Below are 56,594 nucleotides of genomic sequence, written 5' to 3' on the forward strand. Positions count from 1 at the left end.
GCGCTCTCGGTCGGCGAGGCGCAGGTCTATGGCGGGATCGCCAAGGGCTCGTTCAACATCGCACGCTCCGACACCATCGCCGACATCAAGGCACAATTCCAGTTCACCGACGTCGATCTCCAGGCCTGCGCCACCGAACTGTTCGGCCTCAACAAGCTGTCCGGCCGCGGCAACATCAACGTGTCGCTCCTCGCATCGGGCTCGAGCCCGTTCGGCCTCGTGCAGTCGCTCGACGGCAGCGCCACCGTGACCGGGCATAACGGCGCGATCTCGGGCTTCAACGCCGAACAGCTCCTGAAGCGCCTGGAGCGCCGGCCGCTGTCGGGCGGCGGCAATTTCCGCAGCGGTTCGACGCCCTACAACAATCTCACCATCGCGGTGAAATTCTCCGACGGCATTGCCACCGCCGAGGACATCCGCATCGAGGGGCCGGCTGCGAAGATCACGCTGACCGGCACCGCCTCGGTGCCGACGCGCGAATACGATATGAAGGGCGTGGCGAGCCTCAACACGACATCAGGCTTTCAATTGCCCTTCATGGTGCAGGGTCCCTGGGACGATCCCCTGATCTTCCCCGACTCTGAAAGCCTGATCCGGCAATCGCCTGCGGCGTCTCCGTTCCTCGATCTGCTGAAGCAGCGCATCACGGGGAGCGGAAAGCGCCCCACGCAGGACGGATCGCCGACGGCTGAGAATGCCAAGGAGAATGCGAAGTCCAACTGAGGATCGCGTTCCTCGGCCGATGCCCGATGATCGCGAATTGATCAGGGTGAATTGATGCGGCGATTGGATTGATGCGCGCATATGAGCATCTCCGCAGCCCCGACACGCTACGACCTGGGTCCGACAAGATGCGTTGATTGCGCTACCACCATGCGCTAGTGTTTTATACGACCGGTTAAAAACACCGGCCGTTTGAGGGAGAAAAACGTGAAATCCAAGGTTATTGGCGCAGTATCACTGGCGGTCGCTGCGGTTGGACTTTTTGCTGCCACTGCACCCGCCTTTGCGCAGCAGAAGACGATTACGGTCTGGTGGGGCAAGGGCTTCTATCGCTCCGAAGACGACGCGCTGATCGAGACGATCAAGAAGTTCGAGGCCAAGACCGGCATCAAGGTCGAATTGTCGCAATACGCGATCCAGGACATGATTCCGAAGACGGTCGCCGCGCTCGATGCCGGCACCGTGCCCGATGTCGCCTATTCCGATTCCTATGACGTCCAGGCGCAGGGCAAGTGGGCCTATGAGGGCAAGCTCGAGGATCTCTCCGACGTGATGGAGCCGATCAAGGGCCGGTTCGTGCAGAACACGCTCGATGCATCGATCCTCTACAACGACGTCGCCAAGAAGAAGGCTTATTACGGCTTCCCGCTGAAGCAGCAGAGCATGCACGTCCAGATCTGGAACGACATGCTGGAGAAGTCCGGCTTCAAGCTCGCCGACATCCCGACAGACTGGGCAGGCTATTGGACGTTCTGGTGCGACAAGGTGCAGCCGGGGATCCGCAAGGCAACGGGCCAGCGCATTTACGCCGTCGGCCAGCCGATGGGCGTGGAGTCCACCGATGCCTTCCAGTCGTTCTACACGTTCATGGATGCCTACCACGTCAAGCTGGTCGACGACGACGGCAAGCTCACGGTCGATGATCCCAAGGTTCGCGAGAACCTGATCAAGGCGATGAAGGACTATACCGACACCTACATCAAGGGCTGCACCCCGCCGTCCTCGACGACCTGGAAGGATCCAGACAACAACGTCGCCTTCCACAACAAGACCATCGTGATGACCCACAACTTCACGATCTCGATCGCGGCGAAGTGGTTTGAGGATTCCTCGAACCAGGCACTGACGCCAGAGCAGCGCGAGGCCGGCAAGAAGGCCTATGAGCAGGACATCGTCACGGCGTCCTTCCCGAAGGCTCCTGATGGCTCGACCATCAAGTATCGCTCCGACGTCAAGACCGGGCTGATCTTCACCGCGGCCAAGAACAAGGCCGAGGGCAAGCAGTTCATCAGCTTCCTGCTCCAGGAAGAGAACATCCGTCCCTATATCGAGGGTGCGCTCGGCCGCTGGTTCCCGGTGACGAAGGAAAGCCAGGAAAGCCCGTTCTGGCAGGCTGACAAGCACCGCAAGGCCGTCTACACGCAGTTCAAGGGCGGCACCACCGCGTTCGACTTCACCAAGAACTGGAAGTTCACGATCCTGAACAATGAGAACATCTGGGCGAAGGCGATGAATCGTGTCGTCAGCGAGAAGGTTCCGGTCGACAAGGCTGTCGACGAACTGATCGCCCGCATCAAGCAGGTCGCAGGCTAAGTCATCGGCACCTCTCCCCGCGCTGCGGGGAGAGGTGTAAGAACAACACCGGCCGCGTTTCGCGGCCGGCTTCTCTTTGAAGAGTCCGAAAAGAATGGCGATCACGCTCTCTGGCGATCAGGCACTTCCCGGCCCGCCTTTGTCGTCGCGGCTGACCCCGGCGCAGGTCTGGGGCATCGTGCTGCTCGCGCCCTATTTGCTCGTTTTCCTCGCCTTCGTCGTCTATCCCGTCTGCTACGGCCTGTGGCTAGCTCGCGATCCGGCGAACTACGTCGCGCTGTACCATGACCCGATCTTCGCGCGCGCCGCGATCAACACGCTGATCTTCCTGGTCATTGGCATCAACATCAAGATGCTGATCGCGCTGTTCCTGTCCGGCTTCTTCGCCGTGCAGCGCCCCTGGATCAAATGGCTCTCGGTGATCTTCATCCTGCCCTGGGCGGTGCCATCGATACCGACCATCCTGTCGGTACGCTTCATGCTCAATCCCGAATGGGGCGTGATCAACCATCTCATCTTCTCCTTCACCGGCGATGACGGCCCGAACTGGCTGAACGACCCGACCGTAGCGCTCAGCATGGCGATCGCCGTGCACATCTGGAAATCGCTGCCGTTCTGGACGCTGATCCTGATCACCGGCCGCCTCGCGATCTCGCACGATCTGTTCGAGGCCGCCGAGGTCGACGGCGCGAGCTGGTGGCAGAAGTTCCGCTACATCACCTGGCCGTCGATGCAGACGCTCTACGTCACCTGCACGCTGCTCTCGATGATCTGGACGCTGGGCGACTTCAACAGCGTCTATCTGCTCACCGGCGGCGGCCCGGCCGATCTCACGCACGTGCTGGCGACGCTCGGCATCCGCTATCTCCGGCTCGACCAGCTCTCGCTGGCGATGGCATCCATCGTCTGCGCGATGCCGTTCGTCCTGCCGCTCGTGTACTTCATGATGAAACGGTTGTCGCGATGAAGCTCCCCGGCGTAAGCGAATTCTCCTGGCGCGACGTCGCGACCGAAGCGCGGCTGCTGCTGATCGGCATTCCCGTCTTCCTGTGGACGATGATCCCGATCTATCACATGTTCCTGTTCGCGATCTCCCCGAAGGAGGACGCGTTCTCGGGCAAGCTGTGGCCGGATCACCCGACGCTGCACAATTTCCAGATCGTGTTCAAGCAGCAGCATTACTTCCTGCGCGACTTCTACATCCAGTTCTGGAATTCGACCGTGATCGCCGTCTCCGTCGGCGTGCTGACACTGGTGATCGCGACCTCGGCGGCGTTCGCGATCTCGCGATTGAAGGTGCCGGGCGGACGCACCGTGCTGAACCTTGCGCTCTTCACCTATTTCATCCCCGCGGCGTTCCTCGCCGTGCCGATGTACCGCACCATGGGCAATTACGGCCTGCTCAATAATCACTGGTCGCTGATCCTGGCCATGGTGACGATCGCCAGCCCCTACGCGATCTGGGTGCTCAAGCAGGCCTCCGACAAGCTGCCGGTCGAGCTGGACGAAGCCGCCGTGATGGATGGCGCGACGACGCTCCAGATCTTCCGCCTGGTCTACCTGCCGCTGATGATGCCTTCGCTGGTCGCGATCGGCACCTACGCGGTGCTGCTGGCCTGGAACGAATATCTCTACGCCTTCCTGCTGCTCTCCAACGACCGCGAGATCACCCTCCCCGTCGCGCTCGGCAACTTCCTCGCCGCAGACGATTCTCCCTGGGAGCTGTTGATGACGACCGGCTTCATCTACGCGCTGCCGCCGGCCGCGGTCTATTACGCCTTCCGCCGCTACATGGTGGGCGGGCTCACGGCGGGTGCGGTGAAGTCCTGACGCTGCAGGACGCATCGCGGCGCTGCAAGCAAGCCGTTTGAGTGTCGGCGTGGGCAATTGAAGATTGTCCACGCCTGCTCTAACCTCCGGGTCCCAAGGCGGGGGGCCCGGCATCATGCGCAGCAACGACGCGATCCATCTCGGCCTGATGCTGCTGGCGCTCGCGGCCTCCTATCTGGTGCCGTTCGAGCTGCTGCTGCTGGCCTATGTCGTGCTCGGTCCGGCGCATTACTTCACCGAGATCTCGTGGCTGCATGACCGCAGCTATTATCTGCCCCATCGCGGGATTGCCGCGGCCCTCGCCATCGTGGCCGTGGTCGCGGCGCTGATCGACAACGCCTCGTGGTTCGGTTTTGCGATGTGGGCAGCGCTGATCGCGTGCGCCATGCTGGCGGCGACGAATTCGGCGATCGAAAGCATGCTGCTGTTCATGGCGGCGATCGCCCTGTCCGCGATCATGTATTCGAGCGGGTCCTCGCTCGCCGTCATCGGCATCCTGATTCCGACCCTGATCCACGTCTCGTTGTTCACGCTGATCTTCATGGTGCTCGGCGCTTACCGGTCCGGAAGCCGGGTGCAGGCTGCGCTGGTGGTGGCCTACCTCATCGCCATCGCCACGATCCTGCTGCTGCCGCCAACCGCCGAAATCCGCGTCGCGAGCTTTGCCCGCGTCGGACAGGAATATTTCGGCAATGTCGGCCCGGCCCTCGGCCGGCTGTTCGGCGTGCCCGGCCTCGTCCTCGACGCAAGGCTGACCAGCCTGCTCGCCTTCGTCTACACCTATCACTACCTCAACTGGTTCATCAAAGCCGACGTGATCCGCTGGACCGCGGTGCCGAAGGCGCGGCTGGCGGCGATGGCCGCCGCCAGTGCAGCCGCAACCGCGCTCTATTTCTACGACTATGCGTTGGGATTCACCTTCCTGCTGGCGCTGAGCCTGATCCATATCCTGCTGGAGTTTCCGCTCGATGCGCTGGCGCTGCGGCAGCTCGGCGCGGCCGTCCAGGACGCAACCCGAGCACGGTTCGCGGCGCGAGCGGCTACAACGGCGCGGCGCTCTCGCCCTGTGAGCTCGACAGTTTCGAGGCGAGCGAGGCGATGACGATCACTACCGCGATCAGGGCGATCACCAGGGTGCAGATCGCGTTGATCTCGGGCTTCACGCCAAGCCGCACCTCGGAATAGATCCGGATCGGCAAGGTGGCCGAGCCAGGGCCGGTGGTGAAGCTAGCGATCACGAGGTCATCAAGCGACAGCGTGAACGCCAACATCCAGCCTGCGACGATGGCCGGCGCGATCAACGGCAGGGTGACGGAGACGAAGGCGCGGACCGGGTCGCAGCCAAGGTCCATCGCGGCCTCCTCCAGCGAACGATCGAGCGAGCCGAGGCGGGACTGCACGACCACGGCGACGAAACACATCGTCAGCGTGGTATGGGCGATCGTCACGGTCCAGAAGCCACGCTCGGCATTCAGCGCCACGAACAGCAGCAGCAGCGACAATCCCGTGATCACCTCCGGCATCACCAGCGGCGCATAGAGCATTCCCGAAAACAGCGTCCGGCCGCGAAACCGCTCGCCGCGGGACAGTGCGACCGCCGCGAGCGTGCCGAGCAGCGTGGCGATGGTGGCGGAGGAGACCGCGACCCGCAGGCTCATCCAGGCCGCCTCGATCATGGCACGGTCATTGAAGAGCTCGTGATACCAGCGCAGTGACCAGCCGCCCCACACCGTCACCAGCCGCGAGGCGTTGAAGGAATAGATGACGAGGATGAGGATCGGCAGGTAAAGGAACGCCAACCCCAGCGCGAGCGAGGCGATGTTGAAGCGGGAGAGACGGGAGACCTTGCGCATCGTCTCAGCGCCCCTGTTCCAGCTGCCGTTTCTGCAGTCGCTCGTACAGCAGCAGCGGCACCAGCAACACCACAAGCAGCACGATGGCCGCCGCCGAGGCGACCGGCCAGTCCTTGTTGGTGAAGAACTCGAGCCACAGGGTCTGGCCGATCATCAGCGAATTGGAGCCTGCCAGAAGGTCCGGGATGACGAATTCGCCGACGATCGGGATGAAGCACAAGAGCACGCCGGCGCCGACACCGGGCAACGACAACGGGAAGGTGACGAGCCAGAACACTTGCCAGGGCGGGGCGCCGAGGTCACCGGCCGCCTCCTCCAGCGCCGGCTCCATCTTGGCGAGCGTGGCATAGAGCGGCAGGATCATGAACGGCAGATAGGAATAGACGATGCCGATATACATCGCGCTGTCGGTGGAGAGCCACACCACGGGCTGGCTGACCAGATGCAGCGCCAGCAGGATCTGGTTGAGCAGGCCGTCATGCTGGAGGATGTTGATCCAGGCATAGATGCGGATCAGGAACGAAGTCCAGAACGGCACGATCACCAGCACCATCGCCACCGCCTGCCAGCTCCTCGGCAGCCGCGCCATGCCATAGGCGATGGGATAGCCGATCAACAGCAGCAGCGCAGTCGCGGTCACGGCGACGGTGAGGCTGCGCACGTAGGCGAACACGTAGATGTCGTCCGAGATCAGCAGCCTGAAATTGTCGATCGACAACGCGGCAAGGGCCGTCTTCAGCGCGTCCCATCCCGCCGTCAGGTCGAACACGGGCTCGTAAGGCGGCTGTGCGATCGCGGTCTGCGACAGGCTGATCTTCAGCACGAAGGCGAACGGCACCAGGAAGAACAGCGCCATCCAGAGATAGGGTGCAATAGCTGCAAGGCGCGCCGGCCGCGCGAAGATGCGATGGGAGCTCATGATTGCAGCACCACGCAGTCGTCGGGCGTGAACCAGGCGACGACGTCCTGGTTCACGCTATAGGCGTCGACGTCGAGGCGCGCGCTGTTGACGACCGAAGCTTGCAGCGTTCCGCCGGCGTCGAGCTTCACCTTGTAGGTCGTGGTGCCGCCGAGATAGCAGATATCGGCGATCACGCCGTCCAGACTGTTGATCGCCGCTTCACGACCGGCCTCGGACACCGGCGCGCGGCGCGAGAGCTTGACCTTCTCGGGCCGGATCGCGACCGACAATGTCGTCCCGTCGACCGGCTCGCGCGGCTCGCCGGTCAGCAGCGTGCCCGCTTCACGTGTGGCAATCACCAGGCGATGACCGTCACGCAGCTTGATCTCGCCGTCGAACACATTGACGTCGCCGACGAACTCGGCGATCCAGCGCGAGCGCGGCGCCTCATAAAGTTCGCGGGGGCTTGCGACCTGGGCCAGCTTGCCTGATTTCATCACGCCGATCCGGCTCGCCATCGTCATCGCCTCTTCCTGGTCGTGGGTGACGATGATGAAGGTCATGCCGAGCCGGCGCTGCAGTTCCATCAGCTCGGCTTGCGTGCTTTCGCGCAGCTTCTTGTCCAGCGCCGCGAGAGGCTCGTCGAGCAGCAGGAGCTGTGGCCGCCGCGCCAGCGCGCGCGCCAGCGCCACACGCTGGCGCTGGCCGCCGGAGAGCTGGTCGGGCTTGCGCTTCTCCAGTCCGTCGAGCTTCACCAGGGCAACCATCTCCGCCACGCGCGTGGCGATATCGGCGCGCGCGAGACCTGCGCGCTTCAGGCCGAAGGCGATGTTCTCGCGCACCGACAGGTGCGGAAACAGCGCGTAGTTCTGGAACATCATGTTGACGGGGCGCTGGTGCGGCAGCGCTTGTGCGATGTCCTTGCCGCCGAGCAGGATGCGCCCTTCGTCCGGCGCCTCGAAGCCGGCGAGCATCCGCAAGAGCGTGGTCTTGCCGCAGCCGGAGGGGCCGAGCAGCGCGAAGAACTCACCGGCCTTGATGTCGAGCGACACACCATCCACGGCCCGGAACGTCCCAAAGGACTTGGCGACGCCCTCGATTCGCAGCAACGGCTGGCCGGCGGCGGGAGGCGTATCTCCGCCGGCTGCATCGGCCGTGACGTCTGTTCTGGGCAACTCGTCCGTCATGTTCCTGCCAACCCCGAATCCGCCGCACGCTAGCGGCCGATCGGACTTTGCTCAACCGGTTCGGGATGGATCCTTCACAGCCGACATGAACGCCGCCAGAGCATCACGGTCCGCCGCCGGCATGGTCAGGCCAAGCTTGGAACGGCGCCACAGGATGTCCTCCGGAAAGCGCGCCCATTCGTGGCTCATCAGATGGCGCACCTCGGCGCCGGTCAGTTCGGGACCGAAAGCAGGGCCGAGTTCGTCACGGCTCTTGGCGTTACCGAGCACTGCCGCCAGGCGCGAGCCATAGGCCGCGACCAGCCGCTGAGCCTCCGGTTCGGACAGAAAGCGCCAGCGATCGCGTGCGAGGTCCACCTCCGTGTCGAAACGGTCCCAGGCGAAATCGCCGCCGGGCAGCGCTGCACCGCCGGTCCAGGGTGGCGTCATCGGACAGAACGGCGTCAGCTTCGTCAACGCACGCTCTGCGCGCAGACGCGAGGTGGTGACGTCGCCGCCGAACATCGTGATCAGCGGCGCCTTGCGCCGGCGCGCGTGAAACAGGGTCGTGCCGTCACCTCGCCGCGCGGACGCCGGCGTCAAGTTGACGCCGGAGACCGTCCGGACCACGTCGGTCGGGGCAACACGCTCGCGGAAATAACGGCTGGCCGCCTCGCAGAGATAGCCGACATCCGCCCCTCGCATCGCAACGATTGCGGGATCGCCGATGAAAGCATGCGTCACCGTGCCGATCAGCGTGAAGTCGCGCTCGAAGGGGGATGCGAAGATCAGTCGTCCATCACTGTTCTGGAAGACGTAGACGTTGTCTGAATCGAACAGCCTGGGCACGATGATCTGGCTCATCTGCATGGCCGCCACAGCAGGCTGCGGCTGACGCAGCACCGTCTCCGCGACCGTCGGCGTCCAGGCTCCGGTCGTGTTGGCCAGCGCCCGCGCCGTGATCGTGCGGCGATGGCCGCGATCGACCACCGCGAGCCGCCAAATGTCGGTCCTGTCGGCGCGCACGCAGCGAGCACCGGTCCGGATCGCAGCGCCGCGCTCGGCCGCGTCCAGCGCCGTAAGCACCACCAGGCGGGAATCGTCGACGACGCAGTCCGAATATTCGAACGCCGTCCCAAACGGACGCTTCAGCGCGTCGCCGACCGGATGATGCGTGATGTCGAGGGTGGCTGACGGCGGCAGGCCGCCCCGGTTCGTGAGCGCGTCGTAAACGTACAGGCCGGCGCGAAGCAACCAAGGCGGACGCTCGTCGGAATGCGCGGGGATCACGAAGCGCTTCGGCCGGACCAGATGCGGCGCGATCCGGAGCCAGATCCGGCGCTCGGCGAGGGCCCGGCGCACGCGCCAGAACCCCCGCCGCTCCAGCACCGACAAATCGCCGTGGATCAGCCGCGGTGTTGCCGACGACGCCGCGCCGCCGAGATCGCCCTGCTCGAACAGAATAACCCGCAGGCCGCGACCCGCCGCATCGCGGGCGAGGCTGACACCGTTCAGCCCGCCGCCGATGATCGCGAGGTCGTAATCCGCCATGAAGCCGTCGAGAAGGAGCAAAGCGCCCCATCTTCATTAGCCGGTCTTGAGCGCAAGCTCCATGACTTGAGCGCGGCCGACGAGCCCGGCATATTTCCCGATCGGCAAGGGTTTGCCGAGCAGATAACCCTGCACGCCGTCGCAGCCCTCCTTGGCGAGGAAGGCGAGTTGCTCGATCGTCTCGACGCCCTCGGCGATGATCGACATTTCGAGGCCGTGGCCGAGATCGATCACCGCACGGACGATCGCCGCCGATTGCGGGTTGCGACCGAGATTGACGATGAAGGCGCGATCGATCTTGATCTTGTCGAACGGGAACGCTTGGAGATAGCTCAGCGAGGAATAGCCGCTGCCGAAATCGTCCATGGAGATCCGCACGCCGAGCGCCTTCAGGCGGCGCAGCAGCGCGAGGCCCCGGTCGAAATCTTCGATCAACACGCCCTCGGTGATTTCCAGCTCGAGCCGGCCGGGCGCAAGGCCGGTCTCGATCAGGATCGAATGGACGAGGCCGACCACGTCGCCGTGCATGAACTGCGCCGGTGACAGATTGACCGCGACCTGGAGCGGCTTCGGCCAGGACGCCGCCTCGCGGCAGGCTTCGCGCAGGATCCACTCGCCCATCTCGACGATCAGGCCGCTCTCTTCGGCGATCGGGATGAATTCGACCGGCGAGACCTGGCCGCGCACCGGATGCTGCCAGCGTGCCAGCGCCTCGAAGCCGATGATCTCGCTCTCGGCGACGCTGTCACCCGCGGCCCCCTGCGGCTGGAACGCGAGTGAGAGCTCGCCGTTCTTGATCGCCATCGACAGGTCCTGGTGCAGCACGCGGCGGTCGCGGATCTGGTGATCCATCTCCGGCTGGTAGAGGCTGATCGTACCGCGGGACTTCTGCTTGGCACGGAACAGCGCTGCACCGGCATTGGCGAGCAGCGCGGCGCCATCGCTGCCATTGTGCGGGAAGACCGCCATGCCGGTGGTGGCGCCGGCGCGAACCGCCCGGCCGTCGATCTGGAATTCCTTTGCGACGGCCTCGCCGAGCTGCTGCGCCAGTGCAAGGCCCGCGTCCGGCTGCTTGCCGTCGATGATGAGGCCGAATTCGTCGCCGGACAGACGCGCCACCACGCCGCCACGCGCGGAGTCCTGAAGCCGCTGGGCAACCTCGATCAGGAGCTTGTCGCCGAGCGCGTGGCCGAAGACGTCGTTGACCTCCTTGAGGCCGTCGAGGTCGACACAGAGGACGGCGAACTCCTCGCCGGTGCCTTCGCAGGCCTCGATCATCTGGGTCAGTGCCTGAAGGAAGGCAGCACGGTTCGGCAAATCGGTGAGGCCGTCATGATAGGCCATGTGCGCCATGCGCGACTCGGTCTGCCGGCGGTCGGTGACGTCCTCGTGGGTCTTGATCAGATATTGCGGCTCGCCGGCGTCATTGAGCACGGTGGCGCGGCGGGTCAGGAACAGCCGCAGGCCGTCCTTGGTGGAGATCGGATGCTCCTCGGTGATCATCCCCCGCTTCTTGATCGCGGCCTCGTCGCGCGCGATGATCAGCTTGGCTTCCTTGGGGTTGAAGATGTCGGACGCGGTCAGGCCCGTGGCCTCCTCGCGCCGGCGGTTGAGGATCGTCTCCGCGCTGCGATTGGCGAGCAGATAGCGGCCGTCCTTGACCTGCTCGACGATCAGCGCCACCGGAATGTTGTCGACCACCAGATCGAGGAACTTCTTGGCGCTCTCCAGCTCCTTCGAGAGCACGCGGCGGTCAGTGATGTCCTCGAACACGAGCATCAGGAATTCGGGCTTGTTGTTCTCGTCGCGGACCACGATCCGGATCGAGGCGACCATGCGCCGCTCGCCGCCACGATCGACCTCGAATTCATTGCGGAATTGACCGTCCGGCGAATTGAGCGCCGCGCGGTCGGTCGCTTCGATGGTGGCCGCCGAGACGGGCGCGAACAGCTCGCGCGCATTCTTGCCGACGACATAATCCCGCGAGAACCCCCAGAACCGCTCATAGGCGCTGTTGGCGAAGATATAGCGGCCGTCCTCGATGTTCTTCGCGGCCACGCAGGCCGGCACGTTGTCCAGCACCGTTTCGAGGAACTGCTTGGTCGAGGCGAGCTGTCGCGACAGCTTGCGCTGCTCGCTGACGTCGAGATGTGTCGCCACCGAGCCGCCGTTCGGCAGCACGAAATATTTTACCAGGATGGCCCGTCCATCCGGCAGTTCCGTGATCAGACCGTTGGTGCTTGCCGCTTTCTCGTAGAATTCCTCGTCGGAGGCGAGGCCGAGCACGCCGCGCCTGCGTCGCAGCTCGAGGAGCTCGTGGCCACTCATGTTGGTCCAGACTTCCGAGCGCGTCAGGCCGTAAATCTCGAGATAGCGGTCGTTGCAGAAGATGATGCGGCGCTGCGCATCCGTCATCACCACGCCCTGATTGAGATTGTTCATGGCGGAGGAGACGAAGGCGTTGCGACGCAACTGCAAACGCCTGGTGCGGCGCAACGAGGAATGGATCCACAGCACGATCGCGGCAAGGAACGCGCAGACGACGATCCCCGCGATCAGGACTTCCCAGACCACGTTGGGATCCAGCTGACCCAGATAGCTCGACGCGGCGAAGCTGTCCGACAGCGCAAGGGCGCGCGCGGGCGCAACCGTGCCGGCCAGGCACACGACGGCCTGCACAGCAATCAGTAGCGTGCTGCCCTCGTGCCAGTTCTTCTCAGCCATCAGCCACCCGCGATTTCAACGTCGGATTGTCTGGCTTCACGGGTTTGGATCGGGTAAACGCCTGTACGCGCAACAGAAAAATGTGACGTAAAATACGGCAATTGCCCTGACATGATAAATTCTTCCTTAACGGAAAACGCCTCCGCGCCATTCGCCCCGGACCTGATGCCAGCGGACGTCCTGCACAACCATGGATAGGGTCGATTGCGTCGTCATCGGAGCCGGCGTGGTCGGGCTCGCGGTGGCCCGAAAGCTGGCGCAGGCCGGGCGCGAGGTCATCGTGCTCGAGGAGGCCGAGGCGATCGGCACCATCACCTCGTCGCGCAACAGTGAGGTGATCCATGCCGGCATCTACTACCGCGCCGGGAGCTGGATGGCGCGCATGTGCGTCGACGGCAAGCACGCGCTCTACCGCTACTGTGCCGAGCGCGGCATCCCGCACAGGAATTGCGGCAAGCTGATCGTCGCGACCAGCCCGCAGGAGACCGAGAAGCTGCAATCGATCAAGGCGCATGCCGAGGCCAATGGCGTGCTCGACATGCAGCTGCTCACAGGCGAGGCGGCACGCACGCTGGAACCGGCGCTCGCCTGCGATGCCGCGCTGCTGTCGCCGTCGACGGGCATCATCGACAGCCACGCCTACATGCTCTCGCTGCGCGGCGAAGCCGAGGCATCAGGCGCGGCCTTCGCGTTTCACACCCCGCTGATCCGCGCCAAGGCAGCGAACGGCCTCGTCGAAATCGAAGCCGGCGGCGAAGCGCCAATGACGCTGCAATGCAGCCTCCTCGTCAACGCTGCGGGGCTCTCGGCGACGAATGTGGCACGCAACATCGAGGGCATGCCGCTGGACCGGATTCCGCCGGCATACCTCGCGAAGGGAAACTACTTCAGCTGCAATGCCAAGGCGCCGTTCTCGCGCCTGATCTACCCGGTGCCCGAACCAGGCGGGTTGGGGGTGCATCTGACGCTGGACATGGCAGGCCAGGCGCGCTTCGGCCCCGACGTCGAGTGGATCGAGACGATCAATTACGAGGTCGACGCCTCACGCGCCGAGCGCTTCTATCCGGCGATCCGCAGATACTGGCCGACACTTCCCGACGGTGCATTGATGCCGAGCTATTCAGGAATTCGGCCGAAGATCGTGCCGCCCGCAGTGGCGACGCAGGACTTCCTGATGCAGGGCCCGCGCGACCATGGCGTGGCAGGCCTGGTCAATCTGTTCGGTATCGAATCGCCGGGACTGACGTCGTCGCTCGCGATCGCCGATCACGTCGCCGAGCTCGCAAACATCTAATCGCGCAAGGATCTTTGCAAGGTGTGCACCTTGCCGCAGGGATGAGCGCAAAGGCTCTCATCCCTGCGAAGGTACGATCAACTCTACGCTGTTACGGGGGGTTACTAGTGGAGCGTGTCGCCGTGCCTCAGACGCTCGATCTGGTCCTTGACCATCAACTTCCGGCGCTTCAACTCAACAATTTGCAGGTCGTCTGTTGAAAGGTGCACGAGAGCTTCGTGCAATTCGTTTTCGAGAAGTTTGTGCTTCCGCTCCAATTCAACGAGATGTGCCTGAATTGTCATTCGAAACCTCCTCGGTAGGGTTGAACCTCAGGATTCGATCCGGACAACGAAGTCTACATCACCGATTCGTTCTGTCGATGGGTATCCGTCATCGCAGCTTCATTTTTGAAAATTCATATGTAACGAAGCGTGAGTAAGGGAACCGCGCGGGAAAAATCCATGATATCAATGCGCTTGCGCGGCACCTCAGCGCCCTGCAGAAATATGTTGCGGGAGATCGACGAGCGAGGGTTGCAGATCGCTTGCGGTCACGCCGCGCAAGGACGATAATTTCCACAGGGCATCCACAGCCTTAGTCTCACGCCATCGGTTTTCGGCCACCGCAGACATGACCAATGAAGACGAGCGTGAGCTCGAAGCCGAGCTCACCCGGTTGCAGCAGGAACACCGAGATCTCGATGCGGCAATCGATGCACTGCATCAATCGCCCGCCCCCGACCTGTTGCGGCTGCAGCGTTTGAAGAAGCGCAAGCTGTTGTTGCGTGACCGCATCGCGTTCATCGAAGACCAGATTACGCCGGACATCATCGCCTGATCCGTGAGCGGCTTCGCGGCTCCCGCCACATGAATCCGCTTGACTCGAAAAGAACAAAATAGGAACATTTGGGCACCCCGGCGCCTCCAGGAAACGCCCAGAACAATTGACAAGGACAACGCAGATGTCGGCAACCGCCCTTCTCGACAACAGCCATTATGAACAAGCCTGCGATCAGGCGATCGCGATGTGCGATGGCAATCTGCGCAGCACCATCAAGGCGCTGATCATGGCCAACGAATACCTGGAAGCAGAGCTGGAAGAATTGCAGGCGGCGATTTCCGCCGGCTGCATCCCGGACGCCTCACGCAGCAAGATGCGGAGCAGGAGCAGCGCCGCCTGAGTTTCGAAGCGCGATGAGATCGCGCTTCTGTACTTAAGCATGATCCTGACGGGAAACCGCTTCACACTGTTCGCTGACGCGGCCCTTCGGGTCCGGATCATGCTCCACCGGAGCAACGCCATGTCGGACGTGACCTATTACGTTGCAATGCCCTTTTTGATCGATGCCGACGGCTCGCCTGTCGCTGGCGCAGCGGAAGAATGCCAGAGTTCGACGGCCGCGTTGCGGCGCGCCGAGATCTTATCGCGGGGTGCAGGCCATATCGGCGCGGTCGCCTTCAGCCGCAGCGGCGATCCCATGACCGGCGAATTCGGCGACGCCACGCTGCTGCGCAAATTCGGCAACGTGCCCGAAGATCTCGCCACGCTGTAAGGTTGATTGCTTGAGCATGATCCCGTCGGAACACCGCTTCACGCTGTTCGCTGACGCGGCCCTTCGGGTCCGGATCATGCGCTAGCTGCTGACCAGCCTGATCCGGGCTCGTGCCGCCGGTGCGCCTTGCGCACATACATGGCGGCATCCGCCTCCTCCAGGGCGCGGCCTGCGTCGGACTGCGCACCCAGCAGCGCGACCCCTGCGGAGGCGCCCGAGGCTACGTGCTGGCCGCGAAAGACAAAGGATAATTCGTCGACCGCCTGCTCAAACGCCGCGGCCTTCGCCTTGGCGTCGGTCTCGCTGAGATTCCAGAGCAGCAGCGCGAACTCGTCACCCCCGAGCCGGCCGACCACGTCGGAGGCACGAACCTGCCGTGTCAGCGTGGCGGCAATCGCCTTGAGCACTTCGTCGCCGGCGCCATGACCGAACGAATCGTTGATCGGCTTCAGCCGGTCGACGTCGAGCACGATCAGCGCCCCGCTGGCGCGGTAGCGCTTCATATAGGCGATGGCGCGCGCCAGCTCCCGCTCGAAGCCGCGCCGGTTGGGAATCTCGAGCAGGAAATCGGTGTCGGCCGCAGCTTCCAGTTCCGCGACCCGCCGCTGCGCCTCCCTGAGCTTGGTCCGCAAGCCCCGGATCGTCGCCCTGAGGCCGTCCTTGGCTCCACCATCGCCCGACGACGCGCCGCGCGCCTGCAGCTTCGCCGGACGCTTGGTCAGCCGCTTAGAGGCCGCTTTGGATCGGCCGAGGCTGGTCTTCCGGCCCTTCTTGGCCTTCGCAGCGCTCGCCCTTTTTGGTTTCTTCATGGGCATCCTGCTCAATTGAAGGCTTGCGGGGATTCACCAAGACAGGATAGTGGATTCCCTTCTCCTTGCCACCGCCTTGCGAGCCGCCGGCCGGAACCGTCAATCTGGCCTATCCTTCTGTTTTTCGGGCACAATAACGTCATGACCGCGCCGATCGCCATCATCATGGGAAGCCAGTCGGACTGGGACACGATGCGGCATGCCGCCGACACGCTCGGCGCGCTCGGCGTTGCCGCCGACACCCGCATCGTTTCGGCCCACCGCACCCCCGACCGGCTGTTTGCTTTCGCCAAGGGGGCCAAGGCCGCTGGTTACAAAGTCATCATCGCCGGCGCTGGAGGCGCGGCCCATCTGCCCGGCATGGCGGCGGCGCTGACCGAGCTCCCGGTGTTCGGCGTTCCCGTCGAATCCAAGACGCTCAAGGGCCTCGATTCGCTCTATTCGATCGTCCAGATGCCGGCCGGCATCCCGGTCGGCACCCTCGCCATCGGCAAGGCCGGCGCGATCAACGCCGCGCTGCTGGCAGCCTCCGTATTGGCCTTGTCCGACCCGGCCTTGTCCAATCGCCTCGCCGCCTGGCGCAAGGCTCAGACCGAGGCCGTCGCCGAGCGCCCGGAGGACAAGGCGTGAGCGATACCAGGCACGTGAAGCTGAAGCCCGGTGACACCATCGGAATCCTCGGCGGCGGACAATTGGGCCGGATGCTGGCCATGGCTGCGGCACGGCTCGGCCTGCGCTGCCAGGTGTTCTCGCCCGATCCGGACTCGCCAGCCTTCGACGTCGTCTTGAACGCGACCTGCGCCGAATATGCCGATGTCGAAGCGCTCGAACTGTTCGCGGGCGACGTCGACGTCATCACCTACGAATTCGAGAACGTGCCCGCCGCGGCCGCGATGGTGCTCGATGCACGCCGACCCGTGCTGCCCAACCGCAAGATTCTCGAGACCACCCAGGACCGGCTCGCCGAGAAGGATTTCGTGACGCGGCTCGGCATCGGCACTGCAGCCTATGCCGATGTCACCTCAGTGGCTTCATTGCGCGAGGCGATCGCCAGGATCGGACTGCCGGCCGTACTCAAGACCCGCCGCTTCGGTTATGACGGCAAGGGCCAGACCATCATCCGCGAGGGCGACGACATCGCCAAGGTGTGGACCAGCCTCGCCACGAAATCGGCAATCCTGGAAGCCTTCGTGCCGTTCGAGCGCGAGATCTCCGTGATCGCCGCACGCTCGATCACGGGCCAGGTCGAATGCTTCGACGTCACCGAGAACGAGCACCGCGACCACATCCTGAAGATATCGCGCGCGCCCGCCCCGATCCCGGATTCGCTCGCCGAGGACGCGCGCAGCATCGCCGGCAAGATCGCGAGGGCGCTCGACTATGTCGGCGTCCTCGCCGTCGAGATGTTCGTGCTCGCCAATGGCACCGGACCGAAGGTGCTGGTCAACGAGATCGCCCCGCGCGTGCACAATTCCGGGCACTGGACGCTGGACGGCGCCTCCGTCTCGCAATTCGAGCAGCATATCCGCGCCATCGCCGGCTGGCCGCTCGGCAAGCCGGTGCGCCACGGTGAAATCGTCACCATGACCAATCTGATCGGCGATGAGATCAACGATTACGAAAAATGGCTGACCGTTCCCGGTGCCACGGTGCACATCTACGGCAAAGGCGCGCCGCGCCCCGGCCGCAAGATGGGCCACGTTACCGAAGTCGGGCCGACGAAGAGCAAGTAGCAGGACCGCGGCAATCGCTGCGATCCCGCTTCGCGCGAAAGCGCTCTCTACGCCGTCTTCGCGCCTGCGACGACGCCTGACGGCTCCTCGCTGAGCCAGCGATAGATCACCCCGCCCAGCGCGCCACCGATCAGCGGCGCGACCCAGAACAGCCAAAGCTGCGCCGTCGCCCAGCCGCCGACGAACAGCGCCGGGCCCGTGCTGCGCGCCGGGTTCACCGACGTGTTGGTCACGGGGATGCTGACGAGATGGATCATCACCAGCGCGAGCCCGATCGCGAGCGGTGCGAAGCCGGCGGGCGCGCGGCCATGCGTGGAACCCATGATGATGAAGAGGAACATCATGGTCATCACCACTTCGGTGAGGAAACAGACGATCATGCTGTACTGGCCCGGCGAATGCGCATCATAGCCGTTGGACGCGAAGCCCTTGCTGACGTCGAATCCGGGAGCCCCGCTGGCGATGACATAGAGCAGCCACGCGGCCACGATCGCGCCGGCCACCTGGGCGATCACATAGGGCAGGATCTGCCCGGCGGGAAAACGGCCGCCTGCGGCAAGACCGACCGTGACCGCCGGATTGAGGTGGCAACCCGAGATATGGCCGATGGAATAGGCCATCGTGACGACGCTCAAGCCGAACGCGAGGGAGACGCCGACCAGGCCGATTCCGACCTGAGGAAAGCCGGCGGCGATCACCGCGCTCCCGCAACCTGCGAATGTGAGCCAAAACGTGCCGATGGCTTCAGCGGCGTATTTCTTGATATCCATGTGTCGTCCCCTACTTTCAAAGTTTCCGGAACAAGGCTCCGGAAACGGCCCCACACTTGGCGTCAAATCTCCCAAATCAGGGCCGCACGGAGGTATTTTGCCTTATTTAATGGCTGAACTTGGCCCAAATCCCCGCCTGGCCGGTGGACATCCCCCGTTTTGTCTGATACATCCGCGCCCTCAAGGTTAAGGGCTTGTGCGTTTCGCCATCCCCTTCGTCTTACCAGAATTCAAATCCGATCCACTGAAGAGGATGCCGCGTGCAGGTTCTCGTTCGCGATAACAATGTCGATCAAGCCCTCAAGGCGCTGAAGAAGAAGATGCAGCGCGAGGGAATTTTCCGCGAGATGAAGCTCCGCGGTCACTACGAAAAGCCCTCCGAGAAGAAGGCCCGCGAAAAGGCCGAAGCCGTGCGCCGCGCGCGCAAGCTGGCCCGCAAGAAGCTGCAGCGCGAAGGCCTGCTGCCGATGAAGCCGAAGCCGGTGTTCGGCGCCGGTCCCGGTGGCGACCGCGGCGGTCGTGGCGGCCCGGGTGCAGGTCCGCGCGGACCGCGCTGATCGACCTCGCGCGTTTAGCAAGACTTCAGTTTCCGATGACGCGGGCCTCTGGCCCGCGTTATTGTTTGTGAGCGGTGCCTTTCCGGGACGGGGCACGACCGATGCGGCGCTAAAGCGCGATGAAATAGGACAGATTGTCATCGCGCTTTAGTTTGTTGTCTGGGCATGATCTCTTCGGAACCGCTACACACTTTTCGCTGCGGGCCTTCGGGTCCCGATCATGCTCTAGCGCGAGCGAACCGTAGATGGCCTCCCCTTTCCCCGAGCGCGGCTTGGCACGGCTACGCCAGATCTGGCAGCGGCCGTTCGCGCTGGTTTTGATGGGGATCGCGCTGTGCGGCTGCTCCTTCGATCTGGGATCGCTGATGCCGGAGAAGGACAAGCCTCAGGAAGCTCCCAAGGCGGCCGCACCGGTTGAGAGCGCGGTGAGCACCGGCAACGTCACCGAGGCTCAGGCCCACACCGCGAAAGCCCAATCCCTGGCGAAGTCAGGCGAGACTGCGGCGGCACTCGACGAGTTCAATCGCGCCGTCGGGCTGGATCCCTATAATGCGCAGGCGCTCTATGGCCGCGCCCTGATCTATCAAGGCAATAACCAGCACGATTTCGCGATCGCCGATTTCACCGCGGCGAGCGGGCTCAACCCGCAGAAGGTCGAGCCCCTGCTCGGCCGCGCCACCAGCCATCTCGCGCTCGGCAAGGTCAAGGAGGCCGCAGCCGATCTGGATGAGGCCTCCGAGGCCGATCCGCACAACGCCCAGGTCTGGACAACGCGCGGACAGGCCTATGAACGGCTGGGCGACAAGGCCAAGGCGGCGGCGTCCTACACCAGGGCTGTCTCGCTTCGCCCACGCGACGATGCCGCGCGCAGCGGCCTCGCCCGCGTCGGCGGCTGACGATAGGGGCGCAACGCAGTCGCTGCCTTAATCGGGGGTGGCGTTCTTCGGCAGAACGGAGTTGAACATCGACTTCATGCCCGAGAGCATCTCGTCGGCGACATTGGTCTTCTTCGGCCGCGGCAAGGAGGCGCCGGCGTCGGCGCGCAGATCCAGCGGCGGCGCGATCACCGGCACGGGAATGTCAGCCGGCGGCGTCACCCGATTCGGATCGCCCTTGCTGACCGAGGCGGTGTAGGGCGCACCGGCCGACGAGAAGCCATCATTGCCATAGGCCTCGGATGAAGGCGTCGATACCGTGATCGGCGGCGGCAGCGGACGGACCGTAGCCGGCTCCATACTGATGACCCGCGGGGCCTCTGGCGTCGCACGGGCGGCTTCCCGCACCGCAGGCTCTGTCGGCCTCTCGGCTGATCTGGCCTCGGACGGCCGAACCTCGGCGGGCTTGATCTCGGAAGATCTGGCCTCAACCGACCTGCCTTCGGACGGCTTGCCCTCAGGCGATTTGCGCAGGCGCTCGATCGCGGCACGGACGAGATCGTTGGCGTCGGGGGTCGCAGCCGGCGCCGAATTGGCCTCCGCCACCGGGGCAGCGGGAGCGGCTGCAGTGACGGCCGGGGTCGACGTCGGCGAAGACTTGGCGGCCGCCTTCTCGCGCGCCGACGGCTTGCTGCGCGGACTGGCTTCGGCCGGTGTCACATCCGCGGATTTGTGCTCGACGACCGGCTGGTCGGCAGCCTTCTCAGCCGCCGGCTTGTCCGTCACGCTCTTTTCGGGAATGCCTTTGGCCTTGACGCCGGGAGCAGGGAGATTGGCGACATCGGCGGGGTTGCCGTTCTTTCCGGCCTCGGCCGGGGCCACGACGGCCGCAGGGGCATCAGCCGCCGGCTTGGCGTTGATGTAATGGTTAACGATATACGCCCCGATGATCGTCGCGAGCACCGAGGGGAAAATATCCATCGAGATTTTAGCGAGGTATTTCAGCATTCCGGCCACTCCCCGCGCGATCTGATGCGGGAACTTTGGGGCATAGTAAGGGATCAACTGCGACGGATCGATGGCAAGTGGGTAAGGTCGGACTTACGGCTTCAGCTCGATCTCAAGGAACACGATCTCGGTTGAGGTTTCGTTAAGTACGTCATGCTGGACGCCGGCCTTGCGGAAATAGGATTTCCCGGCCGCAAGCTGCGCCTTGGAACGCTCCCCGCCGGGCGCCACGATGGTCATTTCACCCGCGGCGACGGGAACAATGACGTAGTCCATGCCGTGGGTGTGATGCCCGGTGGCACTGCCGGGCGGAAGGCGCCATTCCGTCACCCGGACCTCCTCATTGTCGACCTGAACCTCGGACCTGGCGGCAAGCATCGGAACTCCCCCTATTGCGCTTCAGGGCACGAAGACCATGAACACGTAGACCGCAAATACCACCATATGGACCAGTCCGAACAGGACATTGGTCCTGCCTGTGCCGAAGGTCAGCATGCTCAGGAAGAAGGTCAGGAGCAAGAGCACGCTGCCCTGGGCGTTGAGGCCGAGCTCGAGCTCCTTGTCGAGCGCGTAGGTGGCAACGCCGACGGCCGGGATGGTCAGCCCGATGGTCGCCAGCGACGAGCCCAGCGCGAGGTTGATGCTCTTCTGGAGGTCGTTCTTGCGGGCCGCCGAGACGGCCGCCACCCCCTCCGGCATCAGGATCAGCAGCGCGACCAGAAGTCCGGTAAAGGCCGGCGGGGCGCCGATCTTGATCGCGACGGCGTCGACCACGAGCGAGAACTTCTTGGCGAGCAGCACGACCGCAAGCAGCGCAACCAGCAGCAGCACGACGCTGAGCACCAGCATCCTGCCCGACTGATGCGCCTCGCCGCTGCCGCCGTCCGACCGCTCGTGAACGAAGTAGTCCTTGTGCAGGACGGTCTGGGTGTAGAGGAACACGCCGTACAGGGCCAGCGTGACCACGTCGACGAAACCGAGCTGAATCGCCGAATAGACGGGCCCGGGCGCGGTGGTGGTGTAGTTCGGCATGATCAGCGTGATGGTCGCGAGCGCGAACAGGACGCTGAGATAGACGTTGGCGCCGGAGAGCTGAAAACCCTGCTCGCGATAGCGCAGGCCGCCGATGAAGATGCAAAGTCCGACGAGGCCGTTGCAGACGATCATGACCACGGCGAACACGGTGTCGCGCGCCAGTGCCGGGGCAGGCTTGTCGCCGAGCATGATCGTGGTGATCAGTGCGACCTCGATGATGGTCACCGAGAGCGTCAGCACCAGCGTGCCATAGGGTTCGCCGACCCGCTCCGCGATCACTTCGGCATGATGAACCGCGGCGAACACCGCGCCGAACAGGATGACCAGAAGCACGATGGCGAAGACGAGCCCGCCCGGCGACAGCGTGAACACGTAGTCCGTCGCGCTGACGGCTGCGAACAACAGCACGGCGAGCGCCGGAAAGATCCAGGTCGACCGGGGCATCGGACTATGCGCGCTCATCCACAACTTCCATTTTCCTGGATGAGCAGTAGCAAATCAGGCGCGAGATTCAATGCCAGTCCAGGAACGGCGCGACCGGCAGCAGCGTCAGCAGCACGAACAGCGGGATCAGCACGGCGCCGGCGCGCAGGAGATAGCCGAAGAAGCTCGGCATTTTGATGCCGTTCTCGCTGGCAATGCTGCTCACCATGAAGTTCGGCGCGTTGCCGATATAGGTGAGCGCCCCCATGTAGACGGCCCCCATGGAGATCGAGGCGAGCGTGCCCGAGAGCTGGTGCATCAGCACTTGCGGGTCGCCGCCGGCCAGCTCGAAGAACAACAGATAGGTCGGCGCATTGTCGAGGAACGCGGACATCAGACCCGTGAACCAGAAATAGGCGACTTCGCGCGGCGCACCGTCCGGCGCAGTCACCGCCGACAGCAGCCAGGCGAAGGCGCCGTGATGACCGGCATTGAGCATGGCAATGACCGGGATGATGGCGACGAAGATTCCCGCGAACAGTTTTGCGACCTCGCGGATCGGCTCCCAGGTGAAGCCGTTGGCCTGCCTGTGCTCGTCGGGCGTCAGCCATACCGAGAGCGCAGCGATGGCCAGCATCGCCAGATTGCGCACGACGTCCTCCAGTTCCAGCTTGGTGCCGAAAATGTCGAAGGCAATGCCAGGCTTCCACATCGCCGACGCCAGCAGGCTCGCGACGATGGCCGCGATCAGCACCAGATTGACGAGGCCGCGGATGCGCAGCGGCTCCCCGCGGCCGGTATCGGCGGCCGGCGGCTCACTGCGAAAGCGCCAGAGGTCGATGACGACGAAGATGGCGAGCAGCAGCCCGGCCACGATCGCGGTCTGCAACCAGATCGTCCGCGTGGTCCAGAAGAAGTCGACGCCGTGCAGGAAGCCGACGAACAGCGGGGGATCGCCGAGCGGGCTCAGCGCGCCCCCGACATTGGCGACGAGGATGATGAAGAAAACGACGACATGGGTGTTGTGGCGCCGAGGCCGGTTGGCGCGGATCAACGGACGGATCAGGATCATCGCAGCACCGGTGGTGCCGACGATGCTCGCCCCGAACGTGCCCAGCGCAAGGATGCCCAAATTGGTCGCGGGCGTCGCCTTGATGTCGCCGGTGATGAGGATGCCGCCGGCCACGACATAGAGCGCGAACAGCAGCACGATGAAGCCGAGATATTCGGCGAGCATGGCATGGACGAGCGCCGCCAGCGTCGCCGTGCTGCCGGCAAAGACAATGAGCGCGGCAAGTGCCAGCACCGACCAGGCAGCTGCGATCTTGCCGTAGTGATGATGCCAGATCTTCGGAAACAGCAGCGGGCCCAGCGCGATCGACAGCAACAGGCCGGCAAAGGGCAGCGCATAGGGCCAGCGCATCGCCGCCCCGTCCAGCCCGGTCGCCGCAAGCGCATCCTGGGGCAGAAGAGGCAGGCAGAAGACGGCAAGCGCAGAACCGCGGCGTGCAAACAAGCTGTCAATTGCCAATGAAGTCTCTCGCCGTTTCGATTGCGCCATATTGATCGAGATCGTCGTGCCCGCCGGCCATGCGGACGAACCGCTTGGGCTCATGGGCGAGCGCGAACAGACGCTCTCCGAACGCGATCGGAATGGCAAGATCGTTGGTGCCATGCATCACGAGGAGCGGCACAGTGACGCGCGCGATGCGCTCGTCGGAATGGAAGGGATCACGCATCAACAGGCGGACCGGAACGTACCAGAACGATGCCGCCGCAATGTCGGCCGTCGATGTATAGGGCGCCTCCAGGATGAGTTTTCCAACGCGATGCTCCGAGGCGATGGCAACCGCGACGCCCGTCCCGAGTGAAAACCCCCAGGCGACGATGCGTTCCGCCGCATAGCGCGCGCTCGTGAAGGCATACGCGGCTGCGGCATCGCGCAGCAGGCCCTGCTCACTGGGCGCGCCGCTCGAGCCGGCATAGCCGCGATAGGACAGCGCGACGAGCCCGGTACCGTCAGCCGTCATCGCCTTGAAGCGGCTGACGCGGCCGGCGAGAAAATCACCATTGCCCGGGAAGTACAGGATCACGGGACGGCCGGGCTTTGCCGGCACGTGCCAGACGATGACCTTCTCGCCGTCCGACGTCGTCAGGATGTGCTCTTCCGCCCCGGGCAGGCCCGCGGCATCGGGGGCGGTGCGGCCGACGCGCGGGATCGGAAACAGCATCTCGCGCTGCCGGACATAGAGCATGACGAGACCGGCGCAATAGACGGTCACGAGCAGGACGGCGATCCACTTGAAGACGGTCATGATGCGCAGCACGCCTTTCGGCTCAGGGCTTGCGCCGGCTCCGCAGCAATTTCATGACCTCGGGCCGAAGGCTGGCCGGAACGTCGCGGCAGCCGCACGCCGCCTCGTGGGCGGCGCGCCAGGCAATACGCTGCTCGCGCGTCGCCTTCAGTGGCATGCGACGGGACCGGTGCCATTCCTGTCGATGGCCACGGTCCGCGTGCCTCGGCGCTACATCGCCTTGACGATGTTCTCGGTGACCTTCTTGGCGTCGCCGAGCAGCATCATGGTGTTGTCGCGATAGAACAGCGGATTGTCGATGCCGGCGTAACCCGAGGCGAGCGAGCGCTTGATGAACATCACGGTGCCGGCCTTCCAGACCTGAAGCACGGGCATGCCGTAGATCGGCGAGGTCTTATCCTCTTCGGCCGCCGGGTTGGTGACGTCGTTGGCGCCGATCACGAAGGCGATGTCGGCCTGCGCGAATTCGGAGTTGATGTCCTCGAGCTCGAACACCTCGTCATAGGGCACGTTGGCTTCGGCGAGCAGCACGTTCATGTGACCGGGCATGCGGCCGGCAACCGGGTGAATGGCGTATTTCACCTCGACGCCTTCCTTCTTCAGGATGTCGCCCATCTCGCGCAGCGCATGCTGGGCCTGCGCCACCGCCATGCCGTAGCCGGGCACGATGATGACCTTCTGCGCGTTCTTCATGATGAAGGCCGCATCGTCCGCCGAGCCGAGCTTGGCGGGCTTCTGCTCGCCCGTGCCGCCGCCGGCCGCGGCGGTCTCGCCGCCGAAGCCGCCGAGGATGACCGAGATGAAGGACCGGTTCATCGCGTGGCACATGATGTAGGACAGGATCGCACCGCTTGATCCGACCAGCGCGCCGGTGATGATCAGCGCCGAATTGCCGAGCGTGAAGCCGATGCCGGCCGCAGCCCAGCCGGAGTAGGAGTTCAGCATCGAGATCACGACCGGCATGTCAGCGCCGCCGATCGGGATGATCATCAGCACGCCGAGCACCAGCGCGATGATTGTGATCAGCCAGAAATCGACCGCACTGCCGGAACGAACCAGGCCGAAAATGAAGAACACCAGCGCCAACGCAAGCACGATGTTGATGATGTGGCGGAACGGCAGGATGATCGGCGCGCCGCTCATGCGCGCGGACAGCTTCAGGAACGCAATCACCGAGCCGGTGAAGGTCAGCGCGCCGATGGCGACGCCGAGCGACATTTCGATCAGGCTGGAGGCATGGATGTTGCCGGGCGTGCCGATGTCGAACGCCTCGGGCGCGTAGAACGCGCCGGCGGCGACCAGCACGGCGGCCATGCCGACCAGCGAGTGGAAGGCCGCGACCAGTTCCGGCATCGAGGTCATCGGCACGCGGCGCGCGATCACCGCGCCGATGGCGCCACCAATGGCGATGCCGAGGATCACCAGGATCCAGGCGACTCCGTCCGCCGGCGGATGACTGGCGAGCGTGGTCGCGACCGCGATGCCCATGCCGATCATGCCGAACAAATTGCCCTGGCGCGACGTCGCCGGGCTCGACAGCCCGCGCAGCGACAGGATGAACAGCACTCCCGCCACGAGATACAAAAATGCAGAGAGGTTGGCGCTCATCTCAGGTCCCCATTATCCCATCAGCCCGAGGTGGCCGCTTACTTGGCTTTCTTCTTGTACATCGCCAGCATGCGCTGGGTGACAAGGAAGCCGCCAAAAATGTTCACGCAGGCAAAGACGAGCGCGACGAAGCCGAAGCCGCGCGCCCAGCCCGAGCCGCTCGAAACCATGCCGACGCCGACCGCGAGAAGCGCACCGACCACGATCACCGAGGAGATCGCGTTGGTCACGCTCATCAGCGGGGTGTGCAGCGCCGGCGTCACCGACCACACCACGAAATAACCGACGAAGACGGCGAGGACGAAGATCGACAGCCGGAAGACGAAGGGGTCGACGACCTGTGCAACATGCTCCATGGCGATCTCTCCTTATGCCTTCGGCTGGAAGTTCGGGTGGATGACGGCGCCGTCTTTCGTGAGCGCGGTCGCCTTGACCAGCTCGTCGTCCCAATTGACGGCGAGCTTCTTCTCTGTCTTGTCGACCATGGTCTCGATGAAAGAGAACAAGTTGCGCGCATAGAGGCTGGAGGCCGAGGCCGCGACGCGGCCGGCGACGTTGGTGTAGCCGACGATCTTGATGCCATCGAGATCGACGACCTCGCCCGGCTTCGCGCCTTCGACATTGCCGCCGCGCTCGACGGCGAGGTCGACCAGCACCGAGCCCGGCTTCATCGACTTGACCATCTCGGCGCTGACCAGCTTCGGCGCCGGCCGGCCCGGAATCAGCGCGGTGGTGATCACGATGTCCTGTTTCTTGATGTGCTCGGCGGTGAGCGCGGCCTGCTTGGCCTGATACTCCTTGGACATCTCCTTGGCGTAGCCGCCGGCGGTCTGGGCGTTCTTGAACTCCTCGTCCTCGACGGCGAGGAATTTTGCGCCGAGCGATTCGACCTGTTCCTTCGTCGCAGGCCGCACGTCGGTCGCGGTCACGACGGCGCCGAGGCGGCGCGCGGTCGCGATGGCCTGGAGGCCGGCGACGCCGACACCCATCACGAAGACCTTCGCGGCGGGCACGGTGCCGGCCGCCGTCATCATCATCGGGAAGGCGCGGCCGAAGGCCTCGGCGCCCTCGATCACGGCGCGGTAACCAGCAAGGTTCGCCTGCGAAGACAGCACGTCCATCACCTGCGCGCGCGTGATGCGCGGCATCAGCTCCATCGCGAAGGCGGAGACACCGGCATCGGCGATCGTCTTCAGCGCGGCCTCGTTGCCGTAGGGATCCATGATGGCGATGACGAGCGCGCCACGCTTGTACTGCGACAGCTCCGAGGCCTCGGGGCGCTTCACCTTGATGATAATGTCGGCGTCTTTCAGCGCGTCCGCGCTGACGGTGGCGCCTACGGCGGTGAATTCGGAATCCGGCAGGCCCGATTTGATGCCGGCGCCCGGCTCGACGGCAATCTCGGCGCCCAACGCCTTAAACTTCTTCACCGTATCAGGCGAAGCGGCGACCCGCGGCTCCGACGGATCGATTTCCTTGGCAACGGCGATCTTCATAGGCCCTCCGGCGGCGCGGGACAGCGCGCGCGCAAAACTAAGCGTTACTCCCGCAGCGTTCGATACCGGTTTTGGGACCGGCTTAGATGCAAATATTCTGGGCAGTGGCTGCCGCTGGCGTGTGCAGCCTGCCGACAGTTCAGGTCAGGAAGATCGCCATCAGAATGACGATGAGCGCGACCGAGGCCGTGCCGTACTTCACCAGCTTGATGAAGCCCTCATAGGTCTGCTCGTGGGCAACGTAATCGTTGCCGTCGGCGGTGGTGTACGCCACTTCGCTATGGTCAGCCATGTATTGTCCCCAGTCTAAAGTCGAATTCTTGGGCTGGGATACCGCAAAGCTTCGGGCAGGGCAACGGCACCTGGACGCGGTTTTCCCGCAAATCGGGTCATTTGGAATTCCAATTGTCCCGGATCCAGCGCGCGAGGCTTTCCTCGCTGACTTCGCCGGCGGCAAGGGACAGGACAATAGTGGCCGCTTCCGCTGGATCGGGAATAAAGGCAGCACCGTTCTTGTGCAGAAAGACCATCATCGCCATGAAAGCGATGCGCCTGTTTCCATCGACGAATGCATGATTTTTCGCAAGGCCGAATGCGTATGCTGCAGCGAGTTCGTCCATCGACGCCTGCTCACAGCGCCATTTGGTGACCGGCCACTCCAGCGCGGAGCGTAGCATGCCTTCGTCGCGCAATCCTGGCGCCCCGCCAAAACGGCGAAGTTGCCGGCCATGAATTGCGACGGCCTGCTCGTAAGCGATCCAGAGCGGCCCCTGAAGATCGCTCATGCGCGCAGCCGGCTATTTTGCAAGCGCGGCGAGCGTGTCGCGATACTTGTCCATCAGCTCGTCGGCAATTTCCATTGTCCGCCCGAAGTCGGGATCGTAAGGCAACAGCTGGAAACCACCGCCGGGTAATTCCACGATGTGCAATTGCTGCCCGCGCTTGAGATCGAGCCGTTGCATCAATTCACGAGGCAGCAATAGCCCGTCCGAATTGCCGATCTTCTTGATCTCGATTTTCATGGCCGACATCTACCGCGTTATACATATGTATAACATGACAAACGGCCGGTTGAACAGATGTTTTACGGACGTCGCCCGGCTCCCCTCAGCCCATCGCCTCCAGCTCGTCGATCATCCCCGCGATGACGCTGAGCCCGCCGTCCCAGAACTTAGGGTCCTTGGCATCCAATCCGAACGGGCGCAGCAGCTCGGAATAATGCTTGGTGCCGCCGGCCGCGAGCATGTCGAGATAGCGCTCGGCAAAACCCTCGGCCGCGTTCTCGTAGACCGCATAGAGCGAGTTCACCAGGCAATCGCCGAAGGCATAGGCGTAGACGTAGAACGGCGAATGGATGAAGTGCGGGATGTACATCCAGTAGTTCTCGTAGCCTGCCTTGATCTCGATGGCCGGCCCCAGGCTCTCGCCCTGCACCGACAGCCAGATCTCGCCGAGCCGCGTCGCGGTGAGCTCGCCGTTCTTGCGCTCGGTGTGGACCGCGCGCTCGAACGAATAGAACGCGATCTGGCGCACCACGGTGTTGATCATGTCCTCGACCTTGCCGGCCAGCAGCGCCTGGCGCTGCTTGGCGCTCTTGGTCTGCGCGAGCAGCCGCCGGAAGGTCAGCATCTCCCCGAACACGCTCGCGGTCTCGGCCAGCGTCAGCGGCGTCGGCGCCATCAGCGCGCCGTTCTTCGCCGCCAGCACCTGATGCACGCCATGGCCGAGCTCATGGGCGAGCGTCATCACGTCGCGCGGCTTGCCCTGGTAGTTCATCAGCACATAAGGGTGCGCCGACGGCGTGGTCGGATGCGAGAAAGCGCCCGGCACCTTGCCCGGGCGCACCGGCGCGTCGATCCAGCGATCGGTGAAGAAACGCTCGGCGATGTCGGCCATCCTGGGCGAGAAGCCGCGGTAGGCCGTCAGCACCATGTTGCGTGCATCGGGCCAGCCGATGATGTCGGTCGCGGCAAAGGGCAGCGGCGCGTTGCGGTCCCAGTATGCGAGCCGCTTCTTGCCGAACCACTTCGCCTTGAGCGCGTAATAGCGATGCGACAGCTTTGGATAGGCCGCGCGCACGGAAGCGACCAGCGCATCCACCACCTCGCGTTCGACGCGGTTGTTCAGATGGCGGGAATCCGCGACGTCCTTGAAGCCGCGCCAGCGGTCGGAGATGTCCTTGTCCTTGGCGAGCGTATTGGTGATCAGCGCAAAGGTACGCTCATTGGCCTTGAAGGTCTTGGCCAGCGCCTCCGCTGCGGCCTTGCGCTTGGCACCGTCGCGGTCCTGCAACAGATTGAGCGTCGGCTCGATCGCCAGCTCCTTGGACCCGACCTTGAAGCGCAGGCTGGAGATGGTCTGGTCGAACAGCCGGTTGAAGGCGGAATAGCCGGTCTGCGCCTTCTCCAGGAAGAGCTGCTCTAGCTTGTCGTCGAGCTGATACGGCTTCTCCTTGCGGAGATCCTCGATCCACGGACGGTAGTACGCGAGCTCGGGCGTTTGCATCGCGTGGTTCAAAATATCGTCATCGACGCGATTGAGCTCGAGCGCGAAGAACAACAGATGCGTGGACGCGGCCGTCAGCCGCTCGGAGACATCCCCGTAAAACTTTGAAATCTTGGGGTCCACGCTGTCACCGGCATGGATGAGGCCGGCATAGGAGCCGAGACGGCCGGCGAGATCGTCGATCGCCTCATAGCGTCGCACCGCCTCCGCGAGCCATTTTCCGCCATCTTCGTTTGCTGTCCCTGTCGCCAGCTTGCCCTTGTAGTCGGTCTCGAACGCGACACAGTCGGCATCCATCTTTTCGAGATCGCGCGCCACTTCCGGCGCATCGATCCCGGAATAAAGATCAGCCAGGTTCCACTCCGGAAGCTTGCCGGTCTTGCTCGCAGGCTTTGCCGACGAAGATCTGGCGAGTGACGTTTTGGAGGACTTTGCCTTGGCTGGAGTTTTCTTGGCGGCAGATTTCTTGACGGCGGATGCTTTAGCGGCAGGCTTGCGGAGAGCGTGCTTTTCAAGAGCGTTCTTGGAGCGCGAAGTCATTGTGTGGGAAACCTGTGTTCAACAATCGCGACGGCGGGCTGGGGCATCAAGGTTTAAGAGTGCGTTAATCGGCTTCGGCCAGAGTGCCCCGATTCGAGACAGATAGTAGTAGCGTGCGGGGAACACCATGGCTGCCAGTATTTTGATCGCCGACGACGACGCCGTAGCTCGCCGGCTGGTCGAGAACATGGTGCAGAAATGCGGCTATGAGACGGTCGTCGTGGATTCCGGCGACGCCGCGATCGCCGCCCTCACCGCCCCCGATGCAGCGCCGATCGATGCCGTCATCCTCGATCTCGTGATGCCCGGCCTCGACGGCATGGGCGTGCTGGCGAAGATCCGTGACGCCGGCCTCAGCGTCCCAGTCATCGTGCAGACCGCCCATGGCGGCATCGACAACGTGATTTCGGCGATGCGCGCCGGTGCGGCCGATTTCGTGGTCAAGCCGGTCGGTGTGGAGCGGCTTCAGGTCTCCTTGCGCAATGCGCTCAACGCCTCCGCGCTCAAGGGCGAATTGCAGCGCATCCGGCACAGCCGCGAGGGTCGGCTGACCTTCTCGGACATCATCACCCGCTCCGAAGCGATGGCCGGCGTGATGCGCGCCGCGCAGAAGGCGGCAAACTCCGCGATTCCCGTTCTGATCGAAGGCGAGTCCGGCGTCGGCAAGGAGCTGTTCGCGCGCGCCATCCATGGCAGCGGCGAGCGCAAGGCAAAGCCGTTCGTCGCGGTCAATTGCGGCGCGATCCCCGACAACCTCGTCGAGTCCATTCTGTTCGGCCACGAAAAGGGGGCTTTCACCGGCGCCACCGAGCGGCACATGGGCAAATTCGTCGAAGCTCATGGCGGCACGTTGTTTCTGGACGAGGTCAGCGAGCTGCCGCTCACTGCGCAGGTCAAGCTGCTGCGCGCGCTCCAGGAAGGCGCGGTCGAGGCCGTCGGCGGCCGCAAGCCTGTCAAGGTCGACGTCCGCATCGTCTCGGCGACCAATCGCCGGCTGCTGGAGCGGGTGAAACAGGGACACTTCCGCGAAGACCTGTTCTATCGCCTGCACGTGCTGCCGCTGACGATCCCCTCGCTCCGGGCCCGGCGCGAGGACGTCCCGCATCTGCTCCGGCATTTCCTGGCGCGCTTTGCCGCCGAAGAGAACCGCCAGATCACCGGCATCAGCGGCGAGGCCATGGCACATCTCGCCCAACTCGACTGGCCCGGCAACATCCGCCAGCTCGAAAACGCCGTCTACCGTGCGGTGGTGATGAGCGAGGGCGATCAGCTCGGTCTTGGCGACTTCCCTCTGCTGGCATCGCAGCCGCATCCCGCAACCGAGATTCCGACCGCTCCGCTGATGCTCGAGCCGGCGGCGACCCCTTCAATGGTATCGGGGAATGAAATACCCATCGCGCCGCTCCCGGCCGCGGGAACTCTTGCCATGCTGACCCCGACCGGCGATGTCCGCGCACTCGAGGACATGGAGAACGAGATCATCCGCTTCGCGATCTCGCATTATCGCGGCCAGATGTCCGAGGTGGCCCGCCGCCTCAAAATCGGCCGGTCCACCCTCTATCGCAAACTCGACGAGGCCGGGGTTCCCGGGCATGGCGGCAAAAGCGGTGAAGAGACGCACTGAGCCTCATGCGAACGGAGGTTCGCGGGGCGATGCGAGACCGGCAGTAAGCCGTTCGCAAGACGATAGAATTCGACTGCGCCCTGAACCGTGACTTGGAAGTGACAGACACAGGGAAAAGCGCGTGGGACAAGCGCACAATCCGTTGCCAAGAGGCGCCCTTGAAGTCAGTTTGGCGTGAGTTGTCCCGGTTAGCGCTGGCTGCAAATCCGGGGCCTGTATATCGTCTGCGTATGAATCGTTGCGTGCAGGCGTGCAACTTTCGAGAGGCCGGCGCGATTTAGCCGAAACTCATAGGCGAAAAACGAAGCTGTTCCACGAGGGACAGTTCACCCGAGGGGTGCGACACAATGCGTGACTGTTTGAACCACCGTGCGGGCTTTGACCGTGTCTTGATGACGGTCGCGGCAACCTTCCTCACGGTGTCGGCCAGCTCGGCCCTGGCGCAGGATCAGGCGCGCAGCAGCGCTGCCGAGCTCGCGATCGAAGCCGCAATCCCGCGTCCCGAGCCCGCCAACGTCCCGCCGCCGACCGCCTCCGACGTCAAGCTCGACACCACCGCGACGCTTCAGGACTCGGCCAGGGAACCCGCGAAGGCCGCAGCCGCACCGGCGCCCGACAAGGTCGAGACCAAGCCTGCCGACATCGCGACCTCGCCTGCCACCGAGGCGCCCAAGAGCGAGTCCGCAAAAACCGAGCCCGCCAAATCTGAACCTGCCAAGGCTGACACCGCAACCGCCCCGCCCGTCGCTCCTGCGGCGCCGGCCGCCGAGCCGGTCAAGGCCGCAAGCAACGTTCCCGCCGCCGACCAGCCGGTCGCCGACAAGCTCAAGGACATCATCGGCGCCAAGACGTCGCGCTATTTCGACCGCAAGAACGAGCGCGCGGCGATCGAGAAGTTTTATGGCGCACGTGACTTCGCGCCGGTCTGGACGCAAGGCGGCAGCCTGACCGCCGCGGCCAAGGGCGTCATCGCGCGGCTGAAGGACGCGGCCTCCGACGGCCTCAACCCTGCCGACTATGCGGTGCCGGATTTCGCCAGCGCCACGACGCCCGATACGCTCGCCGACGCCGAGCTGAAGCTCACCGCCAGCATGTTCGACTATGCGCGCCACGCCCAGAGCGGCCGCATGCACTGGTCGCAGGCCAGCGGCGACATCCTCTATCCCGAGCATCCGGTCGATCCGAACGAGGTGCTCGCCAAGGTCACGACCGCGGCGGATGCCTCCGCGGCGCTCGACAGCTACAACCCGCCGCATAAGCTCTACAAGGAGCTGAAGGCCAAGCTCGCCGAGCTGCGCGGCCAGGGCAACGGCCCGGTGATCGAGATCGCCGACGGTCCGGCGCTGAAATATACCCCGGCCGGCAAGAAGCAGGCCGAGATCGTCGTGGAGGATCCGCGCGTGCCGCAGCTGCGCGCCAAGCTCGGCATTACCGAGAACGCAAACGACACCCGCTACGACGCGGCCGTGGCCGAGGCCGTGCGCAAATTCCAGAGCGGCGCCGAGATGAAGGCGACCGGCATCCTCGACGACAAGACGGTCAAGGCGCTCAACACCCCGAAGCGCGACAAGCAGATCGACGTGGTGCTGGTGAACATGGAGCGCTGGCGCTGGCTGCCGCGAGACCTCGGCGCGCCGGCGCTCGGCGATGCCTATGTCATCCTCAATATTCCCGATTTCACCTTGAAGGTGATGCAGCGTGGACAGCAGGTCTGGACCACACGCGTCGTCACCGGAAAGCCGGGCAAGCAAGCCACCCCGCTCCTCACCGAGACGATGAAGTACATCACGGTCAACCCGACCTGGAACGTGCCGCCGTCGATCGTCTACAACGAGTACCTGCCGGCGCTGCAGCAGGATCCGACCGTGCTCCAGCGCATGGGCTTGAGGCTCGAGCAAAACCGCGACGGCTCGGTGCACATCTCGCAACCGCCCGGCGAAGCCAACGCGCTCGGCCGCATACGTTTCAACTTCCCGAACAAGTTCCTGGTCTATCAGCACGACACGCCGGACAAGCACCTGTTCGCCAAGGAAGAGCGCGCGTTCAGCCACGGCTGCATGCGCGTGCAGAATCCGGATCAGTACGCCTCCGTGCTGCTCAACATCGTGATGCCCAACGAGAAGTACACGCCGGAGCGTATCCGCAGCATGTACGGCAAGAGCGAGATCGACCTGAAATTCCCAACGCCGATTCCGGTCAACATCACCTATCAGACCGCTTTCGTGGACGACGCCGGCAAGCTGCAATTCCGCAAGGATGTGTATGGCCGCGACGCGGTCATGATCAACATCCTGAAGGGCAACCGCGGCAAGGACCTCGAGGCCATCGTGGCGCACTCGCAGCCGAGCTATTCGCGCCCGGCGACGACGCTGCCGTCAGGGGTAGCGGTGGCCAACAACGGCGGTGGCTTCGGCTCGTCCGGCCCGAACTTCTTCGAGCGGCTGTTCGGAGGCGGAGCCCCGACCCCGCCGGCCCCGATCGGCCGCAGGACCCAGCAGCAGCGGGTGTTTACCCGCTAAGCTCCGTTCGACGAATTCTGCAACGAAATCAGCGGCCCCGTCCCATGGACGGGGCCGCTTAACGTTAACCATTGTCCACCTAGGCCCGGGCGATGGGCGTTTTTTTGCCACAGTCAACCGGTTAGGTTTGTATTCTGACTTGGTTTGGGGGCGGGAAGGTCAACCTCAAATTAACCTTCTCGCTTTAATAAAGCGTTCATCCTCTTTCGCGCGGCTACGGGGTTGGCGGGAGAGTCCATTTTGAACGCTCGTCGACTGGGTGGGCTCATACGTGCTGACTGGTCTCGCACGCCAATTCGTTGTGCTGTCGTTGTCCCATGCGGGAGTGAAGGCCGGATCCAGGATCGGCCTTGCTGCCGCACTGCTGCTTGCTGCCGCAGGTTCGGTTCATGACGCCGCCGCGCTGAACGAGACCAAGACACTCTCCTTCCACCACACTCATTCGGGCGAAGACCTCACCGTCACCTTCAAGCGCGACGGGCGCTATGACGAGGCGGCGCTGAAGCGGCTCAACCACTTCCTGCGTGACTGGCGTACCCAGGATGAGACGGTCATGGACCGTCGCCTGTTCGACATCCTCTGGGAAGTCTACCGCGACGTCGACGGCAAGCAGCCGATCCAGATCATCTCCTCCTACCGATCCCCCGCCACCAACGCCATGCTCCGCCGCCGCTCCTCCGGCGTGGCGCGCGCCAGCCAGCACATGCTGGGGCATGCGATGGACTTCTACATTCCGGGCGTTCCGCTGGAGCAGATCCGCTTTGCCGGCCTGCGCCTCCAGCGCGGCGGCGTCGGCTTCTATCCGACCTCAGGCTCGCCCTTCGTGCATCTGGATACCGGTAGTGTCCGGCACTGGCCGCGTATGACGCATGACCAGCTCGCCCGCGTCTTCCCGGATGGAAAGACGGTGCATCTGCCGACCGACGGCACGCCGCTGAAGGGTTACGAGCTCGCCAAGGCCGAGATCGAGCGACGCGGCAGCGGCGAGGATTCCGGCAGCAAGCCGAATTTCTTTGCCGCCCTGTTCAAGGGCAAGTCGGCAGCTCCGGCCAGCAGCAGCGACGAGGATGACGAGGGCGCGCCCGCCCCGGCCGCGAAGCCGGCGGCTCCGACCGTGGTCGCCGCCGCGGCGGTCAAGCCTGCCGAACCGGTGCCGACGCCGCGCGCCAAGCCACAAATGGCCGCCACGATCCAGCTCGCCTCGGCCGATGCGCAGCTCGTCGCGGCGCCCAAGCCGAAGCCTGCCCCGGTGGCTGACAAGCCGGCCTCCGGCAAATCTCTTGACGGCAAGCCGGAGACCCCGGCCGACATCATCAATGCCCGCGGCTTCTGGGATGATGTGCCCGCGCCACAACAGGCGACGCCGGCGCAGATCGCTGCGCTGAAGGCCCGCCAGGCCCTTGCCGCCGCCACCGATCCGCAACCCACCGCGAGCGTGTCCAACACGGCCCTTCAGGCGCTGGCGTTCGCGCCGGCCGCCTCTCCGGTTGACCGCGCCAATGTCGTCGCCGCCTCGGCGCCGATCCCACGTTCCGCCCGCCCCGCCTCGCGCAGCCTCGCTCAGGCGACGGAGGTCAACACGGTGGTCGGCAAGAGCGTCGACGGCATGGTCGCGACCGCGACCCGTCTCTCCGCCGCCAAGGGCGAGAGCATCTGGCTCAAGATCGTGATGCTGTCCCCCAGCGCCAGCCGTGCGATGTCGGTCACGCTGATGGGCGAGTTCGACACGGCCGCCCTACGCTCCTATTTCGTCAAGCCGCGGGCCGTGATCGCGATGGGTTTCGTCGACGATCCGATGCAGGGCCTGTCCTGCGACAGCTTCTCGGGCAGCGCGACCGCGAAGCTCGAGACCACCTCGTTCGTCGTGCGCACCGCCGCGCTGCGCTGAAGCTGGTACGCTTCACCACGTCCAAGAACGTAACCTTTACCGCGCTTTCCGTGCCCGCCGATCCAGGTGATACGTCAACGCCAGCGACAGGCAGACGATGAGCTCCTGCTTCGGCAGCTTGCCCGCCACCGGCAACAACAGCGCCCTCGTCTGCCGGTATTCGAACTGATCGGGAAAGCGCTCGCGAAACGCGTCGATCAGCGTCGTCTTGCAGTTGAACAGAATGGCGGCGTGTGTGGAGTCCTTGATGCGGCCGAGCCGGATCGTAGAGCCGCTGCCGGTCTCATCGGTCAGGTAAGCTGGCTCGCCCCATTTCAACGTTTCCGTGAGCCGGCCGACATCGTCATGCGCCCCCGGCAGTCGCGAAGATCAAGTCGCGCACCTGAAGCAGCCGCTTGCCGATCGGCCCTGGAAGAGCGCCAAAAGCGCGGCTCACCTCGCGCGGCAGCGCCGGTGCAGTCACGGCGGTCTCCGTTCACAGACCAGGTGCAGCATCGCCGATTCGTAGCGCCGATGGAGCGCGGCGCAATCCTGGAAATGCTTCCGCACCGCAAGCACGCGAATTTTCCTGCGCTCGCTCGCGCCGCGGCAGTGGTTGTGAGGCGCCAACGCCTCAGAGCATTCCCAGCGCCTGCATGTAGGTTTCGAGAATGGTCTCGGCCTCGGCGCGCTCGTTCGGGTCCTGCTTGCGCATTCGCACGATGGTGCGCAGCGCCTTGACGTCGTAGCCGTTGCCCTTGCTCTCGGCATAGACGTCGCGGATGTCGTCGGAGATCGCCTTCTTCTCTTCCTCCAGCCGCTCGATGCGTTCGATGATGGATTTGAGCTGGTCCTTGGCAAATTTCGTCGCGGGCTCGTCGTCGCGGACGGCGGCGGAGGTGGCCATCTAGGTACTCCCAATGGAACTGGCAAAACGAGGTGACGCCGGCATCCTCACCGCGCGTGCTGGGGAGAACCCTTAGGGTTGGTGCCGACTGCGTTCAAGGCAGCATCGCGCTCGTCCACAGCGCGCCCACATCTTCCTGCGACAGCGCAAAGAAACCTGTTGTGTGGTGCGACTCAGCGCGGCGACGGCCGGGGCCGCTCAATGCCCGTGGGGATGGACCTTCTTCATCGTCTCAAGCTGCTCGGGCGTGGCCGCGCCCTGGTACTTCGCTTTCCAGGTCTCATAGGGCATGCCGTAGACGGCCTCCCGGCTCTCGTCCTTGCTCAAGGCGACGCCCTGGGCGTCGGCAGCTTCCTTGAGCCAGTTGGACAGGCAGTTGCGGCAGAAGCCGGCGAGATTCATCAGGTCGATGTTCTGAACATCCGTCCGCGTCTTCAGATGATCGACCAGGCGCCGAAATACGGCCGCCTCGAGCTCGGTTCTGGTTTTGTCGTCGATTGCCATGGCTGTATCCCCTTGGGCCTGCCCCGATGGAGGTTACCCTTACGGGATCAGGTGGGGCCTGTCACAGATTTTGCCATATCCCGGCGCAAACCCGCCCGGCAATGGAATGGCCGCTGCCTGGGCCGGTTCCCGACCCCTACGCCAAATCGTCAATGATCTGGTATAGCTACCGCGACAATGATTGCCGAATCTCCCCGCTCCCCGCTTCGCCTGCTCGCCCGGTTGGTCCCGGTGCTGGTGATCGCCTTGCTGTGCCTCTGTGCCAGTCCGGCCTCCGCCGATTTCCGCCTCTGCAACAACACGTCGAGCCGGGTCGGCATTGCGCTCGGCTACAAGGACGCCGAGGGCTGGACCACCGAAGGCTGGTGGAACATCTCGTCCCGCTCCTGCGAGACCCTGCTGCGGGGAACGCTCGTCGCCCGTTACTATTACATCTACGCGATCGACTATGACCGCGGCGGCGAGTGGTCGGGGCAGGCCTTCATGTGCTCGCGCGACAAGGAGTTCACCATCCGCGGCACCGAGGATTGCCTCGCGCGCGGCTACGACCGGACCGGCTATTTCGAGGTCGACACCGGTGAGCAGCGAGCGTGGACCGTGCAGCTGACCGACGCCAACGAACAGCCGGCGCAGCAACGCGTACCCGGCCTGCCTGGTCCGGTTGGCCCGGGCGGGGTTCCGGGTTTGCCCAACAGCCCGCCCGGTGGTACGCCCCCCGCCGCGCCTGGGCTCCCGCCACCTCCCTCGCCACCGTCTGGAAGTAAGCAATGAGGCGTCTTCGCCGTATCAAGATTCTCGCGACGCTGGGACCGGCCTCTTCGGATCTCGCGATGATCCGCCGCCTGTTCGAGGCCGGCGCCGACTTGTTTCGCATCAACATGAGCCACACCCCGCATGACAAGATGCGGGAGCTGGTGGCGACGATCCGCAACGTCGAGAGCAGCTATGGCCGGCCGATCGGCATCCTGGTCGATCTCCAGGGTCCGAAGCTCAGGTTAGGTGCCTTCGCCGAAGGCTCGGTGCAGCTCCAGAACGGCCAGACCTTCACGCTCGATTCCGACAAGGCGCCCGGCGATGCCACGCGCGTCCACCTGCCGCATCCGGAGATCCTGGCGGCGCTGCGGCCCGGTCACGCGCTGCTGCTCGACGACGGCAAGGTACGCCTGATCGCGGAGGAAACCTCCAAGGAGCACGCGGTGACGCGTGTCGTGGTCGGCGGCAAAATGAGCGACCGCAAGGGCGTCAGCCTGCCCGACACCGATTTGCCGGTCTCCGCCATGACGTCGAAGGACCGCGCCGACCTCGAGGCGGCGCTCGTCACCGGCGTCGACTGGATCGCGCTGTCCTTCGTGCAGCGCGCGGACGACGTGCTCGAAGCCAAGAAGATGATCCGCGGCCGCGCTGCCGTGATGGCCAAGATCGAGAAGCCGCAGGCGATCGACCGCCTCGCCGACATCATCGAGGCCTCCGATGCGCTGATGGTGGCGCGCGGCGACCTCGGCGTCGAGCTGCCGCTGGAGCGCGTTCCGAGCCTGCAGAAGCAGATGACACGGATGGCGCGCCGCGCCGGCAAACCGGTGGTGGTCGCGACCCAGATGCTGGAATCGATGATCCAGTCGCCGGTGCCGACCCGCGCCGAAGTCTCCGACGTCGCTACCGCCGTCTATGAGGGCGCCGACGCCATCATGCTGTCGGCGGAATCGGCGGCCGGCAAATTCCCGGTCGAGGCGGTCTCGACCATGAACCGCATCGGCGAGGAGGTCGAACGCGACCCGACCTACCGCTCGGTGATCACGGCGCAGCGCCCCCCGCCGGAATCGACCGCCGGCGATGCCATCGCGGATGCCGCACGGCAGATCGCCGAAACGCTGGACCTGCCCGCCTTGATCTGCTGGACCTCGTCAGGCTCGACCGCCGTGCGCGTCGCGCGCGAGCGGCCGAAGCCGCCGATCGTGGCGATCACGCCGAACATCACCGCCGGCCGCCGGCTCGCGGTGGTCTGGGGCGTGCATTGCGTGGTGGCGGAGGACGCGCGCGACCAGGACGACATGGTCAGCCGCGCCGGCCAGATCGCGTTCCGTGACGGCTTCGTCCGCGCCGGCCAGCGCGTGATCATCGTCGCCGGCGTGCCGCTCGGCATTCCCGGCACCACCAACATGGTGCGCATCGCCTCGGTCGGCCCCGAAGGCGACGCGAACATTTAGGTCCGGCAGGCGCCGCCAAACAAAAATTCGAAAAACAACCCCATGCAAAGGAGCCGGAGGGTCCGGCGGGCTTGCTGCGGTCTTGCGGAAAGGCTCGCTCCGTCAACGACATGAGCGAGGTCAGACCCGCGGCCCGGCCGCGCGGCCGATGTTACGCGCCAACCAGCGCCTTCGTCGTCGGCAGCAGCGTCTGCTGGACGACCAGGCCGCGGGCGCGGGCGTCCATGACGCCGACCGCGCGCAGGGCCAGCAGCGTCACGGTCTGCACCGCGTCGCGCATCTTGACGGGATCGTCGAGATTGTCGGGCGCGAGCGGCCCGACCAGGGCCTCATGCAGCGCGCCGAGCAACGCGGTGGCCGCGAGCGCGGTGTCCTGCGCCGGCAGGTGACCGGCACGCACCGCGGCGTCGATCCGGGATGCGATCTCGCCCGCGATCTCGCGCCGGCTGGCAAGCCTGGAGGCGCTGACATCGACATCGACGGGCTCGGCCAGGATGCCCCAGGCGAGCCTGCGCTGCGACAGGGTATGGACCGCCACGGTTGTCACGGCCGCGGCCAACGCCGAGGACGGCCCGGGCGCCGCATCGGCCGCCCGGCGGATCGCCGCGAGCTCGTCGCGGGAGACCTCGGCAATCAGTTCGGAAATCAGCTCGGCCTTGGAGGGGAAGTAGCGGTAGACCGTGCCGGCCGCGACATTGGCCCGGACCGCGACCGGCGCGATCTGCACCGCCGCCATGCCGCCTTCCGCCGCCGTCTCCCGCGCCGCCGTCAGAATCGCACTGCGCCGCGCCGCAAGGCGCTTAACCACTTGATGCGTCCGCCGATAAACCATGGCGCGCTTCCTGTCCCACACGCCTGCCGCACGCCCTGCGGCCGAACGCTTCGTCACGCAAAAGATGCAAATCGCCCCGCAAGGACTGAACAACTATTCAGGGTGAATGACAAGATGGAAATGCGTGACGCGTCACGGCGATCCGGACTGGAGCGCCTCCGCGGCGCGGCATTCCCGTCGTGCTGGCACTGACGGCGCGCCACGTGCGGTTGCAATTGCTCATGCTCGCGATGAGCCTCGCGCTCGCCGTCCCCATCACGACCTCCGCGCTGGTGCCCCCGATCGGCACCTATTACGCACTGAATTTTCCGGCCGCGCATTTTCCCGAGATCAACACCGCGGTCTATGCCGAACAGTTGCGCGGCATCCGCCCTGCTCTACATGTGGGCGCTGTGGCCGTGCGCTGCCTCGGCGGCATTGCGCTCGCCGCAGCATCGATCTGGGCCACCAAATTGTACCTCGTCCGGCGCCGCACGCCTCTGCCGCGCCAACTTCGTCGAGGGGACTGGCTAGCCTCGTCCAAGAAAACTGACGAGCCGAACTGAGAAGCCGAACTGACGAGCCTCGCCCCAAACGAAAAGAGCCCCGTCGAGGACGGGGCTCTTCGAATCCCTGGTTCGTCCGGCCTTACTTGAGGCTGGTCGAGATCGAGGTGAACTTGGTGTTCAGCGTGGTGCCGAGATTGTTGACGACGGTGATGATCGCGAGCGCGATGCCGGCAGCGATCAGGCCGTATTCGATGGCGGTGGCGCCGGATTCATCCTTCACGAAACGCGCAACGAGGTTCTTCATAGAAGTGCTCCAAATGAGTACACGAGGCTTACAACTGATCCGGTCTCTTCGGCTTCCCAGCGCCGCCCGACCTTGAAACCGAACGTAGAGGCAAAGAATTGCGCCGCAGTTAATTCGACTGCGTAAACACAGGGCGGGTTGCGTGTATTCGCCGATGGTAAATGGAAATCTAGAACAATCCGTTAAATTGTCGGGACATGAAACCGCGATAGCGTGGCCGGTTTACCCCAAGTTATGACCGCTATGGTCCAATGCCGACCGCTCGGCCTGAAGCGGCCCTCCGGGGTCCGGATCGCGCTCGATGACAAGAACAACAGGACGACGAGGCGGCATGTCCCTTTCCTTTGCCAACAGCATCGCGGTGCAGAGCCGCGCGAGGGCCCTGGTGCCGCTGTGCGTCGGTGCCGGCGCCTATCTGTTCTACCTCTTCGTCGGCGACACGCTGCTTCAGGATTCCGACTCGTTCTGGCAGATCAAGATCGGGCAATGGATCCTCGATCACGGCGCCATGCCCACCACCGACATCTATTCCTTCACGCGAACCGGCGCGACGTGGATTTCGACGTCATGGCTGTCGCAGGTGCTGTTCGCCTTCTCCCATGCGCAATGGGGCTGGGCTGGCCCGGTCATCCTCACCGCGATCGCGATTGCGCTTGCGCTTGCAATCTTCGTCTATCTGCTCGACGCGCAGATCGAGGCACCGCGCGCCGTGCTGTTCGCGATGCTGGCCCTGCTGCTGTCGATCCATCACGTGCTGGCGCGTCCGCATATCCTGGCGCTGCCCGTCATGGTGGCGTGGGTCGGCCTGCTGATGGGAGCTGCCGACCGCAGGAGCGCGCCGTCCTGGACCTGGCTGCCGCTGATGGCGCTCTGGGCCAATCTGCATGGCGGCTTCGTGCTGGGCCTGGCGCTGATCGGACCGATTTCGCTCGAAGCGGTCGAGCATGCCGAGAAGGGACAACGCCTGCGGCTGTTCATGCGCTGGGTCCTGTTCGGAATCGGCGCGCTGATTGCGAGCTGCTGCACGCCCTATGGGTGGCGGACGCTGCAGGGCGCGACCAACATCCTCGGCCTTGGCGAGCTGCTGTCGCTGATCTTCGAATGGGCGCCGGCGAACTTCGCCACGTTCACGTCCTTCGAAGGCGCCCTGCTCGCCCTGATCGCATTCGGCTATTATCGCGGCCTGGTGCTGTCGGCGCCCCGGATCTTCCTGATCCTGTTCCTGACCTGGAGCGCACTGACCCATGTCCGGAGCATCGAGGCATTTGCGTTCATCGTGCCGCTGGTGCTGGCAAAGCCGCTCGGCCAGATGTTCCCGCGCCCGGCGCCTGACGCCACCGATGGCGACCGCTGGCCGGCCCGCTATGTCACCGCCCTTGGTGCACTGATGATCGTGGCGGCGAGTTGGACCTCGACGTCGCTCTACTTGGGGCACCACCGCTTTACCTTCACGATGACGCAAACGCCCGTTGCGGCGGTCGACCTGCTCGAGCAACGCAAGGTGCAGCGCATCTTCAACGCCTACCAGTTCGGCGGCTACCTGATCTCGCGCGACATTCCGGTCTTCGTCGACGGCCGCGCCGAGCTCTATGGCGAGAAATTCGTCATGGACTTCTTCAAGGCAACGGAGGGCAAGAAGCCCGAGCTGCTGCCGCGCCTGCTCGACGAGTACAAGATCGACGCGACGCTCCTGGTTGCCGATGCGCCGGGCCCGCAGATCCTCGACCAGCTCAAGGGCTGGAAGCGGATCTATGCGGACGACATCGCCGTCATCCATGTGCGCGAGGACGGACAGAGCGCGGATAGCAGATCCACGCCCGCGGCCTCGAATTGAGGCGCGGGACGATGCCGTCCCTGCTCCTGCCGACCGCGCGAGGATCCGGCACGACATTGAGTCCCGCGATCGTGCTCACGATCGCCTGGGCGGCGATCGTGGTGGCGCTCGGACTTCCCGCGATCAGGGCCGGCGTGTTCGACACCATGTCGACCGACGACGCGATGCGACTGGTCGAGGTGCGCGATCTCCTGGCCGGCCAGGGCTGGTACGACCTGACCCAGTACCGGCTCGATCCGCCCGGAATCGCGATGCACTGGTCCCGCATCGTCGATGCGCCCCTGGCCCTGCTGATCCTCGCGTTTCGTCCCCTGCTCGGCCAGCACGCTTCGGAAGCGCTCGCATTGGTCGCATGGCCCTCGCTGTTGTTGGGCGCCGCGCTCTGGCTCGCAACGACGATCGCGGGTCAGGCAAGCGCCCCGGCCGAGCGGCCGCGGATCCAGCTTGCCACGATTCTGGTCACGTCGCTGTCGATCCCTGCCCTGATCCACTTCCGCGCCGGCGCGATCGATCATCACAATGTGCAGATCGTGTTGCTGCTCGGCTTCATGTTGTGCGTCATCGATCTCGAACATTCGGCATTGAGAGCGGCATCAGCGGGATGTCTGGCGGCGCTTTCGCTGGCGATCGGATTGGAAATGCTGCCTGCCATCGCCGTGGCGAGCGCGGCCGTGGTCGGTCTCCTGATCTGGAAGGGCCCTGAGGTCCTGCGCTCCGCCTGCGCCTTTGGTGCAGGCCTTGCCGGATCAGCGCTGCTGCTGGCATTGCTGCTGCTCCCGATGAGCAATCTGGTGAAGCCCGTCTGCGATGCCTTCGGAGGCCCGATCCTGCTGTTGTCCGCGGGCGGCGGCATCGCGCTGCTGGCGGTGGCCGGCGTCAGCTCTCCGCACAGCTCCCTGTGGAGGCGCCTTGCGGCGGCTGCAATTATGGGTGCGCTCCTTTTGGGCGCGTTCTTCAAATCCTATCCGAGCTGCGTTGCCTCGCCCTACGCACAGGTCGATCCCCTGCTCGTTAGCTTCTGGCTCGACCGGGTCACCGAGACCATACCGGTGACGGAGCTGGCGCGGATGCAGCCGCAGAAGCTGCTCGGGTACTACGCGTTTCCGTTGCTGACGCTCGGCCTGTGCGTGGCCGCCATCATTCGCGACAGGCCCGAGGGGCGCTTTCGCTGGATCGTCTCGACCGTCACGCTCGCGGCGCTGTACGGCATCAGCCTGTGGGAATTGCGCGGCGCCGCCGCCGCCAACATCCTTGCCGCGCCGCTTTGCGTCATGGCGATCGCGGCGCTGCGCACGCGTGTCGTTGCCGATTGGGGGCTGGTGCGTGCCGCACTGCTGGTGTCGCCCGCCACACTCGGCGGCATCGGCTTTGCCGTCTGGCCGGCATTCGCCGGGGCGAGCCGCCATGAGATCGCGGCGCCCGAGCGCAACGTCTCCTGCCAGACCATCTCCAGCGCCGCTCCCCTCGCTGCCCTGCCGCCCGGTCGGATCATGGCGCCGATCGACTCAGGTCCGGCGATCCTGGCAGTAACCGGTCATTCGGTGTTCGCCGGCCCCTACCATCGCAACAATGACGGTAACCTCGCCATGGTGCATGCGATGACAGCGCCGCCGCAGGCCGCGCGTGCAATGCTCGGCGTGCGAGAAGTCGATTACATCCTGACCTGCAACGGCTCCGCCGATCAGGAAGATCTTGTCCGGATCGCGCCGGAGGGCCTCGCCGCAGGGCTCGGCCGGGGGGAAGCTCCAGATTATCTGGAGCGAGTCGAGGCTGCATCTCGATCCGGTATGACCGTCTGGCGCGTGCGCAAGTGAGGGCACGCAAACCGCAACTGAAGCTGCAGATCCAGCCGCTCTGTTCGGCCTTGGGACGATCTCGGACCTGCGGGCCGCATCAAAGCGCAAACGCGCGCTCTATCCGAAGAGATCGATCAGGAGCAACGCGGCGCTTGTGCACAGTCCCGCCACCGGCACCCAAATGGGCACCAGGAACACGCCGGCAGGAGGTTTCGATTCCCTCGTCTTGATCCGGACAAGCGCCAGGTTGACCAGGACGAAAGTTCCAAGCGTCAGGCGTGAGGTCCATTCGGCCAATCCGGTCAAGGGAACGCCGAGGGCGAGAATCAGGATGGCGCCGACGCCGAAGAGGGTTGCCACCACAGGCGCGCCGCTTCTGGTGCTCACCCTCGCCAGAAGGGCCGGAAGGTTGCCCTGATCCGCGAGACCGTACAGCACACGTCCGATCATGAGCATGTGAACGATGATCCCGTTGACCGTCGCGACGATCGCGACGGCGCTCAGCACCGAGAGGGGAAGACCGGTCAACCGCTGAAATACCAGGGCGAGCGGGGCCGAGGAGTGTGCGAGTTCGGCCGGGGGCACCGCGACCACCGCCACCCAGACGACGGTCATGTAAAGGAGCGCCGTCACGCCGAGGGTGATGAGAAGCGCCCTGGGCAGGGTCCGGGAGGGATTCTTCATTTCCTCGGAAATGTTCACCAGGTGCTCGAATCCGATGAATGCAAATACGGCGAGCAGTGACGTCTGTGCGATCCCTGTCCAGGCGACCTTATCGTTGATGGGGACCCACAATTCAGGCAGCCGGGACACCAGGGTGTCGCCCTGAAATAACCCGGCCCCGACAATGAGGACCAATCCTCCGATCTCCACGACCGTCATCAGCCCGGCGAAGCTGATGGACTGAACCGCGGACAGGCAGGCGATCGCGCCCATCGCAACCACGACGCCAGCGATGATCCAGCTCGCAGGCAGCGGCAGGAATACGCCGATGTAGCCGGCGCTCCCAACCGTGATGGTCGCGCCGGAGATCGTCGCTGCGGCCACCACGAGCAACCCTGTGGCCCCGCCGAGCCATTTTCGATGAAATGCGGCCTGGACATAAGCCGCCTCGCTGGCCGCAACCGGCAGTCGCGTGCCCAGTTCAGCAAAAGTCCCGGCCGTCACGCCCATCACGACGGCAGCAGCGAGGAACGCCAGAGGTGCGTGCATTCCGCTCCGCGCGGCGGCCGCCCCCACCAGGACGTAGATCCCGGCGCCGATCGTCACGCCGAGCCCGTACAGCACCGCGTGCGTCAGCGTGAGCGACCTGATCAGCCTTGTAGAACCACCTGGCGCTTTTCCCATGGCAGGTTGCTGACTGGCATCTGTTCCGGCCTCCTGCATGACCGAGCATCAATGCGAAAACAGGATCGGGATCGGAGGCTTGGAGAGCAGACCCCTGGTCGCACCACCGAGCACGAATTCCCGCCACCTCGGCGTTCCGTACGCGCCCATGACGAGAAGGTCGATGCCGCGAGATAGCACGTATGACTGGAGGACTTCGCCGATCGGCTTGCCCTCGGCATCGATCCTGTCGAGCACAACCTCGATGCCGTGACGAGCGAGGTTCTTTCCGAGTTCTTCCGCCGAATGTTTGAAATCCAGGGCCTTCTCGTTCGTGACCGTCACGACGCGCACCGTTTTTGTCCTTTCGAGCAAAGGAAGCGCGTCGGAAACCGCTCGCGCAGCGGTGCGGCTGAAGTCCCAAGCCACGCAGACAGCATCGAGCCGGAATGGCCGCGGTCGCGGAGCTGCGGGCAGGATCAGCGTCGGCCTGCCCGATCCAAAGATCACCTCCTCGGCGTGCCACCGCTCATGGAATTCCGGCACCGCCATGATCGTGAGATCGCGAAGCTTCGCATAATCGACCAGCATTGCCGCCTCGTCGGCGGTTGCACATTGCTCGATGATGGTCTCGTGCCGAACGCCGGCTTTCACGGCCGACGCTTCGAATGCTGCGAGCAGTGCGTTCACATTCTGCCGGCTCTTGGCGGCCTCGCGCGCAACGAGCGAAGGTATGTCCAGGATGACATCCCCGAGCAGGCTTTCGCGTACTTCCGCATGGACCTCGCAGGAAATGGCTGCGAGGTGCGCATCCAGGACGGCGGCGATGGAAACCGCCTCGTCGATCACCGAAACGGGCGTCGGTTCCGGGTAGCTCGCCAGGGTCAACAGAACATCCTTGAAAGCCATGTCTCGCTCCTTTGACGAGCTGGAGCCTAACGCCGTTGAATCCCCCCTTCTTGACCCACCGCAACGGATTCAGACGACATGCCGTGGCAAAACGGCCCAGGTTCAAACCATGGTACCGGGCCAGAACGCTCTGGTTCGGCGGTGCCTGCCTTGCGGGACGAGCCAGCGCGAAGCCGGCTCGCACACGCGCGCTCGGAGAATAAAAAAACGCGGCGTTTCCGCCGCGTTTTTCAATCTGATCTGCAGCTCCGCGATTACGCCTGCGGCTGCGGCTCGAGGCCGGGATCCGCATCGGGCCGCGGGCGCGGCGACTTGCCGGCCGGGGGCACTGCAGACGCACGCGGGGTGGTCGGCTCGAGCACGGACTCGCGGTTCGGCTTCTTGCCCTTGAGAAGGTCGATGATCTCGTCGCCGCTCAGCGTCTCGAACTCGAGCAGGCCCTTGGCGAGAGCTTCGAGGTCGGCATGCTTCTCGGTGAGGATGCGGGTTGCTTCCTTGTAGCCTTCCTCGACCAGACGCCTGATCTCGGAATCGATCTTCTGGACCGTCGCCTCCGAGGCGTTCTGCGTGCGCGACACCGACATGCCCAGGAACACCTCGTCCTGGTTCTCGCCGTAGGAAACGGTGCCGAGCTCTTCCGACAGGCCCCAGCGCGTCACCATCATGCGGGCAAGGCGCGTCGCCTGCTCGATGTCGGAGGCCGCACCCGAAGTCACCTTCTCCCGGCCGAAGATCAGCTCTTCGGCGACGCGGCCGCCCATCATGATCGCAAGGCGCGAGGTCATCTGCTCCAGAGACATCGACAGCTTGTCGCGCTCCGGGAGCTGCATGACCATGCCGAGCGCACGGCCGCGCGGGATGATGGTCGCCTTGTGGATCGGATCGGTCGCGGGCACGTTGAGGCCGACGATGGCATGGCCGCCCTCGTGATAGGCCGTCAGCAGCTTCTCTTCCTCGGTCATGACGAGCGACTTGCGCTCGGCGCCCATCATCACCTTGTCCTTGGCTTCCTCGAACTCGGCCTGCGTCACCATCCGCTTGTTGCGGCGGGCTGCGGTGAGCGCAGCTTCGTTGACGAGGTTCATCAGGTCGGCGCCGGAGAAGCCCGGGGTGCCGCGCGCGATGGTCTTGAGGTTGATATCCGGCGCCAGCGGCACCTTGCGGACGTGAACCTTGAGGATCTGCTCGCGGCCGACGACGTCGGGGTTCGGCACGACGACCTGACGGTCGAAGCGGCCGGGACGCAGCAGCGCGGGATCGAGCACGTCGGGGCGGTTGGTGGCGGCGATCAGGATCACGCCCTCGTTCGCCTCGAAGCCGTCCATCTCGACCAGCAACTGGTTCAGCGTCTGCTCGCGCTCGTCATTGCCGCCGCCGAGACCGGCGCCACGGTGACGACCGACCGCGTCGATTTCGTCGATGAAGATGATGCAGGGCGCGTTCTTCTTGGCCTGCTCGAACATGTCGCGGACGCGGCTGGCGCCGACGCCGACGAACATCTCGACGAAGTCCGAACCGGAGATGGTGAAGAACGGCACGTTGGCTTCGCCCGCGACCGCACGCGCGATCAGGGTCTTACCGGTGCCGGGCGGGCCGACCAAGAGCACGCCGCGCGGAATGCGTCCGCCGAGACGCTGGAATTTGCCGGGGTCGCGCAGGAATTCGACGATCTCCTGGAGATCCTGCTTGGCCTCGTCGACGCCCGCGACGTCCTCGAAGGTGACGCGACCATGCGCTTCGGTCAGCATCTTGGCGCGCGACTTGCCGAAGCCCATCGCCTTGCCGGCGCCGCCCTGCATCTGGCGCGACAGGAAGATCCACACGCCGATCAGCGCGATGAAGGGCAGCCAGGAGACCAGCAGCGAGACGAACCACGGCACGTTGTCGCCGGGCGGCTTCGCGGTGATCTGGACCTTGCTGTCATACAGGCGCTTCACCAGCGTCGGATCGTTCGGCGCATAGGTCTGGAAGCTCGAGCCGTTGGTGAAGGTGCCGTGGATGTCCGGGCCCTGGATCACGACGTCGCGCACATTGCCGCGGTCAACTTCGCTCAGGAGCTGCGAGAAGGCGATGTCCTGCGAGGAGGCCCGCTGACCCGGATTCTGGAAGAGCGTGAACAACGCCAACAGCAGCAAAACAATGATGACCCAGAGGGCGAAATTGCGCAGATTGGCGTTCATCGATCTTCCTTCGTGGTCGCGCGGATCGCGGCCTGGTCCTTCAGGAGTTACTTGGGCAGCGTGGCTTGGGCAAGCTAGAGAAAATCCCCAAGGAATCCTCTCGGTTAGAGCATACAATCTAGGTGCCGCACCGGTCGCTGCCAAGGGAACGAGATGGGACTATTTAGCCCATCTTAGAGCGATTCCCGCTGAAATAATGGCGACCTGACCGGTGATTTCCCTGCCTGGTTAAGGTGTCCTGACGGCAGGGGACCGGAATGGCCGGTGTTCACACACCCTTGCGCCGCCGGGCCGGCGCCGGTGCGATGTGGATACGCCCGCCGGCAAGGCTGATCAAGGCTCCCGCAAGGGTCTGCCGCAAGGCCTGCCGGCCATTGGCGGCAGCGCGAGGACTTGCGGCGATGGCCTGATCGAGCACAGCCAGGAGGGTTTCGACCTTGCCGAGTTCCGCCGGCCCTTCATGTCCGAGCGCGTTGATCGCCCGCAGCAGGAGCCGCAGCCGGACCTCCTCGGGCAGGAGGGCGAAGCTCGAGGCCTCGAAGCTTCGAACGCCCACCTGCGGCGCATCGCCGCGATCCCGCAAACGGAGGAAGCGCTCGGCGCCGTCGGCCAGTATCTCGACTGCCGCATTGGCCCGCGCCAGCCTTGCCGCAAGTCGCACGAGCGTGCGGGCATCGCCGCCCTCGGCGGCGAGTTGCGGCAGCAGCGCGCGCAGGCGCGGCCGGGTGAAGGCGGTATCGCGGTTGCTGGGATCGTCGGCAAAGCCGATCTTGGCCCGCCTCAAGGTCGCGACCAGCTGCGCCTTGGGGACGTCGAGCAGCGGCCGCGCCAGCACGATCCCGTCGCGCTCACTGAGGGACGCCATTGCCGACAGTCCGGCAAGGCCGCTGCCGCGGAGCAGCCGCATCAACAGGGTTTCGGCCTGGTCGTCGCGGGTATGGGCGGTCAGCACATGGCTCGCGCCGACCGCGCGCGCGGCCTGTGCGAGCAGACGATAGCGGGCCTCGCGCGCGGCCGCCGGCAGCCCCGTCTTCGGCTTTGCGTCGCGCCAGCGCAGGGTCCGGTGCGGTAGCCCGAGTTCAGTGGCGAGCCGCTTGACCTCGCGCGCCTCCCGCGCCGCCTCGCGCCGCAGGCCGTGATCGATCGTAACGACGGTGAGACGCGGGCCACGCGCGAGGCTGCGCTGCCAGCGCGCCGCCAGCCACATCAGCGCGACCGAGTCGGGTCCGCCGGAGACGGCGAGGACCAGCGCCGGCGCGCTTTTCAAGCCGGCAAAGAGCCGCCTCGCCTCGCGCGCCGAGATCGGAGAATTGTCGTCGTCTGACATGACGCGGGCCCTGACCTCCAAGGCGGATGGTGACGACGTCTAGCGTAGCACCATCCGACTTGTCAGGACCCGGACGTCAGCACTTCACACGCTTCTGCTCGCGGTCGACCGCGGCTTTGACGCCGGCGGAAGCACGCGGATATTTGCGGCCGATCTCGCCGAAGGCGGCGCAGGCGGCCTCCTTCTCCTTCAGGGCGGCGAGCGACTGGCCGAGCCGCAGCAGCGCGTCCGGCGCTTTGGCCGATTTCTCGTATTTGGTGGTGACGGCGAGGAAGGCTTCGGCGGAGTCGCGATATTGCTGGCGCTGGAAATAGCTCTCGCCGAGCCAGTATTGCGCGTCCCCCAGCAGCGGGTCTCCAGGATATTTCTGCGTGAAGTTCTTCATGGTCTGCTCGGCGAGCGCATAGTCCTTGCGCTGCATGTAGCCGATGCCGAGGTCGAACTCGTCGCGCGGCGTGGCCGACGGCGGCAGGGTGGCAAGGCCAGTGCCGCCCGCCGGCGCCGGATAGCCGGGCTGAGCCGGCGGATAGCCGGGCTGCGCGGCCGGGGCCGCGGCCTGCGGCTGATAGCGGGGAGCGGTGTTGGCGAGATCCAGCGGCTCGCCGGCCCCGCGGCCACCGGGTGCGCCGCCGGGAGCCGCCTGCATCGGCTGCTGGCCGCCGCCCAGCGCGCGTGGCGCGCCCGGCGCGTTCGGGTTCTGGTTGGGATCGAAGGCATCGCCGCGGCGGCGCGTGCCGGGGGCGCCGGGCGCCGGCTGCTCCTGAATGATCGGCCCAGGAGCGGCGACCTGGGGCTGCTCGTAATTGGGCTGCGCGGCCTGCTGCTGCGGCTGTCGATAGCCCGGCGCGACCTGCCCCGGTGAAAGCTGGGCGGGCGGCATCGCCGCGACATTGGGCGCCTGTCCGGGCGCGGCTTGCGCGCCGCCTTCGAGCGCCCGCAGCCGCTCCTCGAGCTGGCGGTTGCGGTATTGCAGCTCCTCGTTCTGGCCGGTGAGCTGGCGCAGCTGGCTCTCCAGCCGCTCGATCCGCATCTCCGGATCATCGTCCGACTGCGCGAGTGCAAGCGAGCCGAAAGAGAGCAGCGTGGCCATCGCCACGGTGCCGGTAAAGACCTTAAATCTGGATGACATCTTGCCCTGACGACGAAAGCGAAATGGCCTGCGACGGAACATGCGACGCGCCACACATTGAAGGGGAGTACGCCAAAACTGTGACTGGCACCACGGGGTTTTAAGTCACGGATTGCTGAAACGAAACCGGCGCCCGAGAGGGCGCCGGCATAATCGGTTTTGGAAGATGAACGGCGCCTGACTGATCGGCGTCAGGAGCTCGCGTTCAGCACCGTGACGGCACGACGGTTCTGCGACCAGCAGGAGATATCGTTACAGACCGCGACCGGCCGCTCCTTGCCGTAGGAGATCGTGCGCATGCGGTTCGGATCGATGCCGCGCGAGGCGAGGAACGAGCGCACCGACTGGGCTCTCCGGGCGCCGAGCGCGATGTTGTATTCGCGGGTGCCGCGCTCGTCGGCATGACCTTCGACGGTGAAGCTGTAGCGCGGATAGGTCTGCAGCCACTGCGCCTGCTTCTCCAGGGTCACGATCGCCTGCGGGGTCAGATCGGTCTGGTCGCTTTCGAAGAACACGCGGTCCCCCACGTTCACCACGAAGTCCTGCTGGCTGCCAGGCGTCGCCGCGTTGGCCATCGCATCCGTCGCGGCATTCTTGTTGGCGCAGGCACCCATCGACAGCGCGACGGCAAGCACCGCGACCAGCTTCAATCCCTGGAGGATACGCATAGGATGTTTCATTCCGGAGCCTCCACGCTCACGTTAGTCCACTGCTGTCCGGTCTACAGGGGGTTGGTTAAGCGAACGTTCCGTCAACCTTGACGGAACCTTGCCTCAGCCGATCAAATGCCCCCAACCAGCGAAAAGCACCCGTCATGGTTAATGGGTTGTAAATGTGGCGCAAGGGTGAAGGCAAGCATGGCGCCCGCGGAACTGGCTAAAATAAAGCCAGGCCCGGATGGGTGCCGGACCGCAGGTCCGTTTGAGCAAGGCGCCGACGGGTTGTCAGGAGTAGGCGACCAGCTTTGGACGCTCGGAGGCTACTTTAGGCGAGACGATGCTCGCCGATGGCGCGTTGCTGTCCCCAAACAGCATTCGCCGCTCGAATGCGCTGGAGCGCATGATTGGAAATCGCGTTAAGACCTTTTCCCGCACGGCACGGAAGTTGGACGCCATTAATGCGACCTTTGCCAATGCATTCGGAAACAGCCGCGGCTCTGCGATGGTTTCGTTGAGAAAGATCCGGCGATAGAACGACTCGTGCGCGGGACGAACCAGCGCGAGTCCGGTATCGGCATTGAAATGTTCGCAGGCCAGGAAGACCAGTCGCACCGTCACGTAGGGGAGCTCCGGAAAGCATTTGGCTTTTTCCGGGCTTGCGACAAAGCGGGCCGGATCGATGAAGACTTCGCCTCGATCAAGCCGGGGGTGAAGAACGTCGCCGAACAAGTCGGTCGTACAGGACATCCGCTGTTCTGGCGTCAGGACGTGGAGACGGATGGAGCTGCAGAGTTCGCCATCGACATACACTCCGAACGTCCGGGCGTTGGGCGCATCGTCGTAGTCATCCGTATAGCGCTGGGACTCTGACGGCGGAATTAGTCCGCCGCGCGTATAGGCCCTGTAGCGCATCTGATAGAGCTGGTCTTTCTCTTCAGGAGTCTCGATGGATCGGTAATCGACGCGATCGAACAGCGCTCCCCCCCGCACAGAGAGCGAAGCACGCAGCTCGGCTTCGGGCTTCATCCAACATTCCTCAACTGGCAAAACAACCCTTGCGGGTATGAAAGGATTAACAGCTTCTTAACGCCGGCGCAATTGACGCGCCCCGTTAGGGTTAATCGTACCGGTTGCAAGATGTCAGAGTCTTCCCGCAATTCTACGGAGATGTCAGGCGATCGATCGTGAAGCGATGGTCAGTTGGTCATCGGCCGAACGGCGGCCGTGCGAGGCATCCAGCAATTGCCGAACCCGAACAGCGGGCACCGGCCGGCTGAAAAGATAGCCCTGCCCTTCAGTGATGGTGCCATCGGCGCTGATCAGTTCGAGCTGCTCGTTGGTCTCGATGCCCTCGACTACGACCGACATGCCGAGATCGACGGCTAGCCGCGCCACCCCGCGCAGCAGCGTCAGCGGCCGATCGGTGTCGATGCCTTCGAGGAACGAGCGGTCGATCTTCACCTTCTGCATCGGGAAATTGTGCAGATAGCTCAGGCTCGAATAGCCGGTGCCGAAGTCATCCAGCGAAATGCGTATGCCGAGGGCGTGAAGCTGCGACAGGACGTCGTGCGTGAGCTGCGTGTTGCGCAGCAGCGAGGACTCGGTGATCTCGATCTCGAGGCGATGGGCCGGAAGCCCGGACACTTCGAGCGCATAGCGGATTTCGCTGAGCACGTCGCGCTGGTGGAATTGCTGCGGCGAGAAGTTGACGGCGACGCTGACGCCCTCCGGCCACTTCATGCACTCCATGCAGGCCCGCCGCAGGATCCAGCGGCCGAGATCGACGATCAAGCCCATGTCCTCGGCAACCGGGATAATGTCGACCGGCGAGACCGTACCGCGCACGGGGTGGTTCCAGCGCAACAGCGCCTCGCAGGTTGTGATCTTGCCCGATTTGAGGTTGACCAGCGGCTGAAAGAACAGCTCGAACTCCTCGTTGGCAAGCGCCTTGCGCAGATCGAGCTCCAGGATCCGGCGCGCCTCGACGGTCGCCGCCATTTCCTCCCGAAAGAAGCAGAAGGTGCCGCGGCCGTCGGCCTTGGCGCGGTACAGCGCCATGTCGGCGTTCTTCAGGAGCGTGTCGGCGCTAACGCCGCGGTCTGGCGCGGTCAGCGCAATACCGACGCTGGCGCCGATCTCGACGAGGTGATTGTCGATGCGATAGCGCTCGCTGAGGCGTTCGACGATCCGGCGGGCGAGGCTGGCGGCATCCTCAGCCGAGGCGATGTTCTGCTGAAACACGACGAACTCGTCGCCGCCAAAGCGCGCGACGAAATCTTCGGGCCGCAGCATCTCCCGGAGGCGGTTGGCAACCGCGCACAACAGCTGGTCGCCGCACGGGTGGCCCAGCGTGTCGTTGACCTGCTTGAACTGGTCGAGGTCGACGAACAGGAGCGCGGAGAGGCGCTCGGCATGCTGCGCGTTTGCGAGCAGGCGCTCGATCTCGTCGCGAAAATTGACCCTGTTCGGCAGCGCCGTCAGTTCGTCGTAGCGGGCAAGATGGCTTATCCTTGCCTCGGCATTCTTGCGCTCGGTGATGTCCTCGAGCAGCATCACCATGCCGCCGTCTGACATTGGTTGGAAGGTCCAGGACAACGTGCGCCCACGCGCCGAATCTATGGTCAGGAGTTCGCGGACCCGCCCGTCCTCGATTTCCCGGAGGATCAAATTGCCGCTCTCGGTCGAGATAGAACCGCCGTTGACGCACGCCGCGATGATTTCGGACGCGTTGGGGCCACTCTGCACGAGATCGTCGGGCAGGTTCATCTGTTCGCTGAAACGATGATTCATCACAGCAAGCTGTCTGTCGACACGGAACATGCACAGACCATGGGGCATGTTGTTCAACGCGCTGTCAAACTGGCCGGCCAGGGCCGCCTCGCGTTCACGCGCGACGAGCGCCCGCATGAATATCCTATGCAAATTGGCCGAGATTTGTATGACGGCCACCAGAAACGCGGCGCACAGGACTGACATGACGAGGTAATAGGGCGTGCCACGCCACGCCAGCGCGATCACCGTCGAACCGAAACAGAGCGAAGCCTGCAGCTGGTATATCCATTGCCGTCCATAAGCCCTGCCTGCGCCCCCCGCCACGAACCCCGTGGTTGTGGAGAGAGAAATCATATGGGCGACGGCATCATCACTCACCAGGAGCGTGGTGGTGCTCCAGATGCCGACCGCGGCGGCCTGGATCATCGCTCCGATCTGATGCCGGTTCTTCCATCGCGCAGCTTCGTCGGGGGTTAGCGTCGATTTGCGCATCTGGTAGCGCCGCAAGTCGAACGCCCGAATAGCGCCGGCGAGGATCAGCAGCGCAACACACGCCCAGATCAAGGGTTC

At 64.6% G+C, this 56,594-nt stretch carries 52 protein-coding genes and 2 pseudogenes (2 of these 54 only partly in view); 21 read left to right on the forward strand and 33 right to left on the reverse strand.

Annotated elements, in window-relative coordinates; all coding sequences use genetic code 11:
- The 5 genes from RX330_RS31285 to RX330_RS31305 form a co-directional block, all read left to right on the forward strand.
- Nucleotides 1-723, forward strand: the end of a protein-coding gene (locus tag RX330_RS31285) for an AsmA family protein (protein WP_317244005.1). 1,170 nt of this gene lie to the left of the window's left edge; the window shows 723 of its 1,893 coding nt (coding positions 1,171-1,893); the start codon falls outside the window, past its left edge; its stop codon occupies nt 721-723.
- A 207-nt stretch (nt 724-930) separates the two neighbouring features.
- Nucleotides 931-2,316, forward strand: coding sequence for an ABC transporter substrate-binding protein (locus RX330_RS31290; RefSeq protein WP_212088231.1), 1,386 nt, complete (start codon nt 931-933; stop codon nt 2,314-2,316).
- A gap of 94 nt (nt 2,317-2,410) precedes the next feature.
- Entirely contained in the window at nt 2,411-3,283 is an 873-nt protein-coding gene (locus RX330_RS31295) for a carbohydrate ABC transporter permease (protein WP_212088223.1), read from the forward strand.
- Nucleotides 3,280-4,146, forward strand: coding sequence for a carbohydrate ABC transporter permease (locus RX330_RS31300; RefSeq protein ID WP_024337670.1), 867 nt, complete (start codon nt 3,280-3,282; stop codon nt 4,144-4,146). The genes RX330_RS31295 and RX330_RS31300 overlap by 4 nt, the downstream gene beginning before the upstream one ends.
- 115 nt (nt 4,147-4,261) lie before the next feature.
- Nucleotides 4,262-5,248, forward strand: coding sequence for a hypothetical protein (locus RX330_RS31305; protein WP_317241053.1), 987 nt, complete (start codon nt 4,262-4,264; stop codon nt 5,246-5,248).
- On the opposite strand, the gene RX330_RS31310 is transcribed toward RX330_RS31305, so the two are convergent.
- Genes RX330_RS31310 through RX330_RS31330 form a run of 5 tightly spaced genes read right to left on the reverse strand, consistent with a single transcriptional unit; the run spans nt 5,187 to nt 12,341 of the window.
- A complete protein-coding gene (locus tag RX330_RS31310) occupies nt 5,187-5,999 on the reverse strand; it encodes an ABC transporter permease (protein ID WP_317241054.1) in 813 nt (270 codons plus the stop codon). The genes RX330_RS31305 and RX330_RS31310 overlap by 62 nt on opposite strands.
- 4 nt (nt 6,000-6,003) lie before the next feature.
- Nucleotides 6,004-6,918, reverse strand: coding sequence for an ABC transporter permease (locus tag RX330_RS31315; RefSeq protein WP_317241055.1), 915 nt, complete (start codon nt 6,916-6,918; stop codon nt 6,004-6,006).
- Nucleotides 6,915-8,087 (reverse strand): ABC transporter ATP-binding protein, encoded by a 1,173-nt coding sequence (locus tag RX330_RS31320; RefSeq protein ID WP_317241056.1) that lies wholly within the window; start codon nt 8,085-8,087, stop codon nt 6,915-6,917. The genes RX330_RS31315 and RX330_RS31320 overlap by 4 nt, the downstream gene beginning before the upstream one ends.
- 51 nt (nt 8,088-8,138) lie before the next feature.
- The gene (locus RX330_RS31325) at nt 8,139-9,617 is read right to left on the reverse strand and encodes a glycerol-3-phosphate dehydrogenase (protein ID WP_317244006.1); all 1,479 of its coding nucleotides are present in this window, start codon (nt 9,615-9,617) and stop codon (nt 8,139-8,141) included.
- Nucleotides 9,618-9,653: 36 nt separating this feature from the next.
- Entirely contained in the window at nt 9,654-12,341 is a 2,688-nt protein-coding gene (locus tag RX330_RS31330; RefSeq protein ID WP_212088204.1) for an EAL domain-containing protein, read from the reverse strand.
- Nucleotides 12,342-12,531: 190 nt separating this feature from the next.
- Between RX330_RS31330 and RX330_RS31335 the strand changes: the two genes are divergently transcribed.
- The gene (locus RX330_RS31335) at nt 12,532-13,635 is read left to right on the forward strand and encodes an NAD(P)/FAD-dependent oxidoreductase (RefSeq protein ID WP_317241057.1); all 1,104 of its coding nucleotides are present in this window, start codon (nt 12,532-12,534) and stop codon (nt 13,633-13,635) included.
- Between the two features lie 104 nt (nt 13,636-13,739).
- Here RX330_RS31335 and RX330_RS31340 read toward each other — a convergent pair whose 3' ends face one another.
- Nucleotides 13,740-13,919 carry a YdcH family protein gene (locus RX330_RS31340; protein WP_026201910.1) on the reverse strand — a complete coding sequence of 60 codons (180 nt, stop codon included), beginning with the start codon at nt 13,917-13,919 and terminating at the stop codon, nt 13,740-13,742.
- Between the two features lie 328 nt (nt 13,920-14,247).
- Between RX330_RS31340 and RX330_RS31345 the strand changes: the two genes are divergently transcribed.
- The 3 genes from RX330_RS31345 (at nt 14,248) to RX330_RS31355 (ending at nt 15,169) form a co-directional block, all read left to right on the forward strand.
- The gene (locus RX330_RS31345) at nt 14,248-14,454 is read left to right on the forward strand and encodes a YdcH family protein (protein ID WP_008546179.1); all 207 of its coding nucleotides are present in this window, start codon (nt 14,248-14,250) and stop codon (nt 14,452-14,454) included.
- Nucleotides 14,455-14,578: 124 nt separating this feature from the next.
- Entirely contained in the window at nt 14,579-14,797 is a 219-nt protein-coding gene (locus tag RX330_RS31350; protein ID WP_212088200.1) for a hypothetical protein, read from the forward strand.
- A gap of 120 nt (nt 14,798-14,917) precedes the next feature.
- Nucleotides 14,918-15,169, forward strand: coding sequence for a hypothetical protein (locus RX330_RS31355; protein WP_151647513.1), 252 nt, complete (start codon nt 14,918-14,920; stop codon nt 15,167-15,169).
- Between the two features lie 81 nt (nt 15,170-15,250).
- Here the strand turns inward: RX330_RS31355 and RX330_RS31360 are convergent.
- A pseudogene (locus RX330_RS31360) lies at nt 15,251-15,978 on the reverse strand (GGDEF domain-containing protein).
- Between the two features lie 141 nt (nt 15,979-16,119).
- Between RX330_RS31360 and purE the strand changes: the two are divergent.
- Entirely contained in the window at nt 16,120-16,608 is a 489-nt protein-coding gene (purE, locus tag RX330_RS31365) for a 5-(carboxyamino)imidazole ribonucleotide mutase (protein WP_212088196.1), read from the forward strand.
- A complete protein-coding gene (locus tag RX330_RS31370) occupies nt 16,605-17,711 on the forward strand; it encodes a 5-(carboxyamino)imidazole ribonucleotide synthase (protein ID WP_317241060.1) in 1,107 nt (368 codons plus the stop codon). Before purE ends, RX330_RS31370 begins: the two co-directional genes overlap by 4 nt.
- A gap of 47 nt (nt 17,712-17,758) precedes the next feature.
- On the opposite strand, the gene aqpZ is transcribed toward RX330_RS31370, so the two are convergent.
- Entirely contained in the window at nt 17,759-18,481 is a 723-nt protein-coding gene (gene aqpZ / locus RX330_RS31375; RefSeq protein ID WP_317241061.1) for an aquaporin Z, read from the reverse strand.
- Between the two features lie 260 nt (nt 18,482-18,741).
- Between aqpZ and rpsU the strand changes: the two genes are divergently transcribed.
- Complete coding sequence (rpsU, locus tag RX330_RS31380; RefSeq protein WP_008546194.1) at nt 18,742-19,038, forward strand: 30S ribosomal protein S21; 297 nt, start codon at nt 18,742-18,744, stop codon at nt 19,036-19,038.
- 245 nt (nt 19,039-19,283) lie between these two features.
- Nucleotides 19,284-19,934: a tetratricopeptide repeat protein gene (locus RX330_RS31385; protein ID WP_212088190.1), complete on the forward strand. Its 651-nt coding sequence runs from the start codon at nt 19,284-19,286 to the stop codon at nt 19,932-19,934.
- A 27-nt stretch (nt 19,935-19,961) separates the two neighbouring features.
- On the opposite strand, the gene RX330_RS31390 is transcribed toward RX330_RS31385, so the two are convergent.
- The 12 genes from RX330_RS31390 to RX330_RS31445 all read right to left on the reverse strand — a co-directional run bounded on the left by RX330_RS31390 (nt 19,962) and on the right by RX330_RS31445 (nt 30,843).
- Nucleotides 19,962-20,921 (reverse strand): hypothetical protein, encoded by a 960-nt coding sequence (locus RX330_RS31390; protein ID WP_317241062.1) that lies wholly within the window; start codon nt 20,919-20,921, stop codon nt 19,962-19,964.
- A gap of 93 nt (nt 20,922-21,014) precedes the next feature.
- Nucleotides 21,015-21,299: a cupin domain-containing protein gene (locus tag RX330_RS31395; protein WP_317241063.1), complete on the reverse strand. Its 285-nt coding sequence runs from the start codon at nt 21,297-21,299 to the stop codon at nt 21,015-21,017.
- A gap of 21 nt (nt 21,300-21,320) precedes the next feature.
- A complete protein-coding gene (locus tag RX330_RS31400) occupies nt 21,321-22,418 on the reverse strand; it encodes a calcium:proton antiporter (RefSeq protein WP_317241064.1) in 1,098 nt (365 codons plus the stop codon).
- 49 nt (nt 22,419-22,467) lie between these two features.
- The gene (locus tag RX330_RS31405; protein ID WP_375848396.1) at nt 22,468-23,940 is read right to left on the reverse strand and encodes a sodium:proton antiporter; all 1,473 of its coding nucleotides are present in this window, start codon (nt 23,938-23,940) and stop codon (nt 22,468-22,470) included.
- The gene (locus RX330_RS31410; protein WP_212088182.1) at nt 23,900-24,694 is read right to left on the reverse strand and encodes an alpha/beta hydrolase; all 795 of its coding nucleotides are present in this window, start codon (nt 24,692-24,694) and stop codon (nt 23,900-23,902) included. The genes RX330_RS31405 and RX330_RS31410 overlap by 41 nt, the downstream gene beginning before the upstream one ends.
- A gap of 210 nt (nt 24,695-24,904) precedes the next feature.
- Nucleotides 24,905-26,302 (reverse strand): NAD(P)(+) transhydrogenase (Re/Si-specific) subunit beta, encoded by a 1,398-nt coding sequence (locus RX330_RS31415; RefSeq protein ID WP_317241065.1) that lies wholly within the window; start codon nt 26,300-26,302, stop codon nt 24,905-24,907.
- A 38-nt stretch (nt 26,303-26,340) separates the two neighbouring features.
- The gene (locus RX330_RS31420; RefSeq protein ID WP_135170766.1) at nt 26,341-26,658 is read right to left on the reverse strand and encodes a proton-translocating transhydrogenase family protein; all 318 of its coding nucleotides are present in this window, start codon (nt 26,656-26,658) and stop codon (nt 26,341-26,343) included.
- A gap of 12 nt (nt 26,659-26,670) precedes the next feature.
- On the reverse strand, nt 26,671-27,798 hold the full coding sequence (locus RX330_RS31425) for a Re/Si-specific NAD(P)(+) transhydrogenase subunit alpha (RefSeq protein ID WP_212088178.1): 1,128 nt from the start codon (nt 27,796-27,798) through the stop codon (nt 26,671-26,673).
- A 139-nt stretch (nt 27,799-27,937) separates the two neighbouring features.
- Nucleotides 27,938-28,090: an aa3-type cytochrome c oxidase subunit IV gene (locus tag RX330_RS31430; protein ID WP_008136857.1), complete on the reverse strand. Its 153-nt coding sequence runs from the start codon at nt 28,088-28,090 to the stop codon at nt 27,938-27,940.
- Between the two features lie 97 nt (nt 28,091-28,187).
- Entirely contained in the window at nt 28,188-28,583 is a 396-nt protein-coding gene (locus RX330_RS31435) for a type II toxin-antitoxin system death-on-curing family toxin (protein ID WP_317241067.1), read from the reverse strand.
- A 12-nt stretch (nt 28,584-28,595) separates the two neighbouring features.
- Nucleotides 28,596-28,820: an AbrB family transcriptional regulator gene (locus RX330_RS31440; RefSeq protein WP_212088174.1), complete on the reverse strand. Its 225-nt coding sequence runs from the start codon at nt 28,818-28,820 to the stop codon at nt 28,596-28,598.
- 85 nt (nt 28,821-28,905) lie between these two features.
- Nucleotides 28,906-30,843 (reverse strand): M3 family oligoendopeptidase, encoded by a 1,938-nt coding sequence (locus RX330_RS31445; RefSeq protein WP_212088172.1) that lies wholly within the window; start codon nt 30,841-30,843, stop codon nt 28,906-28,908.
- A 127-nt stretch (nt 30,844-30,970) separates the two neighbouring features.
- Here RX330_RS31445 and RX330_RS31450 point away from each other — a divergent pair, with 127 nt between their 5' ends.
- From RX330_RS31450 to RX330_RS31460, 3 genes are all read left to right on the forward strand, one after another.
- Nucleotides 30,971-32,467 carry a sigma-54-dependent transcriptional regulator gene (locus RX330_RS31450; RefSeq protein WP_317241068.1) on the forward strand — a complete coding sequence of 499 codons (1,497 nt, stop codon included), beginning with the start codon at nt 30,971-30,973 and terminating at the stop codon, nt 32,465-32,467.
- Between the two features lie 347 nt (nt 32,468-32,814).
- Nucleotides 32,815-34,986: a murein L,D-transpeptidase gene (locus RX330_RS31455; RefSeq protein WP_317241069.1), complete on the forward strand. Its 2,172-nt coding sequence runs from the start codon at nt 32,815-32,817 to the stop codon at nt 34,984-34,986.
- Nucleotides 34,987-35,257: 271 nt separating this feature from the next.
- On the forward strand, nt 35,258-36,874 hold the full coding sequence (locus RX330_RS31460) for a DUF882 domain-containing protein (RefSeq protein ID WP_317241070.1): 1,617 nt from the start codon (nt 35,258-35,260) through the stop codon (nt 36,872-36,874).
- 36 nt (nt 36,875-36,910) lie between these two features.
- On the opposite strand, the pseudogene RX330_RS31465 reads toward RX330_RS31460, so the two are convergent.
- The 3 genes and pseudogenes from RX330_RS31465 to RX330_RS31475 all read right to left on the reverse strand — a co-directional run bounded on the left by RX330_RS31465 (nt 36,911) and on the right by RX330_RS31475 (nt 38,264).
- Nucleotides 36,911-37,337 (reverse strand): annotated as a pseudogene (locus RX330_RS31465) (DUF1801 domain-containing protein).
- 150 nt (nt 37,338-37,487) lie between these two features.
- Nucleotides 37,488-37,760 carry a DUF2312 domain-containing protein gene (locus RX330_RS31470; protein ID WP_014492426.1) on the reverse strand — a complete coding sequence of 91 codons (273 nt, stop codon included), beginning with the start codon at nt 37,758-37,760 and terminating at the stop codon, nt 37,488-37,490.
- A 198-nt stretch (nt 37,761-37,958) separates the two neighbouring features.
- Nucleotides 37,959-38,264, reverse strand: a complete 306-nt coding sequence (locus tag RX330_RS31475; RefSeq protein ID WP_317241071.1) for a DUF1244 domain-containing protein — start codon at nt 38,262-38,264, stop codon at nt 37,959-37,961.
- A gap of 177 nt (nt 38,265-38,441) precedes the next feature.
- Between RX330_RS31475 and RX330_RS31480 the strand changes: the two genes are divergently transcribed.
- Both RX330_RS31480 and pyk read left to right on the forward strand, forming a co-directional pair.
- Nucleotides 38,442-39,035, forward strand: coding sequence for a DUF1036 domain-containing protein (locus RX330_RS31480; protein ID WP_212088154.1), 594 nt, complete (start codon nt 38,442-38,444; stop codon nt 39,033-39,035).
- On the forward strand, nt 39,032-40,468 hold the full coding sequence (gene pyk, locus RX330_RS31485; protein WP_212088152.1) for a pyruvate kinase: 1,437 nt from the start codon (nt 39,032-39,034) through the stop codon (nt 40,466-40,468). The genes RX330_RS31480 and pyk overlap by 4 nt, the downstream gene beginning before the upstream one ends.
- Before the next feature lie 151 nt (nt 40,469-40,619).
- Here the strand turns inward: pyk and RX330_RS31490 are convergent, their stop codons facing one another.
- A complete protein-coding gene (locus tag RX330_RS31490) occupies nt 40,620-41,300 on the reverse strand; it encodes a TetR/AcrR family transcriptional regulator (protein WP_212088150.1) in 681 nt (226 codons plus the stop codon).
- Between the two features lie 179 nt (nt 41,301-41,479).
- Between RX330_RS31490 and RX330_RS31495 the strand changes: the two genes are divergently transcribed.
- The gene (locus RX330_RS31495; protein ID WP_317241072.1) at nt 41,480-41,845 is read left to right on the forward strand and encodes a hypothetical protein; all 366 of its coding nucleotides are present in this window, start codon (nt 41,480-41,482) and stop codon (nt 41,843-41,845) included.
- 82 nt (nt 41,846-41,927) lie between these two features.
- Here RX330_RS31495 and RX330_RS31500 read toward each other — a convergent pair whose 3' ends face one another.
- Complete coding sequence (locus RX330_RS31500; protein ID WP_027545569.1) at nt 41,928-42,092, reverse strand: Flp family type IVb pilin; 165 nt, start codon at nt 42,090-42,092, stop codon at nt 41,928-41,930.
- Between the two features lie 331 nt (nt 42,093-42,423).
- Between RX330_RS31500 and RX330_RS31505 the strand changes: the two genes are divergently transcribed.
- Both RX330_RS31505 and RX330_RS31510 read left to right on the forward strand, forming a co-directional pair.
- A complete protein-coding gene (locus RX330_RS31505; RefSeq protein ID WP_317241073.1) occupies nt 42,424-43,926 on the forward strand; it encodes a hypothetical protein in 1,503 nt (500 codons plus the stop codon).
- Between the two features lie 11 nt (nt 43,927-43,937).
- A complete protein-coding gene (locus RX330_RS31510; protein WP_317241074.1) occupies nt 43,938-45,740 on the forward strand; it encodes a hypothetical protein in 1,803 nt (600 codons plus the stop codon).
- A gap of 99 nt (nt 45,741-45,839) precedes the next feature.
- On the opposite strand, the gene RX330_RS31515 is transcribed toward RX330_RS31510, so the two are convergent.
- From RX330_RS31515 to RX330_RS31550, 8 genes are all read right to left on the reverse strand, one after another.
- Nucleotides 45,840-47,108 carry an APC family permease gene (locus RX330_RS31515; RefSeq protein WP_317241075.1) on the reverse strand — a complete coding sequence of 423 codons (1,269 nt, stop codon included), beginning with the start codon at nt 47,106-47,108 and terminating at the stop codon, nt 45,840-45,842.
- A 9-nt stretch (nt 47,109-47,117) separates the two neighbouring features.
- Nucleotides 47,118-47,957, reverse strand: a complete 840-nt coding sequence (locus RX330_RS31520) for a universal stress protein (RefSeq protein WP_317241076.1) — start codon at nt 47,955-47,957, stop codon at nt 47,118-47,120.
- Nucleotides 47,958-48,211: 254 nt separating this feature from the next.
- Entirely contained in the window at nt 48,212-50,137 is a 1,926-nt protein-coding gene (gene ftsH, locus RX330_RS31525) for an ATP-dependent zinc metalloprotease FtsH (RefSeq protein WP_212088134.1), read from the reverse strand.
- A gap of 268 nt (nt 50,138-50,405) precedes the next feature.
- On the reverse strand, nt 50,406-51,464 hold the full coding sequence (gene tilS / locus RX330_RS31530) for a tRNA lysidine(34) synthetase TilS (protein ID WP_317241077.1): 1,059 nt from the start codon (nt 51,462-51,464) through the stop codon (nt 50,406-50,408).
- 76 nt (nt 51,465-51,540) lie between these two features.
- The gene (ybgF, locus tag RX330_RS31535; protein WP_317241078.1) at nt 51,541-52,593 is read right to left on the reverse strand and encodes a tol-pal system protein YbgF; all 1,053 of its coding nucleotides are present in this window, start codon (nt 52,591-52,593) and stop codon (nt 51,541-51,543) included.
- Nucleotides 52,594-52,784: 191 nt separating this feature from the next.
- Complete coding sequence (gene pal / locus RX330_RS31540) at nt 52,785-53,273, reverse strand: peptidoglycan-associated lipoprotein Pal (protein WP_018317777.1); 489 nt, start codon at nt 53,271-53,273, stop codon at nt 52,785-52,787.
- Between the two features lie 264 nt (nt 53,274-53,537).
- A complete protein-coding gene (locus RX330_RS31545) occupies nt 53,538-54,278 on the reverse strand; it encodes an N-acyl amino acid synthase FeeM domain-containing protein (protein ID WP_317241079.1) in 741 nt (246 codons plus the stop codon).
- 144 nt (nt 54,279-54,422) lie between these two features.
- A protein-coding gene (locus tag RX330_RS31550) for a putative bifunctional diguanylate cyclase/phosphodiesterase (protein WP_212088126.1) crosses the window boundary here: on the reverse strand, nt 54,423-56,594 show its 3' portion. Its footprint extends 153 nt past the window's final position; the window shows 2,172 of its 2,325 coding nt (coding positions 154-2,325); the start codon falls outside the window, past its right edge; it ends in the stop codon at nt 54,423-54,425.

The sequence above is a fragment of the Bradyrhizobium sp. NDS-1 genome (assembly GCF_032918005.1).
In the GTDB taxonomy this organism is placed as follows: Bacteria; Pseudomonadota; Alphaproteobacteria; order Rhizobiales; family Xanthobacteraceae; genus Bradyrhizobium; species Bradyrhizobium tunisiense.

Coding starts and splice junctions, on each gene's coding strand:
- RX330_RS31415 (WP_317241065.1), bottom strand. CDS start 26,302: ATGAGCGCCAACCTCTCTGCATTTTTGTATCTCGTGGCGGGAGTGCTG.
- RX330_RS31425 (WP_212088178.1), bottom strand. CDS start 27,798: ATGAAGATCGCCGTTGCCAAGGAAATCGATCCGTCGGAGCCGCGGGTC.
- pal (WP_018317777.1), bottom strand. CDS start 53,273: ATGAAACATCCTATGCGTATCCTCCAGGGATTGAAGCTGGTCGCGGTG.
- RX330_RS31420 (WP_135170766.1), bottom strand. CDS start 26,658: ATGGAGCATGTTGCACAGGTCGTCGACCCCTTCGTCTTCCGGCTGTCG.
- RX330_RS31450 (WP_317241068.1), top strand. CDS start 30,971: ATGGCTGCCAGTATTTTGATCGCCGACGACGACGCCGTAGCTCGCCGG.
- RX330_RS31325 (WP_317244006.1), bottom strand. CDS start 9,617: ATGGCGGATTACGACCTCGCGATCATCGGCGGCGGGCTGAACGGTGTC.
- RX330_RS31300 (WP_024337670.1), top strand. CDS start 3,280: ATGAAGCTCCCCGGCGTAAGCGAATTCTCCTGGCGCGACGTCGCGACC.
- RX330_RS31475 (WP_317241071.1), bottom strand. CDS start 38,264: ATGGCAATCGACGACAAAACCAGAACCGAGCTCGAGGCGGCCGTATTT.
- RX330_RS31400 (WP_317241064.1), bottom strand. CDS start 22,418: ATGAGCGCGCATAGTCCGATGCCCCGGTCGACCTGGATCTTTCCGGCG.
- RX330_RS31480 (WP_212088154.1), top strand. CDS start 38,442: ATGATTGCCGAATCTCCCCGCTCCCCGCTTCGCCTGCTCGCCCGGTTG.
- RX330_RS31445 (WP_212088172.1), bottom strand. CDS start 30,843: ATGACTTCGCGCTCCAAGAACGCTCTTGAAAAGCACGCTCTCCGCAAG.
- RX330_RS31350 (WP_212088200.1), top strand. CDS start 14,579: ATGTCGGCAACCGCCCTTCTCGACAACAGCCATTATGAACAAGCCTGC.
- RX330_RS31455 (WP_317241069.1), top strand. CDS start 32,815: ATGCGTGACTGTTTGAACCACCGTGCGGGCTTTGACCGTGTCTTGATG.
- purE (WP_212088196.1), top strand. CDS start 16,120: ATGACCGCGCCGATCGCCATCATCATGGGAAGCCAGTCGGACTGGGAC.
- RX330_RS31520 (WP_317241076.1), bottom strand. CDS start 47,957: ATGGCTTTCAAGGATGTTCTGTTGACCCTGGCGAGCTACCCGGAACCG.
- RX330_RS31335 (WP_317241057.1), top strand. CDS start 12,532: ATGGATAGGGTCGATTGCGTCGTCATCGGAGCCGGCGTGGTCGGGCTC.
- RX330_RS31500 (WP_027545569.1), bottom strand. CDS start 42,092: ATGAAGAACCTCGTTGCGCGTTTCGTGAAGGATGAATCCGGCGCCACC.
- RX330_RS31440 (WP_212088174.1), bottom strand. CDS start 28,820: ATGAAAATCGAGATCAAGAAGATCGGCAATTCGGACGGGCTATTGCTG.
- RX330_RS31435 (WP_317241067.1), bottom strand. CDS start 28,583: ATGAGCGATCTTCAGGGGCCGCTCTGGATCGCTTACGAGCAGGCCGTC.
- RX330_RS31405 (WP_375848396.1), bottom strand. CDS start 23,940: ATGGCGCAATCGAAACGGCGAGAGACTTCATTGGCAATTGACAGCTTG.
- RX330_RS31430 (WP_008136857.1), bottom strand. CDS start 28,090: ATGGCTGACCATAGCGAAGTGGCGTACACCACCGCCGACGGCAACGAT.
- tilS (WP_317241077.1), bottom strand. CDS start 51,464: ATGTCAGACGACGACAATTCTCCGATCTCGGCGCGCGAGGCGAGGCGG.
- aqpZ (WP_317241061.1), bottom strand. CDS start 18,481: ATGGATATCAAGAAATACGCCGCTGAAGCCATCGGCACGTTTTGGCTC.
- RX330_RS31510 (WP_317241074.1), top strand. CDS start 43,938: ATGCCGTCCCTGCTCCTGCCGACCGCGCGAGGATCCGGCACGACATTG.
- RX330_RS31340 (WP_026201910.1), bottom strand. CDS start 13,919: ATGACAATTCAGGCACATCTCGTTGAATTGGAGCGGAAGCACAAACTT.
- RX330_RS31310 (WP_317241054.1), bottom strand. CDS start 5,999: ATGCGCAAGGTCTCCCGTCTCTCCCGCTTCAACATCGCCTCGCTCGCG.
- RX330_RS31505 (WP_317241073.1), top strand. CDS start 42,424: ATGTCCCTTTCCTTTGCCAACAGCATCGCGGTGCAGAGCCGCGCGAGG.
- RX330_RS31385 (WP_212088190.1), top strand. CDS start 19,284: ATGGCCTCCCCTTTCCCCGAGCGCGGCTTGGCACGGCTACGCCAGATC.
- RX330_RS31315 (WP_317241055.1), bottom strand. CDS start 6,918: ATGAGCTCCCATCGCATCTTCGCGCGGCCGGCGCGCCTTGCAGCTATT.
- ybgF (WP_317241078.1), bottom strand. CDS start 52,593: ATGTCATCCAGATTTAAGGTCTTTACCGGCACCGTGGCGATGGCCACG.
- RX330_RS31410 (WP_212088182.1), bottom strand. CDS start 24,694: ATGACCGTCTTCAAGTGGATCGCCGTCCTGCTCGTGACCGTCTATTGC.
- RX330_RS31305 (WP_317241053.1), top strand. CDS start 4,262: ATGCGCAGCAACGACGCGATCCATCTCGGCCTGATGCTGCTGGCGCTC.
- RX330_RS31490 (WP_212088150.1), bottom strand. CDS start 41,300: ATGGTTTATCGGCGGACGCATCAAGTGGTTAAGCGCCTTGCGGCGCGG.
- ftsH (WP_212088134.1), bottom strand. CDS start 50,137: ATGAACGCCAATCTGCGCAATTTCGCCCTCTGGGTCATCATTGTTTTG.
- RX330_RS31330 (WP_212088204.1), bottom strand. CDS start 12,341: ATGGCTGAGAAGAACTGGCACGAGGGCAGCACGCTACTGATTGCTGTG.
- RX330_RS31345 (WP_008546179.1), top strand. CDS start 14,248: ATGACCAATGAAGACGAGCGTGAGCTCGAAGCCGAGCTCACCCGGTTG.
- RX330_RS31515 (WP_317241075.1), bottom strand. CDS start 47,108: ATGCAGGAGGCCGGAACAGATGCCAGTCAGCAACCTGCCATGGGAAAA.
- RX330_RS31295 (WP_212088223.1), top strand. CDS start 2,411: ATGGCGATCACGCTCTCTGGCGATCAGGCACTTCCCGGCCCGCCTTTG.
- RX330_RS31320 (WP_317241056.1), bottom strand. CDS start 8,087: ATGACGGACGAGTTGCCCAGAACAGACGTCACGGCCGATGCAGCCGGC.
- RX330_RS31545 (WP_317241079.1), bottom strand. CDS start 54,278: ATGAAGCCCGAAGCCGAGCTGCGTGCTTCGCTCTCTGTGCGGGGGGGA.
- RX330_RS31395 (WP_317241063.1), bottom strand. CDS start 21,299: ATGCTTGCCGCCAGGTCCGAGGTTCAGGTCGACAATGAGGAGGTCCGG.
- RX330_RS31470 (WP_014492426.1), bottom strand. CDS start 37,760: ATGGCCACCTCCGCCGCCGTCCGCGACGACGAGCCCGCGACGAAATTT.
- RX330_RS31390 (WP_317241062.1), bottom strand. CDS start 20,921: ATGCTGAAATACCTCGCTAAAATCTCGATGGATATTTTCCCCTCGGTG.
- RX330_RS31355 (WP_151647513.1), top strand. CDS start 14,918: ATGTCGGACGTGACCTATTACGTTGCAATGCCCTTTTTGATCGATGCC.
- pyk (WP_212088152.1), top strand. CDS start 39,032: ATGAGGCGTCTTCGCCGTATCAAGATTCTCGCGACGCTGGGACCGGCC.